Source organism: Caulobacter sp. Root343, from assembly GCF_001425745.1.
Classification (GTDB): Bacteria; Pseudomonadota; Alphaproteobacteria; order Caulobacterales; family Caulobacteraceae; genus Caulobacter.
On sequence record NZ_LMDF01000005.1, the window covers coordinates 498,698 to 556,368 of the forward strand.

The 57,671-nt window shown below is 69.1% G+C and carries 44 protein-coding genes and 3 pseudogenes (2 of these 47 running past the window's edge); 35 read left to right on the top strand and 12 right to left on the bottom strand.

Annotation, left to right across the window (positions count from 1 at the left end; genetic code table 11):
* Both ASC70_RS06410 and ASC70_RS06415 read left to right on the top strand, forming a co-directional pair.
* Positions 1–745: the final stretch of a sialate O-acetylesterase gene (locus ASC70_RS06410; RefSeq protein WP_056047725.1), read on the top strand. It extends 1,175 nt beyond the left edge of the window; 745 of the gene's 1,920 nt are visible here — the last part of the coding sequence; its start codon lies beyond the left edge, outside the window; its stop codon occupies positions 743–745.
* Positions 746–906: 161 nt separating this feature from the next.
* On the top strand, positions 907–3,738 hold the full coding sequence (locus ASC70_RS06415; RefSeq protein ID WP_056047728.1) for a glycosyl hydrolase 115 family protein: 2,832 nt from the start codon (positions 907–909) through the stop codon (positions 3,736–3,738).
* Between the two features lie 5 nt (positions 3,739–3,743).
* Here ASC70_RS06415 and ASC70_RS24845 read toward each other — a convergent pair.
* Positions 3,744–3,909, bottom strand: a pseudogene (locus ASC70_RS24845) (hypothetical protein).
* A 96-nt stretch (positions 3,910–4,005) separates the two neighbouring features.
* On the opposite strand from ASC70_RS24845, the gene ASC70_RS06420 reads away from it, so the two are divergent.
* From ASC70_RS06420 to ASC70_RS06455, 9 genes and pseudogenes are all read left to right on the top strand, one after another.
* A complete protein-coding gene (locus ASC70_RS06420; protein ID WP_056047731.1) occupies positions 4,006–4,395 on the top strand; it encodes a group III truncated hemoglobin in 390 nt (129 codons plus the stop codon).
* Complete coding sequence (locus ASC70_RS06425; protein ID WP_056047734.1) at positions 4,392–5,120, top strand: 2OG-Fe dioxygenase family protein; 729 nt, start codon at positions 4,392–4,394, stop codon at positions 5,118–5,120. The genes ASC70_RS06420 and ASC70_RS06425 overlap by 4 nt, the downstream gene beginning before the upstream one ends.
* A gap of 182 nt (positions 5,121–5,302) precedes the next feature.
* A pseudogene (locus ASC70_RS25490) lies at positions 5,303–6,145 on the top strand (PAS domain-containing protein); the annotation flags it as partial.
* 42 nt (positions 6,146–6,187) lie between these two features.
* Positions 6,188–7,204: pseudogene (locus ASC70_RS25495) on the top strand (HWE histidine kinase domain-containing protein); the annotation flags it as partial.
* Positions 7,205–7,320: 116 nt separating this feature from the next.
* On the top strand, positions 7,321–7,950 hold the full coding sequence (locus tag ASC70_RS06435; protein WP_056048484.1) for a PepSY-associated TM helix domain-containing protein: 630 nt from the start codon (positions 7,321–7,323) through the stop codon (positions 7,948–7,950).
* Between the two features lie 10 nt (positions 7,951–7,960).
* Positions 7,961–8,479 (top strand): DUF2271 domain-containing protein, encoded by a 519-nt coding sequence (locus ASC70_RS06440; RefSeq protein ID WP_047407912.1) that lies wholly within the window; start codon positions 7,961–7,963, stop codon positions 8,477–8,479.
* A gap of 10 nt (positions 8,480–8,489) precedes the next feature.
* Complete coding sequence (locus ASC70_RS06445) at positions 8,490–9,425, top strand: DUF4198 domain-containing protein (protein WP_056047739.1); 936 nt, start codon at positions 8,490–8,492, stop codon at positions 9,423–9,425.
* Positions 9,426–9,555: 130 nt separating this feature from the next.
* Positions 9,556–10,548 carry an FAD:protein FMN transferase gene (locus ASC70_RS06450; protein ID WP_056047743.1) on the top strand — a complete coding sequence of 331 codons (993 nt, stop codon included), beginning with the start codon at positions 9,556–9,558 and terminating at the stop codon, positions 10,546–10,548.
* Positions 10,545–12,059: a sulfite reductase flavoprotein subunit alpha gene (locus tag ASC70_RS06455; protein WP_056047746.1), complete on the top strand. Its 1,515-nt coding sequence runs from the start codon at positions 10,545–10,547 to the stop codon at positions 12,057–12,059. The genes ASC70_RS06450 and ASC70_RS06455 overlap by 4 nt, the downstream gene beginning before the upstream one ends.
* A gap of 4 nt (positions 12,060–12,063) precedes the next feature.
* Here the strand turns inward: ASC70_RS06455 and ASC70_RS06460 are convergent, their stop codons facing one another.
* Positions 12,064–12,585 (bottom strand): molybdenum cofactor guanylyltransferase, encoded by a 522-nt coding sequence (locus tag ASC70_RS06460; RefSeq protein ID WP_056047748.1) that lies wholly within the window; start codon positions 12,583–12,585, stop codon positions 12,064–12,066.
* Between the two features lie 87 nt (positions 12,586–12,672).
* Between ASC70_RS06460 and ASC70_RS06465 the strand changes: the two genes are divergently transcribed.
* From ASC70_RS06465 to xylD, 6 genes are all read left to right on the top strand, one after another.
* Positions 12,673–13,728: a LacI family DNA-binding transcriptional regulator gene (locus tag ASC70_RS06465; RefSeq protein ID WP_056047751.1), complete on the top strand. Its 1,056-nt coding sequence runs from the start codon at positions 12,673–12,675 to the stop codon at positions 13,726–13,728.
* A 188-nt stretch (positions 13,729–13,916) separates the two neighbouring features.
* On the top strand, positions 13,917–15,071 hold the full coding sequence (locus ASC70_RS06470) for a fumarylacetoacetate hydrolase family protein (RefSeq protein ID WP_056047754.1): 1,155 nt from the start codon (positions 13,917–13,919) through the stop codon (positions 15,069–15,071).
* Between the two features lie 23 nt (positions 15,072–15,094).
* Positions 15,095–16,531, top strand: coding sequence for an aldehyde dehydrogenase family protein (locus ASC70_RS06475; RefSeq protein ID WP_047407919.1), 1,437 nt, complete (start codon positions 15,095–15,097; stop codon positions 16,529–16,531).
* 5 nt (positions 16,532–16,536) lie between these two features.
* Positions 16,537–17,286, top strand: a complete 750-nt coding sequence (gene xylB, locus ASC70_RS06480) for a D-xylose 1-dehydrogenase (RefSeq protein WP_047407920.1) — start codon at positions 16,537–16,539, stop codon at positions 17,284–17,286.
* A 126-nt stretch (positions 17,287–17,412) separates the two neighbouring features.
* Complete coding sequence (locus ASC70_RS06485; RefSeq protein WP_056047755.1) at positions 17,413–18,282, top strand: SMP-30/gluconolactonase/LRE family protein; 870 nt, start codon at positions 17,413–17,415, stop codon at positions 18,280–18,282.
* The gene (gene xylD / locus ASC70_RS06490; RefSeq protein ID WP_156396140.1) at positions 18,275–20,050 is read left to right on the top strand and encodes a xylonate dehydratase XylD; all 1,776 of its coding nucleotides are present in this window, start codon (positions 18,275–18,277) and stop codon (positions 20,048–20,050) included. The genes ASC70_RS06485 and xylD overlap by 8 nt, the downstream gene beginning before the upstream one ends.
* 68 nt (positions 20,051–20,118) lie before the next feature.
* Here xylD and ASC70_RS24850 read toward each other — a convergent pair whose 3' ends face one another.
* Entirely contained in the window at positions 20,119–20,313 is a 195-nt protein-coding gene (locus tag ASC70_RS24850; RefSeq protein WP_156396141.1) for a hypothetical protein, read from the bottom strand.
* 483 nt (positions 20,314–20,796) lie between these two features.
* Here ASC70_RS24850 and ASC70_RS06495 point away from each other — a divergent pair, with 483 nt between their 5' ends.
* Together ASC70_RS06495 and ASC70_RS06500 are read left to right on the top strand one after the other, a co-directional pair.
* Complete coding sequence (locus ASC70_RS06495) at positions 20,797–21,414, top strand: GNAT family N-acetyltransferase (protein WP_082539844.1); 618 nt, start codon at positions 20,797–20,799, stop codon at positions 21,412–21,414.
* Positions 21,381–21,854, top strand: coding sequence for a GNAT family N-acetyltransferase (locus tag ASC70_RS06500; RefSeq protein ID WP_056047760.1), 474 nt, complete (start codon positions 21,381–21,383; stop codon positions 21,852–21,854). The genes ASC70_RS06495 and ASC70_RS06500 overlap by 34 nt, the downstream gene beginning before the upstream one ends.
* A gap of 20 nt (positions 21,855–21,874) precedes the next feature.
* Here ASC70_RS06500 and ASC70_RS06505 read toward each other — a convergent pair whose 3' ends face one another.
* The gene (locus ASC70_RS06505; protein WP_056047763.1) at positions 21,875–24,085 is read right to left on the bottom strand and encodes a TonB-dependent receptor domain-containing protein; all 2,211 of its coding nucleotides are present in this window, start codon (positions 24,083–24,085) and stop codon (positions 21,875–21,877) included.
* Between the two features lie 399 nt (positions 24,086–24,484).
* Between ASC70_RS06505 and ASC70_RS06510 the strand changes: the two genes are divergently transcribed.
* From ASC70_RS06510 to ASC70_RS06520, 3 genes are all read left to right on the top strand, one after another.
* The gene (locus tag ASC70_RS06510; protein ID WP_056047765.1) at positions 24,485–25,921 is read left to right on the top strand and encodes a sugar porter family MFS transporter; all 1,437 of its coding nucleotides are present in this window, start codon (positions 24,485–24,487) and stop codon (positions 25,919–25,921) included.
* Positions 25,922–26,149: 228 nt separating this feature from the next.
* Positions 26,150–26,401 carry a DUF6289 family protein gene (locus ASC70_RS06515; protein WP_156396142.1) on the top strand — a complete coding sequence of 84 codons (252 nt, stop codon included), beginning with the start codon at positions 26,150–26,152 and terminating at the stop codon, positions 26,399–26,401.
* Between the two features lie 220 nt (positions 26,402–26,621).
* Positions 26,622–28,244 carry a family 43 glycosylhydrolase gene (locus ASC70_RS06520; protein WP_056047771.1) on the top strand — a complete coding sequence of 541 codons (1,623 nt, stop codon included), beginning with the start codon at positions 26,622–26,624 and terminating at the stop codon, positions 28,242–28,244.
* Here the strand turns inward: ASC70_RS06520 and ASC70_RS06525 are convergent.
* The 3 genes from ASC70_RS06525 to ASC70_RS06535 all read right to left on the bottom strand — a co-directional run bounded on the left by ASC70_RS06525 (position 28,222) and on the right by ASC70_RS06535 (position 31,562).
* Positions 28,222–29,943 (bottom strand): hypothetical protein, encoded by a 1,722-nt coding sequence (locus ASC70_RS06525; RefSeq protein WP_156396143.1) that lies wholly within the window; start codon positions 29,941–29,943, stop codon positions 28,222–28,224. The genes ASC70_RS06520 and ASC70_RS06525 overlap by 23 nt on opposite strands.
* Positions 29,944–30,003: 60 nt before the next feature.
* Complete coding sequence (locus tag ASC70_RS06530) at positions 30,004–30,693, bottom strand: M23 family metallopeptidase (protein WP_056047777.1); 690 nt, start codon at positions 30,691–30,693, stop codon at positions 30,004–30,006.
* Between the two features lie 272 nt (positions 30,694–30,965).
* Positions 30,966–31,562: a TetR/AcrR family transcriptional regulator gene (locus ASC70_RS06535; protein ID WP_056047780.1), complete on the bottom strand. Its 597-nt coding sequence runs from the start codon at positions 31,560–31,562 to the stop codon at positions 30,966–30,968.
* A 188-nt stretch (positions 31,563–31,750) separates the two neighbouring features.
* Between ASC70_RS06535 and ASC70_RS06540 the strand changes: the two genes are divergently transcribed.
* Genes ASC70_RS06540 through ASC70_RS06550 form a run of 3 tightly spaced genes read left to right on the top strand, consistent with a single transcriptional unit; the run spans position 31,751 to position 37,506 of the window.
* The gene (locus tag ASC70_RS06540) at positions 31,751–32,908 is read left to right on the top strand and encodes an efflux RND transporter periplasmic adaptor subunit (protein ID WP_056047783.1); all 1,158 of its coding nucleotides are present in this window, start codon (positions 31,751–31,753) and stop codon (positions 32,906–32,908) included.
* A 12-nt stretch (positions 32,909–32,920) separates the two neighbouring features.
* Positions 32,921–36,100, top strand: coding sequence for an efflux RND transporter permease subunit (locus ASC70_RS06545; RefSeq protein WP_056047786.1), 3,180 nt, complete (start codon positions 32,921–32,923; stop codon positions 36,098–36,100).
* A gap of 2 nt (positions 36,101–36,102) precedes the next feature.
* On the top strand, positions 36,103–37,506 hold the full coding sequence (locus ASC70_RS06550; protein WP_056047789.1) for an efflux transporter outer membrane subunit: 1,404 nt from the start codon (positions 36,103–36,105) through the stop codon (positions 37,504–37,506).
* A 245-nt stretch (positions 37,507–37,751) separates the two neighbouring features.
* On the opposite strand, the gene ASC70_RS06555 is transcribed toward ASC70_RS06550, so the two are convergent.
* Entirely contained in the window at positions 37,752–38,234 is a 483-nt protein-coding gene (locus ASC70_RS06555; RefSeq protein ID WP_056047791.1) for a lipocalin-like domain-containing protein, read from the bottom strand.
* A 90-nt stretch (positions 38,235–38,324) separates the two neighbouring features.
* On the opposite strand from ASC70_RS06555, the gene ASC70_RS06560 reads away from it, so the two are divergent.
* Positions 38,325–38,909: an ABATE domain-containing protein gene (locus tag ASC70_RS06560; RefSeq protein WP_056047794.1), complete on the top strand. Its 585-nt coding sequence runs from the start codon at positions 38,325–38,327 to the stop codon at positions 38,907–38,909.
* Between the two features lie 106 nt (positions 38,910–39,015).
* Here ASC70_RS06560 and ASC70_RS06565 read toward each other — a convergent pair whose 3' ends face one another.
* Positions 39,016–39,483 carry an Lrp/AsnC ligand binding domain-containing protein gene (locus ASC70_RS06565; RefSeq protein ID WP_047407960.1) on the bottom strand — a complete coding sequence of 156 codons (468 nt, stop codon included), beginning with the start codon at positions 39,481–39,483 and terminating at the stop codon, positions 39,016–39,018.
* 422 nt (positions 39,484–39,905) lie between these two features.
* Between ASC70_RS06565 and putA the strand changes: the two genes are divergently transcribed.
* From putA to ASC70_RS06595, 7 genes are all read left to right on the top strand, one after another.
* Positions 39,906–43,010, top strand: a complete 3,105-nt coding sequence (putA, locus tag ASC70_RS06570) for a bifunctional proline dehydrogenase/L-glutamate gamma-semialdehyde dehydrogenase PutA (protein WP_056047797.1) — start codon at positions 39,906–39,908, stop codon at positions 43,008–43,010.
* A 38-nt stretch (positions 43,011–43,048) separates the two neighbouring features.
* Entirely contained in the window at positions 43,049–43,327 is a 279-nt protein-coding gene (locus ASC70_RS06575; protein ID WP_056047800.1) for a hypothetical protein, read from the top strand.
* Positions 43,293–43,586: a type II toxin-antitoxin system RelE/ParE family toxin gene (locus ASC70_RS24400; protein ID WP_082539843.1), complete on the top strand. Its 294-nt coding sequence runs from the start codon at positions 43,293–43,295 to the stop codon at positions 43,584–43,586. Before ASC70_RS06575 ends, ASC70_RS24400 begins: the two co-directional genes overlap by 35 nt.
* Positions 43,587–43,699: 113 nt before the next feature.
* Positions 43,700–45,037 (top strand): cellulase family glycosylhydrolase, encoded by a 1,338-nt coding sequence (locus ASC70_RS06580; protein ID WP_056047802.1) that lies wholly within the window; start codon positions 43,700–43,702, stop codon positions 45,035–45,037.
* A gap of 105 nt (positions 45,038–45,142) precedes the next feature.
* Positions 45,143–45,505 carry a BlaI/MecI/CopY family transcriptional regulator gene (locus ASC70_RS06585; protein WP_056047804.1) on the top strand — a complete coding sequence of 121 codons (363 nt, stop codon included), beginning with the start codon at positions 45,143–45,145 and terminating at the stop codon, positions 45,503–45,505.
* Positions 45,502–46,710, top strand: a complete 1,209-nt coding sequence (locus ASC70_RS06590; RefSeq protein WP_056047807.1) for a M56 family metallopeptidase — start codon at positions 45,502–45,504, stop codon at positions 46,708–46,710. Before ASC70_RS06585 ends, ASC70_RS06590 begins: the two co-directional genes overlap by 4 nt.
* A 203-nt stretch (positions 46,711–46,913) precedes the next feature.
* A complete protein-coding gene (locus tag ASC70_RS06595) occupies positions 46,914–48,524 on the top strand; it encodes a carboxylesterase/lipase family protein (RefSeq protein WP_056048486.1) in 1,611 nt (536 codons plus the stop codon).
* 382 nt (positions 48,525–48,906) lie between these two features.
* Here the strand turns inward: ASC70_RS06595 and ASC70_RS06600 are convergent, their stop codons facing one another.
* Both ASC70_RS06600 and ASC70_RS06605 read right to left on the bottom strand, forming a co-directional pair.
* On the bottom strand, positions 48,907–50,835 hold the full coding sequence (locus ASC70_RS06600) for a sialate O-acetylesterase (RefSeq protein WP_056047809.1): 1,929 nt from the start codon (positions 50,833–50,835) through the stop codon (positions 48,907–48,909).
* A gap of 13 nt (positions 50,836–50,848) precedes the next feature.
* Positions 50,849–53,308: an exo 1,3/1,4-beta-D-glucan glucohydrolase gene (locus ASC70_RS06605; protein WP_056047814.1), complete on the bottom strand. Its 2,460-nt coding sequence runs from the start codon at positions 53,306–53,308 to the stop codon at positions 50,849–50,851.
* Between the two features lie 129 nt (positions 53,309–53,437).
* Here ASC70_RS06605 and ASC70_RS06610 point away from each other — a divergent pair, with 129 nt between their 5' ends.
* Positions 53,438–55,438 (top strand): glycoside hydrolase family 97 protein, encoded by a 2,001-nt coding sequence (locus ASC70_RS06610; protein ID WP_082539842.1) that lies wholly within the window; start codon positions 53,438–53,440, stop codon positions 55,436–55,438.
* Between the two features lie 10 nt (positions 55,439–55,448).
* Complete coding sequence (locus ASC70_RS06615) at positions 55,449–57,059, top strand: alpha-L-fucosidase (RefSeq protein ID WP_056047817.1); 1,611 nt, start codon at positions 55,449–55,451, stop codon at positions 57,057–57,059.
* 79 nt (positions 57,060–57,138) lie between these two features.
* Here the strand turns inward: ASC70_RS06615 and ASC70_RS06620 are convergent.
* Positions 57,139–57,671: part of a flagellin coding region (locus tag ASC70_RS06620; protein WP_082547411.1), annotated on the bottom strand (this coding region is incomplete at its 5' end). 102 nt of the annotated region lie beyond the right edge of the window; the window shows 533 of its 635 annotated nt.

Below are 57,671 nucleotides of genomic sequence, written 5' to 3' on the forward strand. Positions count from 1 at the left end.
GCCGAAGACCGGGGCCGAGCCGCCGCGTTCGCCTTGGGACACCCTGGCCGGGGTCTCGACGCTGTACAACGGCATGCTGGCCCCGATGGGCCCGTACGCCTTCGCCGGCTTCGCCTGGTACCAGGGCGAGACCAATGTCGGCCGCGACAAGACCTACGCCCCGCTGCTGCGAGCCCTGATGGCCGAGCGCCGCGAGGGCCAGGCGCCCGACATGCCGGCCCTGGTCGTGCAGTTGGCCGACTATGGCGACTTCGCCGACAAGCCCGGCCTTCCCGCCCCGACCGCCGCCCTGCGCGACGCCCAGCGCCGCGCCGTGGCCGCCGATGGCCACGTCGGGCTGGCGGTCACCCACGACATCGGCGACCCGTTCGACATCCACCCGGCCAACAAGCAGGAGGTCGGCCGCCGCCTGGCCCTGGCCGCCCGCCGCGTCGCCGGCGAGGCGGTGACCACCGGACCCGAGGTCGTCGCGGCCAAGCGGGTTGGCGACACCGTCGTGGTCAGCTTCGCCCAGGTCGGCGGGCGCCTGGTGACGCGGGGCTCGGATCGGGTGATCGGCTTCGAACTTTGCGACACCGCCTGCCGCTGGGCCGACGGGCGGATCGAGGGGAACACCGTGGTGCTGAGCGGGACCGGGACCTCAATGGCCACGAAGGTCCGCTTCGCCTGGGCCGACAGCCCGACCTTCAACCTGTTCGACGCCTCGGGCCTGCCGGCGGGGCCGTTCGAGGCGGAGGTGAAGTAGTGCCCTTCAGGTCCAAATATCCCGACCTCCCCGGCGAACGCCGGGGCCCAGATTCATCCGGAGAGTTTGGGGTGTTCGCGCCCATTGGCCGTTTCAGACAGGCAAGCATTCGTGGGTTCGATCTGGACCCCGGCGTTCGCCGGGGAGGTCGGGGTTTGGGCATGGGCATGGCGATGGTGGCCCTCGCGCTCGCCGCCGGCTTGGCCCTCGCCGCCCCCGTCCTCGCCCACGCCGCCGAGCCGGCCGCTGTCACCCTCTCGCCCAGCGCCGACGCCTTCCCGCTGATCGCCGGCGGCAAGCCGGCGCGGGTGGAGTACGACCCGACCGATTTCCCCGGCGCCATCCGCGCCATCCAAGGCCTGCGCGCCGACCTCGCCGCGCTGTCGGGAGCGACCCCCGCCAAGGACGCGCCCGTCGTCATCGTCGGCACCCTGGGCAAAAGCGCCGCCATCGACGCCCTGGTCGCCTCGGGCAAGCTGGATGTCTCCAAGGTCAAGGGCCAGTGGGAGGGCTTCGTCCAGCAGGTGGTCGAGAACCCGCGTCCGGGCGTCGCCCGCGCCCTGGTCATCGCCGGGGCCGACAAGCGCGGCACGATCTTCGGAGCCTATGACCTGTCCGAGCGGGCCGGCGTCTCGCCCTGGACATGGTGGGCCGACGTGCCGGTCTCCAAGCACGCCGACGTCTTCGTGGCCCCCGGTACGAACGTCCAGAAGCCGTCGGTCAAGTACCGCGGCATCTTCCTGAACGACGAGGACCCGGCCCTGGGCGGCTGGGCCCGCGCCAAGTTCGGCGGGCTGAACCACGTCTTCTACGAGCGGGTGTTCGAGCTGATCCTGCGGCTGAAGGGCGACTTCCTGTGGCCAGCCATGTGGGGCAAGTCGATCTATGACGACGACCCGCTGAGCGCGCCCCTGGCCGACGAGATGGGCGTCGTGCTGGGGACCTCGCACCACGAGCCGATGAGCCGCGCCCATGTCGAGTGGGAGCGCTACGGCCAGGGTCCCTGGGACTACAACAAGAACCCCGAAAAGCTCCGCCAGTTCTGGCGCGAGGGCGTGACCCGCATGGGCGTGAAGGAGAGCCTGGTCACGGTCGGCATGCGCGGCGACGGCGACGAGCCGATGAGCGAGGGCACGGCCACCAAGCTCTTGGAGACCATCGTCGCTGACCAGCGCAAGATCATCGGCGAGGTGACTGGCAAGCCCGCGAGCGAGACCCCACAGGTCTGGGCGCTCTATAAGGAGGTGCAGGACTATTACGACGCCGGCATGCGGGTCCCGGACGACGTCACCCTGCTGTTCGCCGACGACAATTGGGGCGACATCCGCCGGCTGCCGGAACCGGGCAAGACCCGGCCGGGCGGCTACGGCGTCTACTACCACTTCGACTATGTGGGCGGGCCGCGGAACTACAAGTGGCTGAACACCAACCAGATCGAGCGCACCTGGGAGCAGATGAAGCTGGCCGCCGAATACGGCGCCGACCGGCTGTGGATCGTCAATGTCGGCGACCTGAAGCCGATGGAACTGCCGATCGAGTTCTTCCTCGACTACGCCTGGAACCCGGCCGCGATCCCGGTCGAAAAGCTGCCGGCCTACACTAAGGGCTGGGCCGCCCAGCAGTTCGGCCCCGAGCGCGCGACCGAGATCGCCGCCCTGCTGGATGGCTACACCAAGCTGAACAGCCGGCGTAAGCCGGAACTGCTCTCGCCCGAGACCTTCAGCCTGACGAACTTCCGCGAGGCCGAGCGGGTCGAGGCCGAATGGGCCGACCTGGAGCGTCGCGCCGACGCCGTCCGCGCCGCGATCCCGAAGGACCAGGACAGCGCCTTCTTCCAGCTGGTCTGGTTCCCGGTGAAGGCCAGCGCCAACCTGAACCATCTGTACATCGCCGCCGGCCGCAACAAGCTCTACACGCGCCAAAGGCGGCTCAAGGCGGCCTACGCACAGGCCGAGCGGGTCAAGGCCCTGTTCGACCATGACGCCGAACTGACCCGCCAGCACGACGCGATCGAGGGCGGCAAGTGGGTTCACATGATGGACCAGACCCACATCGGCTACACGGGCTGGCAACAGCCCGACCGCAACATCATGCCGGCCGTCGAACTGCCCAGCCTGCCCCGCGCGCCGTTGCCCGTGATCGGCGTGGCGATCGAGGGGACCGAAACGGCGGTCACGGACAGGGCCGAGCTGCCGGTGATCCATCGCTTCGGAGCGCCGTCGCGCTGGATCGACGTCTTCGACGCGGGCTTCCAGCCGACGGTCTTCGAGGTGTCCGCCGACGCGCCTTGGCTCAAAATCGCGCAAGGCCAGCCCGATGCGAACGGCGACACCAGGTTGGAGGTCTCGGTCGACTGGGCCAGGGCGCCCAAGGGCTTGAGCCGTGCGCCCATCACCATCCAGGGCCTTCGGAATGCGTTCTCGATCACGGCGGTGGTCGACAACCCAGCCCGCAAACCCGCCAAGGGCGCGTTCGTCGAGGCCGGCGGCCTGGCCGCGATCGAGGCCGAGCACCACGCCGCCGCGATCGGCGGTCAGGGCGTGACCTGGAAGACCATCCCGAACCTGGGCCGCACCCTGTCGGGCGTGACCAGCTATCCCTCGACCGCGCCGAGTTCCAAGCCCGGTTCCAGCGCGCCGTCGCTGGACTATCTGGTCGACTTCGAGGCGGCCGGCCCAATCGATCTCACCGTGCTCGTCGCCCCGACGCTGGACTTCCGGGGCGGCCAAGGCCTGGCCTACGCCGTCTCGATCGACGACGCCGCGCCGGTGGTGGTCAACAGCCAGCCCGACCGCTCGAACAAGGCCTGGGACAAGGCGGTGGCCGACAACGTCCGTTCGACAACCACGCGCCTCTCCGTACCCTCGGCCGGCCCGCACCGCGTGCGGCTGTGGCGGGTGGATCCGGGCCTGGTGTTCGAGCGCCTGATGCTGTCGCGCGGCCCGGTCCCGGCGAGTTATCTGGGACCGCCGGAGAGCGTCCGGGCAAGGTAGAGAGCCTAGCCTCCGATCCCCTCTCCCCTTGCGGGAGAGGGTGGCCCGCGAAGCGGGTCGGGTGAGGGGTTGAAGAAAGGAACCGCCGCGATCAGCGGCTGACGCCGGGCGCCAAGCCGACAGGACTATCGACCCCTCATCCGTCGGCTTCGCCGACACCTTCTCCCGCAAGGGGAGAAGGAAACCTCCCCACTAAGTAAGAATCCGAAGCCAATCTTGATCGCCTCGGGGGTTCAGTCGCGCCATCGGAAGGCCCATGTACCGAGCATGGCCGTTCCACCTCCCCAGTTCACCGACGAAGAGATCGATCTGCTGGTCGAGACCTTCTACGCGCGCGTCCGCCGGCACCACCGCCTGGGGCCGATCTTCGAGAAGGCCGTGGGACCCGAGGGCTGGCCCGCGCACCTGGCGACCTTGAAAGACTTCTGGTCGTCGGTGCTGAACACCACCGGCCGCTACAAGGGCCAGCCGATGGTCGCCCACCAGGGCGTCGAGGGGCTGACCGAGGGCCTGTTCACGCCGTGGCTGAACCTGTTCCACCAGACCTGCGTCGAGCTGTTCGACGCCCCCCGCGCGGCGATCGTCGGCCAGAAGGCCGAGCGCATCGCCGCCAGCCTGAAGCTGGGTTTGTTCTTCAAGCCCGGAGCGGTGGCTTGAGCGCCCCCGAACGCGCCCGGGAGGCGCTGGCCGACCACGGCTTCGTCCGTTTCGAGGGCCAGGAGACCCGCGCCCTGCTCGGCCCCGCCGACGCCGCCTGGGCCAGCTTCGCCGACAGCTGGAACGACCTGCCCGTGGACGGCTTCATGGCCGACGGCGGCCGCTATCGCCGGCGGCGGTTCGCGGCCTTCGCGGCCTCGCCCGGCGCCGTCGAGCGCAAGCCGCATCAACCGCACTGGCAGAGCCGCGACTACAACCCGCTGAACGGCGGCGTGCAGCGCTGGTTCGAGCCGGTCACCGACACGATCGCCGACCACCCGGTGACCCGGGGCATCCTCCGCGCCGGGCTCGAGCTGTTCCATTCGATCAGCGCCCTGCCGCCCGCCGCCTGGCACGTCGAGCTACACCAGTTCCGCATCGAGGCGCGCGCCGGCGAGGAGGGTCAGCCCACGCCCGAGGGCGCGCACCGCGACGGCGTCGACTGGGTGATCGTCATGCTGGTGGACCGCCAGAACGTCGACAGCGGCGTCACCGACATCTTCGCCCCGGACGGAACCAGCCTGGGCTCGTTCACCCTGACCGCGTCGGGCGACGCGGTGTTCCTGGACGACCACCGCGTACTGCACGGCGTGACCCCGATCCGGCCGCTGGACCCCGCCGGGCCGGCCGTCCGCGACGTGCTGGTGGTGACCTACAGGCGCGAGGAACCCGCCGCCGCCGGGTAAGCTCGCCCACCGGTTGCTGCGACCGTTTGCCTCACGCCTTAACCATTTGGACCGTGATCACGGCGTGCGACGGTGAGGTTCGACCTTCCAGTAGGACTGAGCGTCCGTCACGCATGTCTCGAGACGATCAAGCCCTGCCGCCCTATCCGCCCCTGGAGCGCCGCGCGGTGTTTTCCAGCGCGATGGCGGACGCGGTGCCGATCCTGATCAGCTATGTCGATCGCGAGGAGCGCTACCGCTTCGTCAACCGCGCCTATGAACGCTGGTTCGGAGTCGACCGCTCGGAAATCGAGGGCAAAACCCTGCTCGAGGTGCTGGGCGAGGCCGCCTACGGCCGCCTGCGCCCGCATGTCCGCCGCGCCCTGGCGGGCGAGAGCGTCACCTTCGAAGGCCAGGTCGACTACCAGCAGGCGGGCGTCCGCCACATCGAGGCGCAGTACGTGCCCGACTTCGCCCGGGACGGCGAGATCCCCGGCTACTACGTCCTGGTCACCGACATTTCCGACCGCAAGACGGCCGAGGTGGAGCTGGGGCGGATGCTGGCCGGCGAACGGCGGCGGGCGGCCCTGCTGGACTTGGGGCAGACGCTGCGGGACGAGGCCGATCCCGACGCCATCGCCCAGACCGCCGCCCGCATGCTGGCCGAGCAGTTGAACGTCGCCCGCGCCGGCTATGGCGAGATGGACGGCGACAGCGACATCGCCGACATCGTCGCCGACGACGGTCGCGCCGAGTCCGGGGTCGCGCGGCTCAAGGGCCAGCGGTTCCGCCTCGAGGACTTCGGTCCCTCGATGAGCGCCGACCAGCGGGCGGGCGTCACCATCGTCATCGGCGACGTGGCGCTGGACGAGCGCACCAACGCGCCCGAAGCGCTGGAGGCCTACGCCGCGATCGGGGTGCGGGCCTTCGTGACCGTCTCGCTGGTCAAGGCCGGCGTGCTGGCGTCGTACCTGTTCGTCGCCCACGACGCGCCGCGCGCCTTCACGCCCGACGAGATCGCCTTCGTCGCCGACGTCGCCGAGCTGATCTGGACGGCCCGCGAGCGCGCCCGCTCGGACATCGCCTTGCAGCGGGCGGAAGAGACCGAGCGCCTGCTGATCCGCGAGGTCGACCACCGGGCCAAGAACGTGCTGGCCGTGGTCCAGTCGCTGGCCCAGCTGACCCCGTTCGAGAACAAGGACCAGTATGTCCAGGCCCTGTCGGGCCGCATCGGTTCGCTGGCGCGCGCCCACAGCCTGCTGTCGACCGCCCGCTGGACCGGCGTCGACCTGCACGACCTGCTGCAGCTGGAGCTGGACCCCTATGGCGGCGACGGCGTCGAGCAGGTGCTGATCGACGGCCCGCCGGTGCTGATCGACGCCCAGGCGGCCCAGTCCCTGGCCCTGGTGATCCACGAGCTGGCCACCAACGCCAGCAAGTACGGCGCGCTGTCGCGACCTCTGGGGCGGCTGGCGGTCATCTGGTCATGGGGCGCCGACGGCGTGCTGAACCTGATCTGGCGCGAGGACGCCGGCGCGCCGGTGACGCCGCCGGCCCGGCGCGGCTTCGGCTCGACCCTGATCGAGAGCGCGGTCAAGCAGGCCGGCGCCCGCGTCGAGCTGATCTGGCGCCCGCAGGGCCTGAAGGTCAGGCTCGACATCCTGAAGGGCGCGCAGTCCCGCCTGGCCGAAAGCGCCCCCGCCTATCGCCCCGGCCTGGCGGCCGAGGAGAGCCCGGCCTTGCGCGACCAGCGCGTGCTGATCGTCGAGGACGAGGCGGTGGTGGCCATGGAGCTGACCCGCGTGCTGACCGAGGCCGGCGCCAAGGTCGTCGGCCCCGCCGGCACGATCGAGGAGGCCCTGGACCTGATGGCCGGCCAGCCGATCGACCGCGCCGTCCTGGACGTCAATCTGGGTGGTCGCTCGATCACCCCGGTCGCCGAGGCCCTGACGGGCCGCCGCATCCCGTTCGTCTATCTGACCGGCTACCAGGAGCCCGACGTCGACGGCGGTCCGATCCTGCGCAAGCCGGTGGCCGCCAGCGCGTTGCTGGGGGCCTTGGCGCGCGGCCTGCCGCCCGCGGCGGGACAGGTCCTCCCCCGCTAGCCCCTTACGTGACCGAAAAGACGCCAGCTGGGCCCGGATCGCGCCTTCTGGCTTGATATTGCAATTCGTTCTCAAGTATGGACGAGCGTCCCGCCGCCAAGGTTCGCCAGACGCCCGTGAAATCCGCCGCCGATCAGCACCGCCGTTCGTTCTGGCTGAAGCAGCTGCACCAGTGGCACTGGATCAGCGCGGCCCTGTCGCTGATCGGCATGCTGCTGTTCGCGATCACCGGCTTCACCCTGAACCACGCCAGCCAGATCGAGGCCAAGCCTGTGGTGGTGTCGCGCAAGGCGACCCTGCCGCCCGACCTGCTGGCCCTGCTGGCCAAGGGTCCGGAAGAAGGCAAGCGCCCCCTGCCCGTCCCGCTGGAGCCGTTCCTCGACAAGGCCGTCGGGGCCGAGGTCGCCGGGCGCGAGGGCGAGTGGTCGGCCGACGAGGTCTATGTCGCCCTGGCCCGTCCGGGCGGCGACGCCTGGGTCTCGATCGACCGCGCGACCGGCGCCGTCGAGCACGAGAAGACCACGCGCGGCGCGATCTCCCTGCTCAACGACCTGCACAAGGGCCGCAACGCCGGCAAGGCCTGGGGCTGGTTCATCGACATCTTCGCCGGCGCCTGCATGGTCTTCGCGGTCACCGGCCTGATCCTGCTGCAGTTCCACGCCCGCGCCCGGCCGCTGACCTGGCCGCTGGTCGGGCTGGGCCTGGCCGCGCCCGTCATTCTCGTCATCCTGTTCGTCCACCTCTGAGGCAGACACCGTGAAGCGTTCGATCTCCTTCCTGACCTTCGCTGGCGCGGCCATTGGCGCCGGCTCCGCCATCGCCACGCCGGCCATGGCCGCCGATCTCAACGTGACCTTCGACATCCCCAAGCTGTCGGTCGCCGAATACCACGCCCCGTTCGTGGCGGTCTGGATCGAGAACCCGGCCGACTCCTCCGCCGCCGGCACCCTGTCGGTCTGGTTCAAGCCCAACCACGAGAAGTGGCTGAAGGACATGCGCCTGTGGTGGCGCAAGGCCGGCCGCGAAATGACCATCCCCGCCGACGGCGTCACCGGCGCCACCCACGCGCCGGGCCCGCAGAAGGTGACGTTCAGCGGCGCCAAGGGTCCCCTGAAGGACCTCAAGCCCGGCCAGTACACCCTGGTCGTCGAGGCCGCCCGCGAGGCCGGCGGCCACGAAGCCGTCCGCGTGCCCTTCACCTGGGGCAAACCTGGCAAGCCGGCGACCGCCAAGGGCGCCGCCGAGCTGGGCGCCGTCACCGTCGCCGTGAAGTGAGGAGGGGATCATGAAGGGTCTCAAGACGCGCCTGCTCGCCGCCGCCGCCGCCCTCGGTGCGGCGGTGCTCGCGCCGGCGGCCGCCCAGGCCGCGCGCAGCTGGGTGCTGCCGTCCACCACCACCCTCTCGGGCGCCAACGCCTGGGTGACGGTCGACGCCGCCAGCTCCGACGAACTCTACTTCCCCGACCTGCGTCCGCTGCGCATCGAGTCGATCCAGGTGCTCGACGCCGACGGCCAGTCGGTCCAGCCGCAGAGCCCCGCGATGGGCAAGTTCCGCTCGACCTTCGACGTCCAGCTGACCAAGCCTGGCACCTACAAGATCGCCTCGGTCTCGACTTCGGTGATGGCCAGCTACACCGAGAACGGCGAGGTCAAGCGCTTCCGCGGCAGCGGCGAGGACTTCGCCAAGCAGGTCCCGGCCGGCGCGGCCGACCTCAAGACCATCCGAACGCTGGCCCGCAGCGAGACCTTCGTCACCCGCGATAAGCCCACCGACGGCGCGCTGAAGCCGACCGGCCAGGGCCTGGAACTGGTCCCGGTGACCCACCCATCCGACGTAGTCGCCGCCGAGCCGGCGACCTTCAAGCTGCTGCTGGACGGCAAGCCGGCCGCCGATCTCGAGGTCACCCTGATGCGCGGCTACGAGCACTGGTCGGGCAAGCCGTCCGCCGAGCTCAAGGCCAAGACCGGCCCCGACGGCGCCTTCAAGGTCACCCTGCCGCAAGCCGGCCTGTGGTGGATCAGCGCCAGCTACCGCACCGGCGAGACCGGCCGCGGCGGCCCGCCGCCGCCAGGCGCGATGGGCGGAATGCCTGGCATGGGTGGTCCGGGCGCTCCGGGCGGCGGTGAAGGTGGTCGCGGTCCCCAAGGCCCAGCCCAGCCGCTGGCCGGCGACGGCTACAGCGCCAGCTACACCGCCGTGATCGAAGCCCAGCTGCCGTAAGGACCATAGAAGCTGTCATCCCGGCCAAGCGCGAAGCGCGCCGAGCCGGGACCGCCGGAAGCGCCGCGCTTGCCGTGGTCCCGGCTCTCCGCTGCGCTACGGCCGGGATGACAGCTTCTGTTGTGAAAAGATGCCCCGCGTCCTTGTCCCCGCCCTGACCACGCCGCCCGCCCGCCCCGTCGGCGGGAGCGTGCGCGCGTTCGGCGGCGCGACCATGGGCACGACCTGGTCGGTCAAGGCGGTGCTGCCGGCCACCACCGATCTGCCGGCGCTCGAGGCCATGGTCCAGCGCGCCCTCGACACGGTCGTCGCCCAAATGAGTCCCTGGGAGCCGCTGTCGCACCTGTCCCGCTACAACCGCGCCGCGCCGGGAAGCTGGACCTCACTGCCTACCGCGATCCTGACCGTCCTGCGCCGCGCGATCGAGGTCGCCGAGGCCAGCCACGGGGCCTTCGACCCGACCCTCGGCCCCCTGACCGATCTCTGGGGCTTCGGCCCCGCCCCCTTTTCCGGCCAACCGCCGACCGCCGAGACCATCGCATCCCTGCGTGACGCCAACGGCTGGAAGCGCCTGGTCCTGGACGGCGACGCCCTGTTGCAGCCTGGCGGGCTGAGCTTGGACCTCAATGGGATCGCCAAGGGCTTCGGGGTCGACCAGGCCGCCGCCGCGCTCGATCGCGCCGGCGTGAAGAGCTATCTGGTCGAGGTCGGCGGCGAGCTGCGCGGGACCGGCGCCAAGCCCGACGGCCAGCCGTGGTGGGTCGAGCTGGAGCGGCCGCCGACGGCTAGCGGCGGAGACGTCACCGTCGTCGCCCTGCATGATCTCTCGGTCGCCACTTCGGGCGACTATCGCCGGTTCTTCGACCACGCCGGCCGCCGCTACGCCCACACCCTGGATCCGGCCACCGGCGCTCCGACCACCAACCCGACCGTCAGCGTCACGGTCCTGGCCAAGGACTGCATGAGCGCCGACGCCTGGGCCACGGCCCTGACCGTCATCGCCCCCGACGACGCCCTGGCCTTCGCCGCCGGGCACGACCTGGCGGCGTTGATCGTCAGCCGGTCGGCGGATGGTTTGGACGAGCGCCTGTCGCCCGCCCTGCAGGCGATGCTGGACGGATGATCGACCCGTCCGCCCTTTCGCCTGAGGCGCGCCGCTTGGCCGCCGCCGGGCTCGTGGCCGGGGTCTACGCCCTGTTCTGCGGCGCCATGGCCCTGCGAGAGGCCCTGCGCCGCCGCGCGGTTCGTCAAGCGGCCGAGGCGCTGTCGCGCGGCGCTGGGGAGCCGGTGCTGGTCGCCTATGCCAGTCAGACCGGCTTCGCCGAGGAGCTGGCCGCCGCCACCGCCAAGGCCTTGTCGGAAGCCGGGACGCCCGTGACCCTGCGCGACCTCTCGGCCGTCACCGCCGCCGACCTCGCCGGCCGCGCCCTGTTCGTGGTCAGCACCACCGGCGAAGGCGACGCTCCCGACCCGGCCCGCGCCTTCATCCGCGACGTGATGAAGGACGGCGCCGATCTTTCGGCCCTGCGCTACGGCGTGCTGGCCCTGGGCGACTCGACCTATGCCCACTTCTGCGCCTTCGGCCGGAGCCTGGACGCCTGGCTGGCGCGGAACGGCGGCCAGCCGCTGTTCGACCGGGTCGAGGTTGACGACGGCGACCCGGCGGCCCTGCGCCACTGGCAGGGCCAGATCGCCCTGCTGACCGGGGTCACCGACGCGCCCGACTGGAGCCGACCGGCCTATGGTCCCTGGACCCTGGCCGAGCGCCGCCTGCTGAATCCAGGCAGCCCCGGCGGCGAGGCCTGGCATGTGCGCCTGACCCCCGCCGACGGCGCGAGCTGGGAGGCCGGCGACATCCTGGAAATCGGCCCGCGCAATGCCCCAGCCGAGGTCGAGGCGCTGATCGCCGCGCTGGGCCTGCCGGATGCGGCCGCCGAGACGCTGTCGAGCCTGCGTCTGCCGCACGAACCCGCCGCGATCGAGGCTCTGCGCGGCCTGTCCGTCGAAGCGATCGCCGAGCGCCTCACCGCCCTGCCCCATCGCGAATACTCGATCGCCTCGCTGCCGGCCGACGGCGGGGTCGAGCTGATCGTCCGCCTGATGCCTCGCGCCGGCGGTCAGCCGGGCCTGGGCTCGGGCTGGCTGTGCCGGTTCGCGAAGGTCGGCCAGGCGATCGACGCCCGGGTGCGGACCAACCGGAGCTTCCATGCTCCGGAGCCCGAGCGTCCGCTGATCCTGATCGGCTCGGGCACGGGCCTGGCCGGCCTGCGCGCCCACCTGAAGGCGCGTGCGGTGAACGGGGCCAACCGCAACTGGCTATTGTTCGGCGAGCGGACGGCGGCCCACGACCATTTCCATCGCGACGAGATCGAAGGCTGGACGGCCTCGGGCGTGATCGGGCGTTTGGACCTGGCCTTCTCCCGCGACCAGGCCGAGCGGGTCTATGTCCAGCACCGCCTGCACGGGGCGGCGGACGCGCTGCGCCAGTGGGTGGCCGACGGCGCGGCGCTCTATGTCTGCGGGTCGCTGGAGGGGATGTCGCGCGACGTCCATGCGGCGTTGGTCGAGGTCTTGGGCGCGGACGGGGTGGAGCGGCTGACCGACGAGGGGCGGTATCGGCGGGACGTGTACTGAGCGCTCAGCGGCGCATCAGATCCGCCCGCTCCTCCGGCGTGTTCGCCCCCCGCAGCCGCGCCATCGCGCCATCCGTAACCGGCAAGGCGGCCAGCCCGGCCCGCTCGACCAGCCGCCGCAGCGGCCAGCCCGGCTCGGCGCTTTCCGGCAGGGCGCTCGCGTCCAGCACCATCGGCAGCGGCAGGCCCTCATAGGTCGCGCCCGGCGAGGCCGCCGCCAGCAAGGGCGCGAGATCCTCGATCGTCACGGTCGGCGCATCGACCGCCAGCACCAGCAGTCGCGTGGCCCCCAACGCCGCCGCCCCGGCCAGCAGGCCGCCGACCGGGCCCGCGCCGGCCTCGCCATCCGGAACCCATGGCAGGCCCAGATCGGCGCCGGCGGTCACCAGCGCCTCCGCCCCGGCCGCCCTGGCCAAGGCCGCGACGCGGTCGATGGCGCGCTGGCCGCCCCAGTCGAGCAGGGCCTTGTCGCGCCCCATCCGCCGGGAGCCGCCGCCACACAGGATGATCGCGCCGAGGGTGTTCATGTCCCCGTCTTAGCAGGATTTTCCAGCGGTCTTCCAAGCTGCGCCCGAAGCGGTCTAGTGTCCGGCCCGCAAAGGGACGGAAAAAGAATGAGCCAGCCTGTCGAGCGCCAGCGTCGTCGTACGACCCAGAGCGCCACGATCCGTGACGTCGCCGCCCGGGCGGGCGTGTCGCCGATGACCGTGTCGCGGGTGATCAACCGCGAGAGCACCGTCAAGGAAGAGACCCGGGCCCTGGTCGAGAAGGCCATCTCCGACCTCAACTACGCCCCCAATCCCGCCGCGCGCAGCCTGGCCGGCTCGGCCCCGTTCCGCATCGGCCTGCTCTACGACAACCCCTCGACTGGCTATTTGTCGGAGTTCCTGGTCGGGGCCCTGGACGAGAGCAGCCGCACCGGCGCCCAGATCGTCATCGAGAAGTGCGCAGAGCCCGAACTGGCCCGCGCCACCCTGGCCCGACTGCTGAAGACCGGCGTCGACGGCCTGATCCTGCCGCCGCCGCTGTGCGAGTCGCCCGAGGTCCTGGCCGAGGTGAAGGCCGCCGGCGCCGCCGCCGTGGCCGTGGCTCCCGGCATGGCCAGCAGCGACATGGCCACCATCCGCATCGACAACGAGGCGGCCGCCTACGAGCTGACCCAGCACCTGATCAGCCTGGGCCACAAGCGCTTCGGCTTCATCAAGGGCCACCCGAACCAGACCGTCAGCCAGCAGCGCCTGGACGGCTTCATGGCCGCCCTGAAGGCCGCCGGGATCCCGATGGAAGACATCCGGGTCGAGCAGGGCTACTTCACCTACCGTTCGGGCCTGGAGGCGGCCGAGCGGCTGCTGGCGGCCGATCCGCGCCCCACCGCCGTGTTCGCCGCCAACGACGACATGGCCGCCGCCACCGAGGGCCTGGCCCACCGCCTGGGCCTGGACGTGCCGGGCGACCTGTCGATCGTCGGCTTCGACGACACCTCGATCGCCGACAACATCTGGCCCGCCCTGACCACCGTCCACCAGCCGATCGCCGCCATGGCCCGCGCGGCCGTCGACCTGGTGCTGGAGGAGATCCGCCGCCACCGCGACGGCGGCGGCGAGCCCCGCCAGCTGATCCATCCGCACACCTTGATCGTGCGGGATTCCAGCGGGCCGGTGGGGGAGTAGGAAACCCTCCTCACCCTGCCACGCCTCCGGCGCGGGCCCCGCCCTCTCCCTCTGGGAGAGGGGTAAAAAAGATTGGTCAGACAACGTGCTTGCCGTCCCCGCATGTTAGCGCTACCAAGTGCCTGACGAACGAGCGCCGCCGACAGTAGCGGCAGCCTGTAGACGCTCGACAATGGGGAGACGACGCCGTGGGCGTGAGTGAATTCCTTCCGGAAGACTGGAAAGACGCGACCCTGCTGGGCCGCATCGACTTCGGCGATGGCCCGACGCCCGTGCTGGTGCGCGGCGGCCGCGTCGAGGACATGTCCAGGATCGCCCCCACCGTCGCCGACCTGATGAACGCCTTCGCGCCTGGGACCGCGATCCCGCGCGGCGAGGACAAGGGGCCGCTCGAAGCCCTCGACATCCGCCCCGTCTGGGACGATCCCGACAGCGCCGCGCCGGTGAAGCTGCTGGCTCCTGTCGACCTGCAATGCCTGAAGGCCGCCGGGGTGACCTTCGCCGTCTCGACCTTGGAGCGGGTGATCGAGGAGCGCGCGCGCGGCGACGCCGCCGAGGCCCTGAAAATCCGCGCCCAGCTGGCCGACCGCATGGGCGGCGACCTCAAGAGCGTCAATCCGGGTTCGGAAGGCGCGGCCCGCCTGAAGGACGCCCTGATCGCCGACGGCCTGTGGTCGCAATATCTGGAAGTGGCCATCGGCCCCGACGCCGAGATCTTCACCAAGGGCCCGACCCTGTCCTCGATGGGCTGGGGCGACCATGTCGGCGTCCGCTACGACAGCCACTGGAACAATCCGGAGCCGGAAGTCGTGCTGCTGTGCGACGGCTCGGGCGAGATCCGCGGCGCCTCGCTGGGCAACGACGTCAACCTGCGCGACTTCGAAGGCCGTTCGGCCCTGCTGCTCAGCAAGGCCAAGGACAACAACGCCTCGTGCGCGATCGGCCCGTTCTTCCGGCTGTTCGACGCCACCTTTGCCCTGGACGATGTCCGCTCGGCCGAGGTCGAGCTGAAGATCACCGGCCGCGACAACTTCGTGCTCGACGGCCACAGCAATATGAGCCTGATCAGCCGCGATCCCGCCGTGCTGGCCGGGCAAGCGTTCGGCAAGCAGCACCAGTATCCGGACGGCTTCGCCCTGTTCCTGGGCACCATGTTCGCCCCGATCCAGGACCGCGACGCGCCGGGCCAGGGCTTCACCCACAAGGTCGGCGACCGCGTCCGCGTCTCGACGCCCAAGCTGGGCGTGCTCGAGAACGAAGTCACCACCTGCGACAAGGCCAAGCCGTGGACGTTCGGCATCTCGGCCCTGATCCGCAACCTGGCCGGCCGCGGCCTCCTGTAAATCCAGATCGAAGGAGCTCGGCGATGACCGACACCCTGCGCCACTACATCGGCGGCGAACGCGTCGCCGCCGACGCTCCGGCCGAGAGCCTGAACCCGTCCAACACCAACGACGTCGTCGCCAGGGTGCCGATGGGCGGCCAGGCCGAGGTCGACGCCGCCGTCGACGCGGCGAAGAAGGCCTTCCCGTCGTGGTCGGACGCCTCGCCGGAAGTCCGCTCGGACCTGCTGGACAAGGTCGGCTCGACGATCATCGCCCGCAGCGCCGAGATCGGTAAGCTTCTGGCCCGCGAAGAGGGCAAGACCCTGCCGGAAGGCATCGGCGAGACCGTCCGCGCCGGCCGCATCTTCAAGTACTTCGCCGGCGAGGCCCTGCGCCGCCACGGCCAGAATCTGGAAAGCACCCGCCCGGGTGTCGAGATCCAGACCTATCGCCAGGCCGTCGGCGTGTTCGCCCTGGTCACGCCCTGGAACTTCCCGATCGCCATCCCGGCCTGGAAGGCGGCTCCGGCCCTGGCCTTCGGCAACACCGTGGTGATCAAGCCGGCCGGCCCGACCCCGGCCACCGCCAACGTGCTGGCCGACATCATGCAGGAGTGCGGCGCTCCGGCCGGCGTGTTCAACATGCTGTTCGGCCGAGGCTCGATGGGCGACGCCCTGATCAAGCACAAGGACGTCGACGGCGTCTCGTTCACCGGCTCGCAAGGCGTAGGCGCGCAAGTCGCCGCCGCCGCCATGGCCCGCCAGGCCCGCGTGCAGCTGGAGATGGGCGGCAAGAACCCGCTGATCATCCTGGACGACGCCGACCTGGAACGCGCGGTCGCCATCGCCCTGGACGGCTCGTTCTACGCCACCGGCCAGCGCTGCACCGCCAGCTCGCGCCTGATCGTCCAGGACGGCATCCACGACAAGTTCGTGGCCCTGTTGGCCGAGAAGATCGCCGCCCTGCGGGTCGGCGACGCGCTCGACCCCAACACCCAGATCGGCCCGGCCGTCTCCGAAGACCAGATGGAGACCAGCTACAAGTACATCGACATCGCCACCGGCGAAGGCGGCCGCGTGGTCACCGGCGGCGGGCGGCTGAAGCTCGACAATCCGGGCTGGTACGTGCAGCCGACCCTGATCGCCGACACGCAAGCCGGCATGCGGATCAACAACGAGGAGGTCTTCGGGCCCGTCGCCTCGACCATCCGCGTGAAGAGCTACGAAGAGGCTCTGGAGATCGCCAACGGCGTCGAGTTCGGCCTGTCGGCCGGCATCGCCACCACCTCGCTGAAGCACGCGCGCCACTTCCAGCGCTACGCCAAGGCAGGCATGACCATGGTCAACCTGGCCACCGCCGGCGTCGACTACCATGTGCCGTTCGGCGGCACGAAGAGCAGCTCGTACGGCGCCCGCGAACAGGGCTTCGCGGCGGTCGAGTTCTTCACCCAGACCAAAACCTCCTACTCGTGGTCGTGAGCAGCATGTCCTCAGCCATCTATCCTAGCCTGAAGGGCAAGCGCGTCGTCATCACCGGCGGCGGCTCGGGCATCGGGGCCGGCCTCGTCGCCGGCTTCGTGCGCCAGGGCGCGGAAGTGATCTTCCTCGACATCGTCGACGCGGATTCCACCGCCCTGGTCGAGCAGCTGTCGGCCGGTGCGGCGATCGCGCCGGTCTACAAGCGCTGCGACCTGATGGACCTGGACGCGCTGAAGGCCGTGCTGGCCGAGGTTGGCGACGTCGACGTGCTGGTCAACAACGCCGGCAACGACGACCGCCACACCCTGGCCGACATCACCCCGGCCTATTGGGACAACCGGATCGGCGTGAACCTGCGCCACATGCTGTTCGCGGCCCAGGCGCTGGCGCCCGGCATGGCCAAGCGCGGCGGCGGGGCGATCATCAACTTCGGCTCGATCAGCTGGCACCTCGGCCTGGAGGACCTGGTCCTCTACGAAACCGCCAAGGCCGGCATCGAGGGCATGACCCGGGCCCTGGCCCGCGAACTGGGCCCCGACGACATCCGCGTCACCTGCGTGGTGCCGGGCAACGTCAAGACCAAGCGCCAGGAGAAGTGGTACACGCCGGAAGGCGAGGCCGAGATCGTCAAGGCCCAGTGCCTGAAGGGCCGCATCGTCCCCGAGAACGTCGCTTCGCTGGTGCTGTTCCTGGCCTCCGACGACGCCGCTCTGTGCACCGGCCACGAGTACTGGATCGACGCGGGCTGGCGCTGATCGGCAGAAACTGTCATCCCGGCCCGGCGCGTAGCGCATCGAGCCGGGACCGCCGCGAGCGCTGAGCTTCTTGCGGTCCCGGCTCTCCGCTAGGCTGCGGCCGGGATGACAATTTGAGATGAGCAGATGACCGTTACTCCTACCTGTGTCTGGGATCTGAAGGCCACTCTGGGCGAAGGTCCCATCTGGACCGGCAATGCGCTGTGGTTCGTGGACATCAAGGGCCACGCGATCCACCGCTTTGAGCCCGCCACCGGCGAGGGCCTGAACGTCGGCGCGCCCGAGCAGGTGACCTTCCTGGCGCCGCTGGCCGTCGGCGGCGGCTTCATCGCCGGCCTGAAGTCGGGCCTTTACAAGTTCAACCTGCTGACGGGCTTCCAGAAGATCCTCGATGTCGAGGACGTCGCCCTGGATAACCGTCCCAACGACGCCACGGTCGACGCCCAAGGCCGACTGTGGTTCGGCACCATGCACGACGGCGAGGCCAACAAGAGCGGCGCGCTCTATCGCATGGACGCCGCCGGCGTGGCGCGGATGGACAAGGACATCTGCATCACCAACGGCCCGTGCGTCTCGCCGGACGGCAAGACCCTCTACAACACCGACACCCTGGAAAAGATCATCTGGGCCTACGACCTGGCCGAGGACGGGACGCTGTCGAACAAGCGCCCCTTCGTGAAGATCGCCCTCGGCGACGACGTCTATCCGGACGGCTCGGTCGTCGACTCCGAAGGCTATGTCTGGACGGCCCTGTGGGGCGGCTTCGGCGCCATCCGCTTCTCGCCGGCCGGTGAGGCCGTGGCCCGCATCGAGCTGCCGGCCCCCAACGTCACCAAGCCCTGCTTCGGCGGGCCCGACCTGAAAACCCTCTACTTCACCACCGCCCGCAAGGGCCTGAGCGACGAGACCCTGGCCCAGTATCCGCTGGCCGGCGGCCTGTTCGCGATCCAGGTCGATGTCGCGGGCCAGCCCCAATACGAGGTTCGCCTTGCCTAACCGTACGCCCCGCCGGTTCCGGTCCCGCGATTGGTTCGATAACCCCGACCACATCGACATGACCGCGCTCTATCTCGAGCGCTTCATGAACTACGGGATCACGCCGGAGGAGCTGCGAAGCGGCAAGCCGATCATCGGCATCGCCCAGACCGGCAGCGACATCTCGCCGTGCAACCGCATCCACCTCGATCTGGTGAGCCGGGTGCGCGACGGGATTCGCGACGCCGGCGGCATCCCCATGGAGTTTCCGGTCCATCCGATCTTCGAGAACTGCCGTCGCCCGACGGCGGCGCTGGATCGGAACCTCTCCTATCTCGGCCTGGTCGAGACCCTGCACGGCTATCCGATCGACGCCGTCGTCTTGACCACCGGTTGCGACAAGACCACCCCGGCCGGGATCATGGCCGCCACCACGGTCAACATCCCGGCCATCGTCCTGTCGGGCGGCCCGATGCTGGACGGCTGGCACGAGAACGAGCTGGTCGGCTCGGGCACGGTGATCTGGCGCTCGCGCCGCAAGCTGGCGGCCGGCGAGATCACCGAGGAAGAGTTCATCGACCGCGCGGCCTCCTCGGCCCCCTCGGCCGGTCACTGCAACACCATGGGCACCGCCTCGACCATGAACGCGGTCGCCGAGGCCCTGGGCTTGTCGCTGACCGGCTGCGCGGCCATCCCCGCCCCCTACCGCGAGCGCGGCCAGATGGCCTATCGCACGGGTCAGCGGATCGTCGACCTGGCCTATGAGGACATCAAGCCGAAGGACATCCTGACGAAGAAGGCCTTCGAGAACGCCATCGCTCTGGTGGCGGCGGCCGGCGGCTCGACCAACGCCCAGCCGCACATCGCGGCCATGGCGCGCCACGCGGGCCTGGAGATCACCGCCGACGACTGGCGGGCCGCCTACGACATCCCGCTGATCGTCAACATGCAGCCGGCCGGCAAGTACCTGGGCGAGCGCTTCCACCGGGCCGGCGGCGCGCCGGCGGTGCTGTGGGAGCTGTTGCAGCAAGGCCGCCTGCACGGCGACGTCCTGACCGTCACGGGCAAGACCATGGCCGAGAACCTCGAGGGCCGCGAGACGGGCGACCGCGAGGTGATCTTCCCCTACGCCCAGCCCCTGGCCGAGAAGGCCGGCTTCCTGGTGCTGAAGGGCAACCTGTTCGACTTTGCGATCATGAAGTCCAGCGTCATCGGCGCCGACTTCCGGGCCCGCTACCTGTCCAAACCCGGCCAGGAGGACATCTTCGAGGCCCGCGCCATCGTGTTCGACGGCTCGGACGACTATCACCACCGCATCAATGACCCGGCCCTGAACATCGACGAGCACTGCATTCTCGTCATTCGCGGGGCCGGGCCGATCGGCTGGCCGGGCTCGGCCGAGGTCGTCAACATGCAGCCGCCGGATCACCTGCTGAAGAAGGGGATCATGAGCCTTCCGACTCTGGGCGACGGCCGCCAGTCGGGCACCGCCGACAGCCCTTCGATCCTGAACGCCTCGCCGGAAAGCGCCATCGGCGGCGGCCTGTCGTGGCTGCGCACCGGCGACACCATCCGCATCGATCTCAACACGGGCCGCTGCGACGCGCTGGTGGACGAGGCGACGATCGCCGAGCGCCGCAAGGAGGGGATCCCGGCCGTGCCGGAGACCATGACCCCCTGGCAGGAGATCTACCGCGCCCATACGGGCCAGCTGGAGACCGGCGGCGTTCTGGAATTCGCGGTCAAGTACCAGGACCTGGCGGCCAAGCTGCCCCGGCACAATCACTGAGGGCTTCCAACTAACGGCCCTGACCATCGAAAAGCGAAAGCCCCTGGAGCGATCCAGGGGCTTTTTCGTTAGGCCTCGTCCGCGAACGAGCGGGTCTCGGCCGCCGGGCCGATGCCGCTCTTTTCGAGGACGCTGTCGGCGGTCGCGACGACCGCCTGAGCGCTCGCCTGGCTGCTGGCGACGAGCACGACCTCCTCGCCGGAGACCACGGCCCACCGATCGCCATAAGGGCGGATAGAAAAGTGCGGGCTGTGATCAGTCATGTCAGGTGCTCAAACGCGCCGGCAGACTTAAAGTTCAAGATGGCCGAAACAAGGCAGCTTGACCAATGCCTGAGCAGTTCAAATGCACGAAGGTATTCAGCTTGGGCATTCAGCGTATTCGCCAAGGTAAACAAACGTGACCATATCGGAGAGTATTAAAAAATCCTTAATAAATCTGCAGCGAATTGTAAAATTCTCCTGTAGGTTGAACCCAAAACAGGTAGTATAGTGCAACTGTCGGGGCCGTTCTTTCTGTTGCACATACAACATGTTGTCTTTGACCAGAGCACCAGATCAACGCCGTGAATCCCCCACCCTGGTGGTCCTTACGACCGCCTTGCAGCTGGGCCTTGTCGTGCTGGTCTGGTTGCTGGCGCTGATTCCCGCCGCCCTGGCCGCCTTAACTATCCTCACAGTAAAGCTGGTGGGTCGTGCTTTGCGCGGGCCCTCCAGTTCCTCACCGCGGTCCGAGGGGGACCAGCCATGAGCATGCGCCCCGCCCACGCCGCCGATCTCGCCCCCCTGGCCCGTCTCTGGTGGCAAGGCTGGCGCGACGCCCATCTGCCGCTCGTGCCCAAGGCGCTGGTGGCGCGGCGCACGCTGGACAGCTTCATCGACCGCATGGCGATCGCCCTGCCCCGCGTCCGCACGCTGGGGCCGGTCGGCGCGCCGCTGGGCTTTCACCTGATCAAGGGCGACGAGCTGAACCAGGTCTATGTCGACGAGGAATCGCGCGGCGCGGGCGTCGCCACCCTGTTGATGATCGACGCCGAGGACCGCCTGCTGGAGGCCGGAGTCACGACACCTTGGCTGGCCTGCGCCATCGGCAACGCCCGCGCCGCGCGCTTCTGCCAAAAGTCCGGCTGGACGCGGGTCCGCCCGCAGACCGTCCCGACGGAGATCCCGGGCGGCTGGTACCCTCTCAAGATCTGGCGCTACGAGAAGGCGCTGGCCCAGCCCTCGGCCTGGACCGCCCGCGGCGCGAGCGAGCTTTCCGAGTCGCGGTCTTTCGCGCAAAGCGCTACCGAGGCCAACGAACGCCCCGAGGACCGCCCCAGAGCGACGACATGGACGCCCGTCCCGCCGACCCTTCCGAACTGAACGCCCTGGCCCGTCTGTGGTGGCGGGGCTGGCGCGACGCACACCTGACGCTGGTCCCCGAGGCGCTCGTGGCCCTGCGCGGCCTCGACAGCTTCACCGCCCGCATGGCCGTCGCCCTGTCCGACGTTCGTGCGCTGGGACCGGTCGGGGCGCCGCTGGGCTTCCATTTCATCAAGGCCGACGAGCTGAACCAGTTCTACCTGGCCGCCGAGGCTCGCGGGACCGGGGCGGCGGGGCGCCTGATGGCCGACGCCGAGGCAAGGCTTCTGGACCGAGGCGTCACCACGCCCTGGCTGGCCTGCGCGATCGGCAACGCCCGCGCCGCCCGCTTCTACGAAAAGGCCGGCTGGACCCTGGCCCGCGTCGAGACCGTGCCCACCGAGACCTCGGCGGGCTGGTTCCCGCTCGAGGTCTGGCGCTACGAGAAGCGGCTGGCCTAGCCTTGGCTCTGCCTGAAGCTCTAGCTCGGGCCGCCCGCGCTGAAGTCGAACTGTTCGGGCCGCGGCTTGCCGCCGCCGAACGCGTAGGTGAAGCCCACGAACACCGACCGGACATTGGCGGTGCGGCGCGTATTGTCCCGCAGCGTCGGAGTGTCGGTGACGACCACGTCCTGGAACCAGTCCAGCACGTCCTGGGCGGTGGCCACGAATGACAGCTTGTCGTTGACCTTCCGGCGATAGCCCAGGTTCAGCATCTTGAACGGCTCGCGATGGCCCTGGGGCGTGATGCGCTTGCCCGAGCTGAAGATGTTGGCCTGGAAGAAGTCCTTGGGCGTGGCTTGGTAGTTCAGGTTGGCGCGGCCCGACAGGGTCGTGCCCGAGCGCTTGCCGGCGAAGCCCAGGCTGGCGGCGTCGATCTCGTTCCAGAAGGCGTTGGCGCTGGCGTTGTAGGTCAGTTTCGGCGTCAGCCGGCCGTTGGCGACCAGCTCCAGCCCGCCGCTGCGGCTCTTGGCCAGGTTCTCGCGGGTGGTCAGCAGGACGCCGCCGCCCAGGCTGCGGACCACGTCGGTCACGCCGTCCTTGGTGTCGCGGAAATAGACCGTGGCCAGGTAGTAGGCCGGGCCCTTGCGATACTGCCAGCCCAGCTCGAACGAGTCGGTCACCTGCGGCTTCAGGTTCGGGTTGCCGGCCCGGTAGTTCAGCGGGTCCTGGTAGATCGGATAGGGGTTCAGGTCCTGCGGCCCCGGGCGCTGGACGCGGCGGCTGTAGTTGGCGTTGAAGGTGTTGCTGTCATTGACCCGGTAGCCGGCGTGCAGGGTCGGATAGAGCCGGAAATAGTCGTTCTCGTTCTTCTGGGCCGAGGTGATCTGGTTGGTGCGGATATTGACCTGCTCGGCGCGCAGGCCGCCCTGGACGGTCAGGTCGCCGAACGGCCGCTCATAGGTCACGTAGCCGGCGAAAACGTCCTGGTCGTAGAGGAAGCGGTTGGTCCGCGCCGAGTCCACGGCCTGGCCGTTCTGCGTGGCCCCGCGAGCCCCGTAGTTGTCGTAGTCGTTGTCGGCCGCTTCGAAATCGAGGCCGGTCTTGAACTTGGCCTGGCCGGGCAGCGGCTTGCTGTAGTCCAGCTTCCAGTTGGCGCGCGCCTGGCCCGCGCCGAAGCTGAACGCCTCGTACTGGTCCGGCACGCTGACGACGCCGTCCTGGAAGGCGGTCGAGGCGCGCTTGAACTGGGTGAACTCGTATTCGGCGTGCGAGGTCAGCTCGTGCTCGGCCCCGCCCAGCTGGCGGCGATAGTCGCCGCTGATCGCCGAGTTGTCGCGCTTGAGGCGGGCGACGCTGTTGCGCAGGTACGACCGCGCCACGGCGCCGACGGCGTCGCGCCCCAGGTACGTCTCGTCGATGTCGCTGTCGTAGTCCATGCCGCGATAGCGCACCTCGGCCGACAGCCGGGTCTTCTTGTCGAGGTCGTAGTCGAGCCCGCCGCGCAGGCTGACCGCCGCGCCCTCGTTGACCACCGCCGCGTCCTGGACGCTTTCGAGGAACTTGCCGCTGGCGCTGTCCAGCACCGCGCGGTCGGTGTCCGACCGGGCTTCCTGGTGGTCGAAGCGGTAGGAGGCGTCGCCCGACAGGGTGGCCTTGCCCTGGCGACGCGTGACGCTGACACCGCCGTTGTAGCGGCCGTCGGGACCAACATTGGCGCGGATCGTGCCGGTGACGCCCGGCTTCTGGGTCTTCTTGGTGACCAGGTTGATGATGCCGGCCGAGCCGTCGGGACGATAGGCGGCCGACGGGTTGGTCATGACCTCGACGCGGTCGATGCTGTCGGCTGGCAGCTGCTGCAGAGCGTCGGCGCGGTTATCGCCGTTGAACATGCCCGAGGGCTTGCCGTCGATCAGGATGGTGACGTTCGGATCGCCGCGCAGGCTGACATTGCCTTGCACATCGACCTCGACCGACGGGATGTTGCGCAGGGCGTCCGAGATCGAGCCGGTCTTGGCCGACAGGTCGTTGGCGACGCTGTAGCTGCGGCGGTCGATCGATGTGCGCATCGCCGTCGAGTCGCTGGTGATCGTCACGCCCTCGACCGCGTTCGGCGCGTCCTTGGGCTTGCTGGGCGCGGTCTGGGCCGGCGCGGTGCGGGCCGGCGGAGTTGTTTGTACGGTTTGCGCCAGACCCAGGGTCGGCGGCAGGATCGCCGCGGCGGCGGCGAACAGAGCGCACTTCAATCGCAAGGAGTTTCCCCAACTCGAGCGTCGAGGGGGCCGCGGCGGACGTCCGCGCGATCTCGACGTCCAGCCGTAAAGACCCTTCCGTCGGCAGGGGCAAATTTCTTTTCGGCAATGTTCCCGAACGCGGAGACAGGGTCGCATTCGGGCCACACTTGTCCTCGCCCAACGGCGCCGCTGAGCAAACGGACGCCTCGCGCGTCCTACGACTGGGACGTCGCGGAAACCCGCCGGCTTCTGCTATCGATTGGACGTCGGGGCGTGAGTCCCGCACGCGGGCGGAACGGTCGTCAGAACCGGCGCTTGCGCGCTGATACCGGTAACACTAAGCTCGCCCATAACTAGAGGTCCGACAAGGACCGAAGGGCATCAACGGGCCGGAGAGGCCCCATGGGGAGGAAACCTGTGGCTTCAGTATCCAACGCTGGCCCTAGCGCCGGCATGAGCGCCGACGGCGCCAAGGTCAACATGGCCTTCGTGGCCGCCATCGTCGCCGTCGCCACCATCGGCGGCTTCATGTTCGGCTATGACAGCGGCGTCATCAACGGCACGCAGGAAGGCCTGGAAAAGGCTTTCAACCTCAGCAAGCTGGGCACCGGCCTCAATGTCGGCGCGATCCTGATCGGCTGCGCCGTCGGCGCCTTCGCCGCCGGCCGCCTGGCCGACGTCTGGGGCCGCCGCACCGTGATGATCATCTCGGCGCTGCTGTTCCTGGTCAGCGCCCTGGGCACCGGCGCGTCGCACACCTCGCTGGTCTTCATCCTGTTCCGCCTGATCGGCGGCCTGGGCGTCGGCGCGGCCAGCGTGCTCTGCCCCGTCTACATCTCGGAAGTCACGCCGGCGAACATCCGCGGCCGCCTGTCGTCCGTGCAGCAGATCATGATCATCACCGGCCTGACCGGCGCGTTCGTGGCCAACTACGTGCTGGCCCACACCGCCGGCAGCTCGACCGCCCCGTTCTGGATGGGCCTGCCCGCCTGGCGCTGGATGTTCTGGATGCAGACCATCCCGGCCGGTGTCTTCTTCCTGTGCCTGCTGGGCATTCCGGAAAGCCCGCGCTTCCTGGTCGCCAAGGGCAAGGACGCCAAGGCCGAGGCGGTCCTGTCGCGCCTGTTCGGCGCGGGTCAGGGCGCCAAGAAGGTCGACGAGATCCGCGCCTCGCTGGCCGTCGACCACCAGCCCAAGTTCTCGGACCTGCTGGACCCGACCACCAAGAAGCTGCGCCTGATCCTGTGGGCCGGCTTGGTCCTGGCCGTGTTCCAGCAACTGGTCGGCATCAACATCGTCTTCTACTACGGCTCGGTGCTGTGGCAGTCGGTCGGCTTCACCGAGGACGACAGCCTGAAGATCAACATCCTGTCGGGCGCGCTCTCGATCCTGGCCTGCCTGGCCACGATCGCCGTGATCGACAAGGTCGGCCGCAAGCCGCTGCTGTTGATCGGCTCGATCGGCATGGCCGTGACGCTGGGCATCCTGACCTGGTGCTTCTCGACCGCCACTACGGTGGACGGCTCGCCGCACCTGGCCGCCGGCACGGGCCCGATCGCCCTGTTCGCCGCCAACGCCTATGTGGTGTTCTTCAATCTCAGCTGGGGCCCGGTCATGTGGGTCATGCTGGGCGAGATGTTCCCCAACCAGATGCGCGGCTCGGCCCTGGCCGTCTGCGGCTTCGCCCAGTGGATCGCCAACTTCGCCATCTCGGTCAGCTTCCCGGCCATGGCCGCCAAGAGCCTGCCGATGACCTACGGCTTCTACGCGCTCAGCGCCCTGGTCTCGTTCTTCCTGGTCCAGAAGCTGATCAAGGAGACGCGAGGCACCGAGCTGGAGGCGATGGAGGGCTAAGGCGCTAAATCCTCCCGCGCGACGCGGGGGAGCCATCGACTGACAAGAAACGCCCGGGAGCTGCCTCCCGGGCGTTTTTCATCAGGATGGAGTGCCCACAGGCGCCCTAAAATTGATTTTAAGCGTAGTACAACTTTACATGGACACAAGCCGGGCGTCGGTACACGCTTGAGACGTGGAACTTCCCACGGGCTCGGTAGGACTGTCGTCATGAAGAAAAGTATCAAGATGAAGATCGCGCTCGCCGGCGCGGGTCTTGTGGCGGCCATCGCCATTCCCTTGGGGGCGATCGCATATCCGATGTTCGGTTGGGAACACGTCTATTACAGCGACGCCTCGCACACGACGGTCGTGGGCGAAGAAACCATGTACTGCACCGGCAAGAAGAACCTGCGCTGGGGCGAGATCACCGCCTATTACGATGAAGAGCTCATCGATTGCCATGATCCCATCGAACCGCCGCGCTATTGGCCCGAATAGGCCTTTGATCGGATGGATGCGACGCCCGGGGGCCTTCTCCCGGGCGTTTTTTTGTGCGGTTTCCTGGCCCGGTGACGTTGTTTAGGAGCCGGCTCGGACTTGAGAAAAACGTCATAGAAATCAAGCTTGCGGCGCGATGACACCGGTGGACATGGCGCGCGCCTTGCCGCTAAGTGACCGCCAACGGACGTAAGCGTAAAATCGTCGGGAGGAACACCCCATGGTCGATATCAACCGCCGCGGCGCCCTGGGCTCGCTGCTCACCGGCGCCGGCCTCGCCGCCCTCCCCGCCGCCAGCGAAGCGGCGCAAATGGGGACCCTGCCCGGCAAGCCCGCCTCCGGTCCGACCTGGGCCAAGGGCGTCGAGGGCCAGCGCAAGGCCGACCTCGGCGACGGTGCGTTCCTGAACCCGATCCTGGCCGGCGACCATCCCGACCCGTCGATCCTGAAGGACGGCGACGACTACTACATGACCCACTCGTCGTTCGACGCCTATCCGGGCCTGCTGATCTGGCACAGCAAGGACCTGGTGAACTGGACGCCGGTCACCACCACGCTGAAGACCAATGTCGGCTCGATCTGGGCCCCCGAGCTCTGCAAGCACAAGGGCCGCTACTACATCTACCTGCCGGCCAAGAAGCCCAACAACAACACCAGCTACGTGATCTGGGCCGACAGGATCGAGGGCCCGTGGTCCGAGCCTGTCGACCTGAAGCTGCCGCGCTACATCGACCCCGGCCACGTCGTCGACGAAACGGGCGAGCGCTGGCTGTTCCTGTCCGGCGGCGACCGCATCAAGCTGGCCCCGGACGGCCTGTCGACCGTCGGCGAGCCCGAGCACGTCTACAATCCGTGGCGCTATCCCGACACCTGGGACGTCGAGGGCTTCTCGCCCGAGGGCCCCAAGGTCATGCGCAAGGGCGAGTACTTCTACCTGGTCACCGCCGTCGGCGGCACGGCCGGCCCGCCGACCGGCCACATGGTCATCGTGGCGCGCGCCAAGTCCCTGGCCGGCCCGTGGGAGGACCACCCGCGCAACCCGGTCGTGCGCACCGTCGACAACAGCGAGAAATGGTGGTCGCGCGGCCACGCCACCCTGGTCGAGGGCCCGACGCCGGGCGACTGGTGGACCGTCTATCATGGCTACGAGAACGGCTTCTACACCCTGGGCCGCCAGACCCTGCTGGCCCCGGTCACCTGGACCGCCGACGGCTGGTTCGAGGTCGGCGGCGGCGATTTGTCGAAGCCTCTCCCCAAGCCGAAAGGCGGCAAGAGCGGCCCGCACGGCAAGGCGCTGTCGGACGACTTCTCGACCGACAAGTACGGCGTGCAATGGGCCTTCTTCGATCCCAAGCCGGGCGAGCAGGACCGCATCACGCGCGAGAACGGCCTCCTGACCCTGAAGGGCGCCGGCGAGGCCCCGTCCAGCGGCGCGCCGCTGATCTTCGTCAACGGCGACCAGGCCTACGAGATCGAGTGCGACATCGAGATCGATCCGGACACCCGCGCCGGCCTGATCCTGTTCTACGATCGCCAGCTCTATTGCGGCCTGGGCTTCGACGCGAAGAACTTCGTCACCCACCAGTACGGCATCGAGCGCGGCCGCCCGGCCAACCCGCATGGCGCGCGGATGCTGATGCGGGTGCGCAATACTCGCCACATCGTCAGCTTCCACACCAGCGGCGACGGCGGCAAGACCTGGCAGCGCTTCGACCGAGGCATGGAAGTCAGCGGCTACCACCACAATGTCCGCGGCGGCTTCCTGATGCTGAAGCCGGGCCTCTATGCCGCCGGCAAGGGCTCGGCGCGGTTCCGGAACTTCAAGTACCGGGCGCTGGACTGATCGCCGAAAGGCCGCTCAGCGTCCGGACGCAGCGCCGTTCCTGGTCAGCGGTCAGGCCCGGAGGAATCGACAGGCGCTGGAAGGTCACGGTCGCCTTGCCCTCGGGCCGATAGCGGATCAGCCGTTCCTGGCCGGATGCGTCGGCGACGCGGAAGGCGGCCTCGACGCTGGAGTCGTTCGGCGCGCCGCCTTCACGGGCGATCAGGCGCATGCCGTCGCGCAGGCCGGCGGCATAGGCGGGACCCGACGGATCGACGCCGGCGAACACCCCCGTTTCGGCGGTCGCGTCCCTATCGAAGCCCAGGACCCGCTCGGGCTGGGTGACCATGCGCAGCGTCAGGCAGGCGAAGGCGTCGGCCGGCAGCGCCAGGCGCTCGCCCCGGACCTGATGGCGTTCGATCGTCGCCAGCGGCGAGCGGCCCGCCACCGCCTTGAACGCCGCCTCGAAATTAGGCCGCAACGCGCTGTCGGGCTTGCCGCGCTTGATCTCCCGCATCCGCCGCATCACCGCATCCAACCCGTGGCCTTCCCGGCGCAGCTGGCCTTCGAACAGCACGCCCAGCAGGGCCCCTCGCAGATAAGCCATTTGCTCCAGGTCGTGATCTCGCCAATAGTTCTCGGCCATCCTGGCCTCCGGCGCGTCGCGGGCCGGAGAAACGCCGTAGGCCAGCAGGTCCTCGTTCCAGGCCTGGACATAGTCGCCCAAGCTGAACAGCCCCGCGCGCAGCAGCAGTCGCCGGGCGTAGAAGTCGGTGAAGCCCTCCGACAGCCAGGCCGCCGCGCGATCCTTGCCCATGCCGCCCAGCTGGTCAGGGTTCCAGGTGTGGAAATATTCGTGGGCCAGCAGCCGGCGCAGGTCGTCCAGCGGCAAGGCGGTCCCGACCCACAGCGCGAAGGCGTCGGTGCGTCCCGTCCCGCTATAGGCGTCGATGAGCCTGGTCTGCAGCGGCGCCAGGGTGACGAGGAACGGCGTCGCCGGGTCGCCCCAGAACGCGCGCTCGGTCCGGATCGTGCGGAAGGCCATGTCGGCGAACGCGGCGTCGGCGAACCGGTCGAAGGCGCCGAGAGTGGCGATCCGCACGCCGGCGTCTGGGCCGCTCCCGGAGATCACCCGCAGGCGTGGCGAACCGATGGCGACGCTCTCGAGGAGGTCGTTGACCGTCGCGGACTTCGGGTCCAGCTGCTCGAGGTCGGAGGCGAAGCCGAAGCCCTCCGGCGCGCCGGTCCAGGCGAAGGCGGCGGGGGCGTCGCGCCGGCCGGCCGGAAACGCGAAGACCAGTTCGCCCAGCGTGTAGAACCAGTCGGACAGGATGATCGGCCGAATCTGGGTCGGGTCCTGCGTGGTCGGCGCGGACGCGTAGCCCGGGCGGATGCGGTAATGGGCGTGCAAAGGCGCGCCGGGCGCCGAGCGGATCTCGGCGCCGCCGTCCGGCGTCGGCGTCACCGCCTCGGCGCCGGTCACCGTCAGCCCTTCGGCGTAGCGGCCAGGCCGGGTTTCCGCCTGAAATTGGCTGACGAATTTGAGGCGGGTGTCGCCGTCGGCGTCGGCGGGGAAGTCGATGTCGACGGCCAGAGCCTTCAGGGCGCCGTTCTCGAGGACGGGCGCCAGGACATAGCGGATCGGCGTCGGCGCGGCCTTGGCCGTCGTCGCCAGCAGCAGGGCGGTCAGCACCAGACCGCACACGGATGTCCGCTTCACGCCCGACTCCCTTCGCAACTTCAGATCGCGAATAGCCTATCGGACGACCGAAGGTCTAGATCAGTCGCCGGAGGCCGCCGTCTCGGCCACCGCCACCATCCTCGGCGTGATCAGCTGGGCCGCGTTCACGCGGTCGCCGCCGGGGGCCAGGATCTCCAGGTGCACGTGGTTGGTGATGCCCGGATAGTGACCCTGCAGGCTCTCGACCGTGCCGATCGGCTGGCCCAGGCGGACGGACTGGCCGACCTCGACGTCCGGGGTCACGTAGAAGGCCCGGGCGGCGTAGTCCAGGGCGGGGTTGGTGATTTCGACGAACTTCAGCTCGGTGTCGCCGGCATAGGCGTAGCCGATCTTGGTGACGTAGCCCGACATCGGGGCGCTGACCGCCTGGCCGGCCTTGGCGACGTAGTCGACGCCCTCGTGGGCGCGGGTCCCGCCGTCGCGGCGGGCGCCGAACTCGCCGTCGCCGAAGTCGTCGTGGCCGCGCGGAGCCGCGCCGGTCGGATTGGCGAAGTCGGCGGCGCCGTCGCCGTCGATATCCGCGCCCTTCCAGACCAGTTCCATCGTCGTGGGCCTGGCCTTGGGCTTGGCGGTGATCTCCGCAAGCAGCTTCACGATCGGCGCGGGACCGGGCCGGTGAGAGGCCGGACGCTCCGTGGCCGCCACCACCATCGGCGCGAAGACCGCCGCCAGACCCAGGACGCACCGCACGGCGGCAGGGCTGATGATCTTCGCGGTCGATGCGTTCATGGGGGACTTTCTGTCTTGGAGGGAGCGCGCCGCGTCTTGCGGGCCGGCATGTATGTATTGGTTAACGCCCCCTCCGCCATGCGACCGGTGGTCGCGCCAAAACCATGCTTAAGCTCTGAATTTATTGGCGAATTTCGGACACAATATAGGCTGTCATCCCGGCCAAGCGCGTAGCGCGCCGAGCCGGGACCGCCGCGAGCGCCGAGCTTTCCGCGGTCCCGGCTCTCCGCTTCGCTGCGGCCGGGATGACAGGGATTGGTGAGGCGTAGCCCCTAGCTCAGCAAGTGCCGCACGGTCGAGCGCAGCACCGCCGTCAGGGCTTCGCGGTCGAGGTCCGGGTTGTTGACGCCGCGCATCAGCAGGCCGTCGAAGATCAGGCCGATGGTCTCGCAACGGGCCTGGAACTCGGACTCGCTCCATTCGGGCTTGCGGTCGCGCGCCATCATCATCAGGGCCAGGGCGCGTTCCTGCTGGTCGGCCGAGCGGACGATGGCGGCGACCTTGGGATTGCGGGCCGCCTCGGCCACCACCTCGAGCGCCAAAGCCGCGCGGCGGGCGTCGAAGCACTTGTCGATGGCTTCGGGCAGGTGGTCGTCGATCGCGTCGCGCAACGTGCCCGGCTGGCTTTCCATCTCGGCGAACTTGTCGCGCATCTCGGCCAGATCCTGAGCGACGATGGCGGCGATGATCGCCTCCTTGTTCTCGAAGTAGCGGTAGATCTGGCCGACGCTCAGGCCGGCGGCCTTGGCGATGTCGGCCATGCTGGCCCCGTGGAAGCCCGACTGCCGCACGCGTTCGCACGCGGCGTCCAGAATCTGCTGGCGACGCGATTCCGGCGACGGTCGGCCCGAATGAGTCTCGTCAGCCATTGAAATTCCTGATCGGCATTACATTTCCGTTAGGTCAGCTAAAGCCGTGGGGGGTGGAGGTTGACTTGCGACAGTACCGCTCCTATGTCCACCCCGCTTGAGAATGAACGTTCATTCTCAGATTGTTCATCATGCCGGTTTCGTCAAGGGCAATAGTCCGCGAAGCCATCGCATCTCCGGGATCAAACATGCACCTCCAACGCTCGGCCACGGTCACCGCCGTGGGGCTCGCCGCCATCGCCCTCACCCTCGCGGCCTGCGGCCAGAAAGGCGGAGCCGGTGGAGGCATGGGCATGGGTGGACCGACCGAGGTCGGCTACATCGTCGCCCAGTCGCAGCCGGTGGGCCTGACCACCGAACTGGCGGGCCGCACCTCGGCCCACCTGGTCTCGGAAGTCCGTCCGCAGGTCGGGGGCGTCATCAAGGCGCGCCTGTTCCAGGAAGGCTCGATCGTCCGCGCCGGCCAATCGCTGTACCAGATCGATCCGGCCACCTATCAGGCGACCTACAACAGCGCCGCCGCCGCCCTCGCCCAGGCCCAGGCCCAGGCGACCGCCGCCAAGCTGAAGGCCGACCGCTACAAGGCGCTGGTCGCGACCGGCGCGGTCTCCAAGCAGGACAATGACGACGCCCAGGCCGCCGCCCTGCAGACGGCCGCCGCCGTCGCCGTGCAGAAGGCCGCGCTCGACACCGCCCGCATCAATCTGAACTACACCCGCGTCGCCGCCCCGATCTCGGGCCGCATCGGCAAGAGCTCGGTCACGCCGGGCGCCCTGGTCACCGCCAGCCAGGCCACGGCCCTGGCCACGGTGCAGGACCTCTCGAAGATCTATGTCGACCTGACCCAGACCTCGGCCGAGCTGCTGAAGCTGCAGGCCGCGTTCAACAGCGGCAAGCTGGGTCGCTCGGGCTCGGCCCAGGTGACCCTGAAGCTGGAGGACGGCTCGACCTATCCGATCCCCGGCCGCCTGGAGTTCTCGGACGTGACCGTCGACCCGACCACGGGCTCGGTCGTGCTGCGCGCCATCTTCGACAACCCCAACGGCGTGCTGCTGCCGGGCATGTATGTCCGCGCCGTGCTCGACAAGGGCGTGGCCAACAACGGCATCCTGATCCCGCAGGCCGCCGTCAGCCGCGATCCGAAGGGCGCCGCCATCGTGCAGGTCGTCGACGCCAAGGGCGGGCTCGCGCCGCGCCCGGTCACCGCCGCCCAGACGGTCGGCGACAAGTGGCTGATCACCACCGGCCTGAACGTCGGCGACAAGGTCGTCGTCGAAGGCCTGCAGAAGGTCCGCCCCGGCGCGCCGGTCAAGCCCGTCGCCATCACCGCTCAAGCCCAACGCTAAGGCCGGCCCGTCATGCTTTCCCGTTTCTTCATCGGCAGGCCCATCTTCGCATGGGTCGTCGCGATCGTGATCATGCTGGCGGGGGCCCTGGCCATCCGCAGCCTGCCGATCGCCCAGTACCCCGACATCGCCCTGCCCCAGGTCGCCGTCAGCGCCTTCTACCCCGGCGCCTCGGCCAAGACCGTCGAGGACAGCGTCACCCAGGTCATCGAGCAGAAGATGAAGGGCCTGGACGGCCTGGACTACATGTCGTCGACCAGCGACAGCTCGGGCGCGGCCACCACGACCCTGACCTTCAAGGCCGGCACCAACATCGACATCGCCCAGGTGCAGGTGCAGAACAAGCTGCAGACGGCCACCGCGCTCCTGCCGCAGGAAGTGCAGCAGCAAGGCCTGACCGTCGCCAAGTCGGCGCGGAACTTCCTGCTGATCGTCGGCATGTATTCGAACGATCCGAAGACCACCAACACCGACCTGGCCGACTACATCGCCAGCAACCTGCAAGACCCCCTGAGCCGTGTCGACGGCGTGGGCGACGTCCAGCTGTTCGGCGCGCAATACGCCATGCGCATCTGGCTGAACCCCACCCAGCTGACCAGCTACAACCTGACGCCCGCCGACGTGATCGCCGCGATCCGGGCCCAGAACGCCCAGGTCTCGGCCGGCCAGCTGGGCGGCGTGCCCAACCTGCCGGGCACCGCCCTGAACGCCACGATCACGGCCCAGTCGCGCCTGACCACGCCGGCCGAGTTCCAGGACATCATCGTCAGGAACAGCCCCGGCGGCGCCATCGTCCACCTGCGTGACGTGGCCCGCGTCGAACTGGGCGCGGAAAGCTACGGCTTCGGCGCCAAGTACAACGGCAAGCCCGCCGCCGGCCTGGCCATCAAGCTGGCCCCTGGCGCCAACGCCCTGAACACCGCCGACGCCGTCAAGAAGCGGGTCGAGGAACTGTCCAAGACCTTCCCGGCCGGCTTCCAGTACGTCATCCCGTACGACTCGACGCCGTTCGTGAAGCTGTCGATCGAGGAAGTGGTCAAGACCCTGCTCGAAGCCATCGTGCTGGTCTTCATCGTCATGTTCCTGTTCCTGCAGAACTGGCGCGCCACCCTGATCCCGACCATCGCCGTGCCGGTGGTGCTGCTGGGCACCTTCGGGGTGCTGGCCGCCTTCGGCTACTCGATCAACACCCTGACCATGTTCGGCCTGGTGCTGGCCATCGGCCTGCTGGTCGACGACGCCATCGTCGTGGTCGAGAACGTCGAGCGCGTGATGGAGGAAGAGGGCCTCTCGCCCGTCGAGGCCACGCGCAAGTCGATGAACGAGATCACCGGCGCCCTGATCGGCATCGCGCTGGTCCTGGCCGCGGTGTTCGTGCCGATGGCCTTCTTCGGCGGCTCGCAGGGCGTGATCTACCGCCAGTTCTCGATCACCATCGTCTCGGCCATGGCCCTGTCGGTGCTGGTGGCCCTGATCCTGACCCCCGCCCTCTGCGCCACCCTGCTCAAGCCGGTCCAGAAGGGCCACAAGGAGCAGAAGACCGGCTTCTTCGACTGGTTCAACCGCAGCTTCGACGACGTCAGCGGCCGCTATCAAGGCACGGTCCGCGGCCTGCTCGGCAAGAGCGGTCGCTGGATGCTGGCCTATGGCGTGGTGCTGCTGGCCATGGGCTTCCTGTTCATCCGCCTGCCCAGCGCCTTCCTGCCCGAGGAAGACCAGGGGACGATGTTCACCATCGTCCAGCTGCCGCCCGGCGCGCCGGAAGAACGCACCCAGGCCGTGCTCGACACCGTGCGCAACCACTTCCTCAATGACGAGAAGGACGCCGTGCAGGCCGTCTTCACCGTCGCCGGCTTCAGCTTCGCCGGCGCCGGCCAGAACGCGGGCCTGGCCTTCATTCGCCTGAAGGACTTCGACGAGCGCAAGGCCGCAAACCTCAAGGCTCCGGCCGTCGCCGGCCGAGCCATGGGCAAGTTCATGCAGATCCGTGACGCCATGGTCTTCGCGATCGTGCCGCCGGCCGTGCCGGAACTGGGAACCTCGTCGGGCTTCGACTTCCAGCTGCAGGACATCGGCGGCGTCGGCCACGAGGCCCTGGTCGCCGCGCGCAACCAGGTGCTGGGCATGGCCGCCCAGGATCCGACCCTCGTGGGCGTCCGCCCCAACGGCCAAGACGACACCCCGCAGCTGAAGATCGATATCGACCAGGCCAAGGCCGGGGCGATGGGCCTGACCACCGCCGACATCAACGCCGCGCTCAGCGCCGCGTGGGGCGGGACCTATGTCAACGACTTCATCGATCGCGGCCGGGTCAAGAAGGTCTATGTCCAGGCCGACGCGCCCTACCGCATGCGGCCGGAGGACCTGAACAACTGGTACGTCCGCACCGGCAGCGGCACGATGGCCCCGTTCTCGTCCTTCGCCACCAGCCACTGGATCTACGGCTCGCCGCGCCTCGAGCGCTACAACGGCCTGTCGTCGGTCAACATCCAGGGCTCGCCGGCCCCGGGCAAGAGCTCGGGCCAGGCCATGGCCGCCATGGAGAAGATCGCCGCCCAGCTGCCGCCCGGCATCGGCTTCGAATGGACCGGCCTGTCGGCCCAGGAGCGCGAGTCCGGCAACCAGGCCCCCGCCCTGTACGGCATCTCGATCCTGGTCGTGTTCCTGCTGCTGGCGGCTCTCTATGAGAGCTGGTCGATCCCGCTGTCGGTGATCATGGTCATTCCGCTGGGCATCATCGGCGCCCTGCTGGCCACCACCCTGCGCGGCCTCAGCAACGACATCTACTTCCAGGTCGGCCTGCTGACGACCATGGGCCTGGCGTCCAAGAACGCCATCCTGATCGTCGAGTTCGCCAAGGACCTGCACGAGAAGGGCTTGGGCCTGATCGAGGCCACGGTCGAGGCCGTCCGCATCCGCCTGCGGCCGATCATCATGACCTCGCTGGCCTTTGTGTTCGGCGTGTTGCCCCTGGCCATCTCCAACGGCGCGGGCTCGGGCAGCCAGCACGCCATCGGCACCGGCGTGATCGGCGGCATGCTGTCGGCGACCCTGCTGGCGATCTTCTTCGTCCCGCTGTTCTTCGTGCTGGTCGAGCGGATCTTCAAACCCAAGCACCCCGGCCCAAAAGAACGGGGCCACGACGCGGCCGTCGCCCAAGGCGGCGAAGCCCCGTCGACGGAGGCTCACTGACCATGTTCCGTAATCTCACCCTGATCCTGCTCGCCTCCACGGCGGTCAGCGCCTGCACCCTGGCGCCGGACTACAAGCGCCCGGCCCTGCCGGTGTCCCAGACCTGGTCGACCCCCGCGCCCGAGCCCGCCAGCTCGGTCACGGCCGCCGACCTCGACTGGCGCCAGGTGCTGGTCGATGCGCGCCTGCAAGGCGTGGTCGACCTGGCCCTCAAGCAGAACCGCGACCTGCGCGTGGCGGTGCTGAACATCGAGAAGGCTCGCGCCCAGTACGGCATCCAGCGTTCGGCCCTGTTCCCGGGGATCAACGGCGTGCTCAGCGAGCAGCGCGGCCGCACCCCGGCCTCGACCTCGCAGACCGGGACGGCCTTCGACACCGAGGTCTACAGCGCCACCGTCGGCTTCACCGCCTATGAGCTGGACCTGTTCGGCCGCATCCGCAGCCTGAACGCCACGGCCCTGCAGAACTATCTGGCCGAGCGGGAGAACGCGCGCTCGGTCCGCACCAGCCTGATCGCCGAGACGGCCAACGCCTGGCTGAGCCTGGCCGCCGACCAGGACCGCCTGACCCTGGCCCAGGACACCCTGCGGACCCGCGAGGAGTCGCTGCGCCTGATCCAGCAGCAGGTCGACGGCGGGGTCGGTTCGCTGATGGACCTGCGCAACGCCCAGACCCTGGCCGAGACCGCGCGCTCGGACATGGCCGTCTACACCGCCCAGGTGGCCCAGGACCGCAACGCCCTGACCCTGCTGACCGGCGGCGATGTGCCCGCCGAGCTGCTGCCTTCGGGCAAGCTGGAGAGCGCCCAGATCCTGGCCGACCTGCCGGCGGGCCTGCCGTCGGACGTGCTGGTCCGGCGTCCCGACGTCCTGGCCGCCGAGCACCAGCTGCGCGGCGCCAACGCCAATATCGGCGCGGCCCGCGCGGCCTTCTTCCCGCGCATCAGCCTGACCGGCTCGACCGGTTCGGCCAGCGGCGACCTGGACGGCCTGTTCAAGAACGGCACCGGCGTCTGGAGCTTCGTGCCCCAGATCAGCCTGCCGATCTTCGCCGGCGGCGCCAATGTCGCCGGCCTGGACAGCGCCAAGGCCAGCCGCGACATCGCCGTGGCGACCTACGAGAAGACGGTGCAGACGGCGTTCCGCGAGGTCTCCGACGCCCTGTCGGTGCGCGCCACGGTCGCCGACCGCGTCGCCGCCCAGGAGCGTCTGGTCACGGCGGCTACCGACAGCCAGCGCCTGTCGCAACAGCGTCGCGACGCCGGCCTCGACAGCGCCCTGACCCTGCTCGATTCCCAGCGCACCCTGTACACGGCCCAACAAGGCCTGATCACCGCGCGCCTGGCCCGAGCGACCAACCTCGTCACCCTCTACAAGACCCTCGGCGGCGGCGCGCCCGCGGCCTAGGGAATCCAGAGCTCCCCGGCGCGAGCCGGGGCGGTTCGCTGTCCATCATCCCCCCCCCGATGGCTGCGAACGGAAGGGCGCGCTCCTCCCCCCATCCCTGGGGCCGCCCTTCCACCCCAACCCGCGTTGTCATCCCGGAAGCCTCGCAGAGGCTATCCGGGACCGCCGGAAGCGCAGAGCTTTCCGCGGTCCCGGCTCTCCGCTACGCTACGGCCGGGATGACAGGCCTTTGGGACGAGGGCGTCCTACCGCTCCCGCTTCCACTCCGAGATCGGCGTGTTGCCGTCCGGCGCCGTGGGCACGCGGTAGCTCAGCATGTCGCCCTTCAGCTCATAGCCGCGCTTCTGCGTCGTCCCCTCCCAGTTCTTGAACGATGCACCGTCGATCTTGAACAGCAGTTGGTGGGCCCCCTCGTCGATGGCGATGGTCCCGTAATGGGTCGAGGAGCCCAGGACCGCGTCGGCGTATTCCTCGGGCGCGCCGCGCTTCTTGTCGCCCGAGGCGAAGCCGGTGCGCTCGCCCTTGAAGATCTGCAGGCTGTAGCGGCCGACCCCGTCGATGATCAGCCTGCCCTTGGGCGCGGCGCCATAGTCGTGCTCGCGCGCGCCGGTCGGGGTGATCCGGTCGGCCGCCGTCAGGGTCCAGGTCCCGGCCAGGGGAAAGTCCGCCGCCTGGGCCGCGCCCGCGCTCGCCGCCGCCAAGGCGAAGGCCATCATCGTCTTTCGCATCTCACACCCTATGTAACTTGTTTGATAGGTTACTGGCGCAAGCTGAGCGAACGCGGCTAACCTGTCAATCTGGTTTCCGATGAGCGTTTCGTGACACCCCAACCACAAGAGACCCCCCCTCAAGAAACTCGAGACGGCTTCCGCTTCCGGGGCGGTCGCCTGCCCCTGGACCTGCCGGCCACCCTGGCCGGGCGGGTCAGCGGCAATCATCGCGACGCCCTGGCGACGCCCGCCGACCTCGACCGCTGGCTGGTCGCGGCGGGGCTGGCCGACGGCGTTGCAGGGTCTTCCGCCGAAGATCTTTCGGCCGCGCGTGATCTTCGCGAGACGCTCTACGCCCTGGCCCTGGCTCGCGCCGAAGACCGCCCCCTGCCCAATGCGCCGCGCGAAGCCCTCAACGCCCTCGCCGCCCAGCCCGCCGCCGCGCCCTGGCTGGACGCCTCGGGCGAGCGGCGCTGGACGGGCGGCGCGCGGGCCCTGCTGGCCGGGGTGGCGCGGGAGGCGATCGAGCTGCTTGGCGGGCCGGACGCCGGCCGCATCCGCCAGTGCCAGGGGCCGGTCTGCGCGATCCTGTTCCTGGACGCCTCGCGCAAGGGCGACCGCCGCTGGTGCTCGATGAGCGCCTGCGGGAACAGGGCCAAGGTCGCGGCGTTTCGGGGGCGGGAGAAACTCTAAGCTGTCATCCCGGGCGAAGCGCAGCGTAGACCCGGGACCGCAACAAGCTCAGTGCTTCCGGCGGTCCCGGATCTGCGCGCTACGCGCTTGTCCGGGATGACAGTTTTCAAAGCGGCAGCTGCACCGTGCTCTTGACCTCTTCCAGCACCGCATAGGTTCGGGTCTCGCGCACCCCGGGCATCTTCACGAGGATGTCGCCCAAGAAGCCGCGATAGGCCTCCATGTCGCGCACCCGGGCCTTGATCAGATAGTCGAAACCGCCCGCCACCATGTGGCATTCCAGGATCTCGGGCGCGCGGCGCACGGCGGCGGCGAAGTCCTCGAACACCTCGCCGGTCGTGCGGTCCAGCACCACCTCGACGAAGATCAGCAGGGCGCGGTCGACCTTGGCCGGGTCCAGCAGCGCCACATAGCCGGTGATGTAGCCGCGCTCGCGCAGGCGGCGGACGCGGTCGAAGGTGGCGGCCGGCGACAGGTTGCAGCGCTTGGCCAGCTCGGCGTTGGTGATGCGCCCGTCGACCTGCAGCACCTTCAACAGGCGGCGATCGGTGTCATCTAGAGCAGAAATGGCCATATCGGACTTTCACCGAAGAAGCTTCGAAAAGTAGCGCTCACAAACGGAGCACATTCGGAAAGCTTAGCGTTACACCCTCGATCGTTCCAGCCCCATCCGCGCCTCTCCCCCTCCTCAAGAGGCGCTGGTGGACACGGCCAGCCGCTGAAGGCTGGAACCGACGCGACGCCCACCCCCTCCCCCAACGGGTGTCGCGATGAGAGGAAGGGACGCGAGCGTCTCCCCCAGAACGCGTCCCTTCCTCCCTCCCCTCTTCCAGAGCATGCTTTCCATACGTTTCGCCGCGCGCCTTGGCCGCGCTGGAGCGGACGATCGTTTTCGCCGGTTTTCCCGAAGAAGCTACGGACCCGCCGAGCAACAAACGAAGCACTTTTGCCATGAGGCAAGTTAGACCGACGATATTCCAACCCGCAGGATCCGACATGACCGACTGGGCCAATACGACTTGGGACAGCCTCGACGACGGCAAGTATCGCGACGAAGCCGCCGTGATCGCCGATCTGCTGGCCGCCAAGCCCCTGTCGAGCGAAGACCGCGCCGCCGTCCGCGCCGAGGCCGAGGCCCTGGTCCGCGGCGCCCGCCGCAGCGTCCGCAAGCAGGGCGTGGTCGAGAGCTTCCTGCAGGAGTTCAGCCTGGGCACCCGCGAGGGCCTGGCCTTGATGTGCCTAGCCGAGGCCTTGCTGCGCACACCCGACGACGACACCCGCGACAAGCTGATCGCCGAGAAGATCGGCTCGGCCGACTGGGCCAGCCACCTGGGCGGCTCCGACAGCCTGTTCGTCAACGCCTCGACCTGGGGCCTGATGCTGACCGGCAAGATCGTCGAGCCCGACGACGAGGCCAAGAAGGATCTGCCCGGCTTCGTCAAGAAGCTGGCCGGCCGCCTGGGCGAGCCGGTGATCCGCGCCGCCGTCGGCCAGGCCATCCGCATCATGGGCGAGCAGTTCGTCCTTGGACGGACGATAGAGGCCGCCATCAAGCGCGCCGCCGCCGACGGCGACATGTGCAGCTTCGACATGCTGGGCGAAGGCGCCCGCACCGCCGCCGACGCCGAGCGCTACGAAAGGTCCTACGCCGACGCCATCGAGACGGTCGGCAAGTTGTCGAACGGCGCTGGTCCCGAGGCCGGTCACGGCGTGTCGGTCAAGCTGTCGGCCCTGTGTCCGCGCTATGAGGCCACCCACGAGGACCGTGTCTGGGAGGAGCTCTATCCCCGCACCCTACGCCTGGCCAGGATCGCCGCTCGTCACAACCTGAACTTCACGATCGACGCCGAGGAGGCCGATCGTCTGGCGCTGTCGCTGAAGCTGCTGGACCGCCTGTGCCGCGAGCCGGAGCTGGGCGACTGGCAGGGTCTGGGCTTGGCCGTCCAGGCCTATCAGAAGCGCTGCGGCGAGGTGATCGCCCGCCTGGAGGCCCTCGCGAAGGACACCGGCCGTCGCCTGATGGTTCGCCTGGTCAAGGGCGCCTATTGGGACAGCGAGATCAAGCGCGCCCAGGTCGCCGGCCGCCCGGACTATCCGGTCTATACGACCAAGCCCGCCACCGACCTGTCGTATCTGGTCAACGCCAAGGCGCTGATCGCCGCCGCGCCGCACCTCTACGCCCAGTTCGCCACCCACAACGCCCACACCCTGGCGGCCGTGGTCCGCATGGCCAAGAACGCCGGCGTCCGCATCGAGCACCAGCGCCTGCACGGCATGGGCGAGGCGCTCTACAAGGCCGCCGACGACCTCTATGACGGCATCACCCTGCGGGCCTACGCGCCCGTCGGCGGCCACGAGGACCTGCTGCCCTACCTGGTCCGCCGCCTGCTGGAGAACGGCGCCAACACATCGTTCGTCCACGCCCTGCTGGACGAACGGGTGCCGGTCGAGAAGGTGGTCACCGACCCGATCGACACCGTCGAGGCCCATCCCGACCGCCACGCCAAGATCCCGACGCCGATCGAGGTCTATGGTCCGCGCCGCAGGAACAGCGCCGGCCTGGACCTGTCGGTGAAGGCCGATCGCGAACGTCTGGAAAAGGCCGTCGTGGCCCTGGACGGCGTCACCCTGTCAGCCGGCCCGCTGGTCGGCGGCAAGGTCACGGCCGGAACCCCGCCTCTGCCGGTGGTCGCCCCGGCCGACGAGACCAAGGTGGTCGGCGCGGTCTCGGAAGCCCAGCTGCCGCAGATCGACGAAGCCTTCCGCCTGGCTCGCGCGGCCCAACCCGCTTGGGACCAGGCCGGCGGCCCCGCCCGCGCCAAGGTGCTGCGGGCCATGGGCGACGCGCTCGAGGCCAATATCGATCGCCTGATCGCCATCCTGGCCCGCGAGGCCGGCAAGACCCTGGCGGACGGCATCGCCGAGGTCCGCGAGGCCGTCGACTTCTGCCGCTACTACGCCACCTTGGCCGAAGACCAGTTCGGCGACGGCGTGCTGCTGAAGGGTCCCGTCGGCGAGACCAACGTCCTGCGCCTGGCCGGGCGCGGCGTCTTCGTCTGCATCAGCCCGTGGAACTTCCCGCTGGCCATCTTCACCGGCCAGATCGCCGCCGCCCTGGCGGCCGGCAACGCCGTGCTGGCCAAGCCGGCCGAGCAGACCCCGCTGATCGCCTTCGAGGCCGTGAAGCTCTATCACGCCGCCGGCCTCGACCCGCGCCTGCTGGCCCTGCTGCCGGGCCGGGGCGAGACGGTGGGCGCGGCCCTGACCGCCCACGACGGCCTGGACGGCGTCGCCTTCACCGGCGGCACCGACACCGCCTGGCGGATCAACCAGACGCTGGCCCAGCGCCAGGGGCCGATCGTGCCGTTCATCGCCGAGACCGGCGGCCTCAACGGTATGTTCGTCGACACCACCGCCCAGCGCGAGCAGGTGATCGACGACGTCATCGTCAGCGCCTTCGGCTCCGCCGGCCAGCGCTGCTCGGCCCTGCGCCTGCTGTTCCTGCCGGAAGACACCGCCGACCACATCATCGACGGCCTGAAGGGCGCCATGGACGCCCTCGTCCTGGGCGACCCGGCCCTGGCCGTCACCGATGTCGGCCCCGTCATCGACGCCGAGGCTCGCCAGGCGCTGGACAAGCACCTCGAGCGCCTCAAGCACGAGGCCAAGGTGCTGCACGCCCTGGCCGCCCCGACCGGCGGGACCTTCTTCGCCCCGGTGCTGGCCGAGATCCCGGCCGCCGACTTCCTGGAGCGCGAGGTGTTCGGCCCCGTCCTGCACGTGGTCCGCTACAAACCCGAGGCCTTGGAAGAGGTCGCCGGCGCCCTGGCCGCGCGCCGCTATGGCCTGACCCTGGGCGTCCACTCGCGGATCGAGCGCTTCGCGGCCGACGTCCAGCGCCTGGTCCCGGCTGGCAACTGCTACGTCAACCGCTCGATGACCGGCGCCGTGGTCGGCGTCCAGCCGTTCGGCGGCGAGGGCCTGTCCGGCACCGGCCCCAAGGCCGGCGGCCCCCACGCCCTGCTGCGCTTCGCGGTCGAGCGGGCGGTCAGCGTCAACATCACCGCCCAGGGCGGCGACCCGGCGCTGCTGAACCTGTAGGCCTTGACGTCGTCGGCCATGAGCGAGACTCTTCGCCCATGGCCGACGGCTTCGACATTCACATCAGCGCTGAACACGCCGCAAAGCTCAGGGCCTTGGCCGATCGGGCCGACATGTCTCCGGAAGACTATGCCGCCCTGCTGATCGATCGGGAGATGGAGGAAGCCGCGAGACCGGCCATTGATCCTGACCCCGCCATCGATCACGCCATCGCCGAGGAGGCGATCCGGAACGGCGACACCATTCCTTGGACCGAATTCAGAGGGCGATTGAGGAGGTTGAGTGGTCGCGACGGACGAGTTTTCCGTCGAACTTAGCCGCCCCGCGGCCGCTGATTTTCAACGCCTCGTCGTCTGGCTGAGGGCCCGGGATCCGAAGGCGGCCGCTCATCTCGGCGAACGCCTGGAAGACGCGACCGACAGCCTAGGCACACACCCTCATCGTGGACGCCTTATCGACGAAACTGTTCGCGAACTGACCCTTCCTTTCGGCCGGGACGGGTACATCCTCCGCTACGAGGTTCTAGGCCGACGCGTGATCGTGACCCGGCTCTGGCACAGTCTGGAGCATCGGTAGACGACGAGTTCGCCTCGATTTACTTCATCGTCTTTATTTAATCACCTTCCACCCTGGCGTGTGCCGATCTAGACTCCGGGGAAAATAAGACTTTCACGGGGAAACGCCGGACCATGGTCACCAGACGCTCCATATTGGGCGGCTCAGCCGCCAGCCTGCTCGCCCTTCCCGCGCTCGGCGCTTCCAAGAAACCCGGCGCGCCGACGAAGGGCTTCGTGCAGGTCAAGAACGGCCGGCTGATGCTGGACGGCAAGCCCTACCGCTTCGCCGGCGCGAACCTCTGGTACGGCGCCTGGCTGGGCTCGCCCGGGGCCACCGGCGACCACGCGCGGCTCAAGCGCGAGCTGGACCGGCTGAAGGCCATGGGCGTCACCAACCTGCGGGTCCTCGGCGCGGGCGAACGCTCGCCGGCCAAGGCCGCGGTATCGCCTACCTTCCAGGAAGAGCCCGGCGTCTACAGCCAGGACCTGCTGAAGGGCCTCGACGTCCTGCTGGCCGAGATGGCCGCGCGGGACATGAAGGCGGTGATCTACGTCAACAACTTCTGGGACTGGTCGGGCGGCATGCCGGCCTATCTGAACTGGGTCGGCAGCGGTCCGTGGTTCCAGCAGGGCGACCCCAATCATCCGTGGCCGGAATTCGCCGACTATTCCGCCCGCTTCTACGGCGACGCCAAGGCCAACGCCCTGTTCCGCCGCTACCTGCTGAGCCTGATCGGGCGGGTCAACACCGTCACCGGCAAGGCCTATCGCGACGACCCGACCATCATGGCCTGGCAGCTGGCCAACGAGCCGCGCCCGGCCGGCAGCGCGGCGTTCGGGGCCAAGAACCTGCCGGTCTACTATCAGTGGATCAACGAGGTCTCGACGATCATCAAGACCCTGGACCCCAAGCACCTGATCAGCACCGGCAGCGAGGGCGACATGGGTTGCCTGCAGAGCGAGGCCTGCGTGGTCGAGGCCCACAAGCCGGCCACCATCGACTACCTGACCCTGCACGTCTGGCCCAACAACTGGGGCTGGATCGACCCGAAGAAACAGCCGGAGACCTACGCCGCCGGCGAGGCCCGCTGCCGCGATTATGTCACCCGCCACATCGCCCTGGCCAAACAGCTGAACAAGCCGCTGGTCATCGAGGAGTTCGGCCTGATCCGCGAGAGCCGCGGCTTCGCCCCCGCCTCGGCGACGGCCGACAAGGACCGTTTCTACCGGACGATCTACGGCCTGGCCCTGGACGACATGAAGGCCGGCGGCCCGATCGCCGGCACCAACTTCTGGGCCTGGAACGGCGAAGGCCGCGCCCAGCATCCCGACGCCTGGTTCGCGGCCGGCGACAAGAGCTTCGTCGGCGATCCGCCCCAGGAGGAACAGGGCCTGTACGGCGTGTTCGACAGCGACGCCTCGACCATGGCCGTGATCACCGAGCACGCGGCGGCGGTGCGGGGGGTCTAACCCTAGCGCCTTCCCTAGGCCCCAGACACTGCCTCGTCCGCCGTTGACGAGTTCGATGACAAGTGTCAACGTCGATTCGTTGACACTTGTCATCGAGAGGCGACCATGAAGATCAGCTCGGCGGAAAGCGTGGTTATGGAGGCGCTGTGGCGGCGCAGCCCCCTGACCTCGGAAGCCATCATCACCGAGGTCGGCGAGCCGCAAGGCTGGACCGAGGGCACCGTCAAGGTGCTGATCAGCCGCCTGCTGAAGAAGAAGGCCATCACCGCCACGGCGGAGGGCCGGCGCTATCTCTATTCGCCGCTGGTCTCGCGTCGGGCCTATGTCGAGACCGAGAGCCAAGGCCTGCTGGACCGGCTGTTCAACGGGCGCCTGGCGCCGCTGGTCACCCACTTCTCCGAAGGCGACAGGCTGAGCGACGAAGACATCGCCGAGCTGAAGGCCCTGATCGAGAAGATCGGCAAATGAGCGGCGCGGTCCTGTCCCTCCTGACGCGTGGCAATATCGGTCTGGCGCTGGGCATCCTGCTGGTCCTGGCCCTGCGCCGCCCCGTACGCCGCGCGTTTGGCCCGCTGGCCGCCTACAGCCTGTGGCTGGCCGTCCCGCTGTGTACGGTCGCCAGCCTGCTGCCCGCCCATCCGCCGGCCGAGGCGATCGCCCCGGTGGTGTCGCTGGTCGCCACGGCGGCGCGGCGCGCCGGTCCCGTCGTTCGCGAGGCGCGAAGCCTGTCCGAGGTTCTGGTCGCGCTCTGGGCCATCGGCGTGGTGGGCGCAGCCGCCCTGTTCGTCTTCCGCCAACTGCGCTTCGTCCGCGCCCTGGGCCGCCTGGCGCCCTCGCCCACCGATCCCGCCCTGTGGCTGGGACAGCATACGGGCGCCGGGCCACTGCTGCTGGGCGCGCTGCGGCCGCGCATCGTGGCGCCCGCCGACTTTGAGGCGAGATTCCAAGGCCCGGCGCGCGACCTCGTCCTGGCGCATGAACGCGTGCACCTGGCGCGCGGAGACGCGGCGATCAACGCCCTGGTCGTGGCCTTGCGGTGCCTGGCCTGGTTCAACCCGCTCGTCCACCTGGCCGCCCGCCGTCTGCGTATCGACCAGGAGATCGCCTGCGACGCCGCCGTGGTCGAGCGCCATCCCAAAGCCTGCCGCCTCTATGCCGAGACCCTGCTCGGCACGTCCCTGACCCCGTTCGCCGCGCCGTTCGGCTGCCACTGGCCCGCCGTCGGCGTCCATCCCCTGAAGGAGAGGCTGATGATGCTGAACACCGCTTCGACGACTCCCCATCGCAAGGCCCTGGGCGTCGCCCTGGTCGGCCTCATCGGCCTCGCCGCCGCCAGCGCGGTCTGGGCCGCCAACCCGCCGGATGCGCCCAGGCGCGTGATGCCGATCTGGATTCAGAAACCCGGCGGCGAGGACATGGCGCGCTACTATCCGCCCGAGGCGATCAAGGCCGGCGTCAATTCCGCCACCGCCGTGATGGACTGCCGCGTCGCGGCCAGCGGCCGGTTGCAGGATTGCGTGGTGCGGAAGGAAGATCCCGCCCAGTACGGCTTCGGCGAAGCCATGCTCAAGCTCAGCCGGCACTTCCAGATGGCGCCCGAAGATCGCGACGGCCAGCCCACGGTCGGCGGCGTGGTCACCATCCCGGTCATGTTCTTCAACGCCGCGAGCTAGCCGCGAAAGGCGCCGGCGCGGCAAATATGCCAACCCAGGCCCCGCCCGGCGCGACGACGCGAACCGCCCGGAACAAGGCCTTCGATCGTCAGTGAAATAGTGGATTGCTACCGGTGTCACCCATGCTACCCCTTCCGGCAAGCTCGCCTCTAAGAAGCGCCGGAGGAACCGCCATGGACGCCCATTCCCGAACTCCCCCGAACATGACCCGCCGCACCCTGATCACCGGCGCCGCCGCCCTGACGGCCTATGCCGCCCTGCCCGCCGTCGGCTTCGCGGCCGAGAAGCGCTCGCCGGTCGTGACGACCACCAACGGCAAGGTGCGCGGCTACGTCGACGGCGAGGTCAGCGTGTTCAAGGGCCTGCGCTACGGGGCCGACACCGGTGGGGCGCGGCGGTTCATGGCGCCGGCCAAGCCGGAGCCCTGGACCGACGTCAAGGACGCCCTGGCCTATGGTCCAGCCTCAATGCAGCAGGGCAAGGGCGAGGAGGGCGAGACCCTCTCCGAGGACTGCCTGTTCCTCAACGTCTGGACCCCCGCGAAGGCCAGTCGGAAGGACGGCCTCGCCGACGGCGGCAAACGGCCGGTGATGTTCTACATCCACGGCGGCGCCTATAACGGCGGCTCGGGCGGCCATCCCTGGTACGAGGGGACCAAGCTGGCCAAGCGCGGCGACGTGGTGGTGGTCACGGTGAACCACCGCCTGAACGCGTTCGGCTATCTCTACCTGGCGCGGCTGTTCAACGATCCCGGCGTCGCCGACAGCGGCAACGCCGGCCAGCTGGACCTCGTCCTGGCCCTGCAATGGGTGCGGGACAACATCGCCCGCTTCGGCGGCGATCCAGAGCGGGTCATGTTGTTCGGCCAGTCTGGCGGCGGCGCCAAGATCGCGACCCTGATGGCCATGCCGGCCGCCAAGGGCCTGTTCCACCGCGCCGCCACCATGAGCGGCCAGCAGGTCACGGCCGCCGGCCCGTTCAACGCCACCAAGCGCGCCAAGCTGTTTCTCGAGAAGATCGGCGTGAAGGACCTGGCCGCCCTGCGCGCCATGCCCGCCGAAGAGATGCTGAACGGCCTGAAGGCGGTTGATCCGGTCGCCGGGTCGGGCGGGGTCTATATGGGTCCGGTGCTGGACGAGCGAACCCTGACCCGCCACCCGTTCTTCCCCGACGCCGCCCCCGAGGGCCTGTCCGTGCCCATGATGTGCGGCAACACCCACGACGAGACCCGCGGCTTCATCGGCTGGGACACGAAGGCCTTCGACATGACCTGGGACCAGGTGATCGCCAAGCTGCCCGGCCAGTTCAACGCCCGCATCGACATCGATCCCGAGACGGTGGTGGCCTTCTACCGCCGGACCTATCCGAACTATTCGCCGGCGGACGTCTATTTCGCCGCCTCGACGGCGGGCCGTTCGTGGAAGGCCGCGGTGATCCAGGATGAGGAGCGGGCCAAGGCGGGGGCTCCGGCCTACGCCTACCAGGTCAATTGGAAGTCGCCCAAGGACGGCGGGATCTTCGGCGCGCCGCACACGATCGACATCGGCCTGGTGTTCGGCACGCTGGACGCCAAGGGCTCGATCGTCGGGACCGGTCCGGAGTCGGTGGCGATGTCGAACACGATGAGCGACGCCTTCATCGCCTTCGCCCGCAGCGGCGACCCGAACGGCGGCGCGCTGCCCAAGTGGGAGCCCTACACCCTGCCCCGCCGCCAGACGATGGTGTTCGACAACATCTCGCGGATGGAGGACGACCCGCGCGGGGCCGAGCGCGAATTCTTCAATCGCGTGCCGTTCACCCAGTTCGGGACTTAAGTTTGGCGGCTGGTTCGTCCGTTTCCGGTCGGACAGGCCCTAGCTCGTACGGCGGCGCGGCCGGCAGATGATCGACGAGGATGCGCGCCGTCAGGTCCGCGTCCGCCTCGATCGGAGGCGGCTCGCCGAACACGGCCTCCCACAGATCGATCCACGCCTGACGCTCTTCGAACCGCACCGGACAGCTCCTTCAGTGGAGCCAAATGGCCCGTGCTGACAAAGGGTTGCTGGTTAACGGCGGGGTAACCACGAATAGTGGGGAACGCCCCCAAAAACGTGTCATCCCGGCCGCAGCGCAGCGGAGAGCCGGGACCTCGGCAAGCGCCGGCGTTTCCGGCGGTCCCGGCTCGGCGCGCTTCGCGCTTGGCCGGGATGACAGTAACTACGGAATCTCAAGCTCGAACGGCGTCGCCGGCAGGCCGGTGGTCCCGAACAGGTTCATGACCGGGCTGTCGGCCCAGGCGTAGCGGATCTTGGTCGGCGTCATCCCCGTCGGAACCGCCAGCCGCACGGCCGCCCCCTCCACCGTGCCGTCGACGAAGCGGCAGACGGCCGCGTCGCACAGCTCGAAGCCGGCCGGGCGAGCCGCGCCATAGACCACCAGCGGCTGGTCGAGGGTCACCACCACGCTCGCGCCCTCGCCCCGAGCCGAAAGCGGCGCCGGGCCCGAGGCGACCAGGCCCGCCTCGCCATAGGCCAGCTTGCGGGCCAGCAGGGCCAGGCGCTGGCCGACCCGCAGCTTGTCGGCCGGATGGATGTCGTAGGGCGAGCCGATGTCGACGGCCGAAGCCATGCCGACCTTGGGATCGGCCGCCGCCGTCCGGCGCTGGACGTTACGCAGGGCCGCCCAGTCGGACTTGCCGGGAATCGAGGTCTGCGGTCCGAAGGCGGCCAGCTGGACCAGCAGGAAGGCGTTGTCGCCGCCGCCGAAGGCTTGGCGCCAGTCAGCGATCAGGGCGGGCATCAGGCGGGCGTATTCAGGGGCCTCGGTGACGTTGGCCTCGCCCTGGTACCAGGCGAAGCCCTTGACCCCGAACGGGACCAGCGGCGCGATCATGCCGTTGCGCAGGGTCGAGAGGCCGCTGGCGCCCATCCACGGCGCGTGCGGCGGCAGGGCGGTGTCGGCCAGCGGCGCGGCGACCTTGTAGCGCCAGGTCCCGGAGAGCGGGACGAAGCTTCCATCGTCGAACTTCAGCCCCTTCTGAGCCGCCTTGCCCCAGGCGCCGCCGCCGCCGCCCGTGTCGACGACGCGCAGGGCGATGACGTTGCGGCCAGCCTTCAGCGCGCCTGGCGCCAGGCGGTAATCGCGCGGCGTGTCCCAGCCCTCCGTCGAGCCGATCTCGCGGCCGTTGACGAAGGTGGTGTCCATGTCGTCGACCGGCCCCAGCGTCAGGGTCGCGCCCCGGGCGGCCTGGGCCTTGGTCAGGGTCAGCTCGGTGCGTAGCCAGACCGTACCGTCGAAGCCGACGAGGTCGGGTGTGGCGTCCTCCCAGAACGCCTCCATCGGCAGGGTCTTCCAGGTCCGGTCGTCGAGGTCGGGGCGGCCCCAGTCCTTGGCGTTCGGAAGCTTGGCGGCCGCCCAGCGGTCCAGCATCGCGGCCCACCGGGGCGGCCCCAGCGCCGGGTCGCGGGCGTAGTCGTCGAGCACCGCCAGGCCCTCGTCATAGGTCTTCAGGGCGGCCAGGCCCTCGCGGCTGATCCAGTCCTGGATCACCGAGCCGCCCCAGGTGGCGTCGATCAGGCCGATCGGGACGTGGGTGGTCTTGCGCAGCTCGCGACCCATGAAGAAGCAGGCGGCGCTGAACTCGGCCGAGGTCTGGGGCGTCGAGACCTTCCAGACGACGCCGGCCGGCAGGTCGGCTTGGGGCGTGGGCTTGCTGATCTTGCCGGTCCGCAGCAGGCGGATGTCGGGGTCGGTGGCGCTGGCCACCTCGCCGTCGCCCGCCAGCGCGCGGCGCAGCGGATATTCCATGTTCGACTGGCCCGAGCACAGCCAGACGTCGCCCATCCGCAGGTCGGAAACGACCTGGCTCTGACCGCTCGCCTGGACCGTCAGGGTCAGGGCGGGGCCGCCACCGGAACGAGCCGGCAGGACCGCGCTCCAGCGGCCTTGGGCGTCGGCCGTGGCGGCCGTGGCGGCGCCGGACAGGTCGATCGCAACGGCCGCGTTGGGCGCGGCCTGGCCCCACACCCGGATCGGCTGGTCGCGCTGCAGCACCGCATGGTCGCTGAACACCGAGGCCAGCGGGCCGGCGGCGGCTTGCTGGGAAACGCCCAGCGCGGTGGCCAGGATGAGAGCTTTCAGCCGCATGGGGCTTCCTCGTCTATTGCGCGGCCTTGGCCGGGCACACCGCCCCGGCCGGATCCGCCGTCAGCTTCACATTGGCGATCGACACCTGGAACGTCCCGGCCGTGGCCAGTTCGAATGGCGCGACCACCTTGGTGACGTCGGTCCCCGCGGCCTGGAAGCACTTCAGCGGGATCTTGACGCTGGCCCACTGACCGGTCGGCGTTCCGGGCGGCGGCGTGACGTCCAGGCGGCCCGCGCCGATCGCCAGGATCACCGGCTTCGAAGCGGCCGCGTCCAGCCGGTAGTCGAAGCTCAGCGCCATGTCGGCATTGGTCTGGAACGACAGGTCCAGCGGCCTGTCGCCGACGATCGACAGCTTGCCCGGCTTGTCGCCCGAGAAGGTGACCTGACGGCCGGCCTCCTGCACGCCGCCGGCGTCGACCGGGGCCAGCTGGACGGCCGTGCTCGGCGAGGCCCGGAACTCGAACGGCGGCGGGGTCTTGCCGCCGACGAAGTAGTTGACCGCATTGTCGGCCACCGGCTTGACGCCCGACACTTCCGACAGCTTCCCGAGCTTGCCGGGCCGGGCGTAGCTCAGGCCATAACCATAGGCGAACAGCGGGTCATAACCTTTGTCGCCCTTGTTCAAGGTGAACTGGGCCGCCGTCTTCGGCCAGCTGAACGACAGCTTGCCGTGGAAGTCATTGCGCGGCTTGCCCGCCTTGTCGCCGATCAGCACGTCGGCGATCCCGCCGCCTTCCGAGCCCGGCAGCCAGGCGGCGACGAAGGCGTCCGAGGCGTTGATCTCGGGATTGACCCACAACGGACGGCCGCTGAGGAACACCGCCACCACCGGCACCCCCTTGGCCTTCAGGCTCTTGAGCAGGGCCAGGTCGGTCTTGGCGCCCGGCTGGTATTCCAGCGTAGTCTTCAGGTCGCCGACACCTTCCGCATACGGATTTTCGCCGAAGACGACGATGGCGACGTCCGGCTTGGTGTCGAAGGCGCCGTCGACCGCCAGGGCCGCCTTGCCGCCGCCGGCCTCGACCGCGGTCTTCACGCCCGACCAGATCGACTCGGCGTTGGGGAAGTCGGCGTTGGCGTTGCCCGTGCCTTGCCAAGACAGGGTCCAGCCGCCCGACTGCTTGCCGATGTCGTCGGCGCCCGAGCCGGCGACCAGCACGGTCGCGCTGGCCTTCACCGGCAGGACGCCGTTGTTCTTCAAGAGGACCAGCGACTTGCGCACAGCCTCGCGGGCGATGGCCCGGTGCTCGGGGGCGCCGATCACGCCTTCGCGGCCCTCGTTGGGACGCGCGGCCTGGAACAGGCCCATCTTGGCCTTCACCCGCAGGATGCGGCGGACCGCATCGTCCAGGCGCGCCATCGGGATCACGCCCGACTTCACCTCGGCCAGGGTGTTGGCGTAGAGCGCCTTCCAGCTGTCCGGGGCCATGAACATGTCGAGGCCGGCGTTGATCGACTGCGGACAGTCGGTGGGCTTGCAGCCCGGCACTTGGCCGTGGCCGTTCCAGTCGCCGACCACGAAGCCGTCGAAACCCATCCTGCCCTTCAGCACGTCGGTCAGCAGGCTCTTGTTGCCGTGCATCTTGGTCCCGTTCCAGCTGTTGAACGAGGCCATGATGGTCAGCGTCCCGGCGTTGATCGCGGGGACATAGCCCTGGGCGTGCAGGCGGATCAGCTCGCTTTCCGGAACCTTGGTGTCGCCCTGGTCATGGCCGTTCTCGGTGCCGCCGTCGCCCAGGAAGTGCTTGGCGCTGGCGGCCACATGGCCTTGCTGAATGACACCACCTTGAGAGACGGCTCCCTGCAGGCCCAGGATCATCTGGCCGGCATAGTCGCGGACGATGGCCGGGTCTTCCGAATAGCCTTCATAGGTCCGACCCCAGCGGTCGTCGCGCGGCACGGCCAGGGTCGGGCCGAACGCCCAGTCGAAACCGGCGGCCGAGGTCTCCAGCGCCGTGGCCTTGCCGATGCGGCGGATCAGCTCGGGATCGTGCGCCGCGCCCAGGGCGATGTTGTGCGGGAAGAGGGTGGCGCCGACGACGTTGTTGTTGCCGTGCACGGCGTCCATGCCGAACATCAGCGGGATGGGCGTGCCGCCCTGGCGCTGGGCCGCGCCTTCGCGGAAGGCGCGGGCGGTGTCGACCCAGGGCTTCTGCGGCGAGCGGTCGGGCGCGCCGATCGGCGGCGAGCTGCCGCCGCCCAGGATCGAGCCCAGCGGATAGGTCTTCAGGTCCTCGGGCTTGATCTGGCTGATATCGGCCTGGATGACCTGGCCGACCTTCTCTTCCAGCGTCAGCTTGGCCAGCAAGCCGTCGACGAAGGCTTCGGTGGCTGGATCGACCAGGCCCTGGCTCTTGGCCGCCGGCCACTGGGCGGGATGGGCGGTCGCTTGCGGGCTTTCGGCGACCGCGGTTGCGCCCGTCAGAAAGGTCGACGCCAACAGGGCGACGCAGAGGGTCTTGGTGTTCATTACTCCCCAACTCTTCTCGTTCGACGGCCACGCACCGCGTGGACAACGTTGTCATACCCCTGGACGGCGATCCATCCCCCGCCTATTTTGTATGACAAATACAGAACAAAACTGGGTTGGGAACTCCTAATGATGCGGCCATTGAAGTTTTTGACAGCGCTGACAGCGGCGACCCTGTTCGGCGGCGCGGCGGCGTCGGCCTTGGCCGCCGAACAGGTCGCGACCTCGCCCGACGGCCAGACCGAGATCCGGCTGTCGGACGCCAATGGCCAGGCCAGTTTCACCCTGAAGTTCAAGGGTCAGACCCTGATCACGCCCTCGCCGCTGGGTCTGGTGCTGGACAAGGGCGGGACGCTGTCGCGCGGGGTGACGATCGTCGGCGCCGCGACCCGGACCGTCGACCAGACCTACGACCTGGTGGCCGGGAAAGCCCGGACCGTGCGCGACCGCTTCAGCGAGACCACCGTGGAATTTCTGGAAACCGGCGGGCTGCAGCGGCGGCTGAAGGTGATCGCCCGCGCCTATGACGACGGCGTCGCCTTCCGTTACGTGCTGCCCGACCAGGTCAAGCTGGCCGGCGTGGCGGTGCGGGGCGAGGAGACGCGATTCGACTTCGCCGGCGACGACAGCTGCTGGGCGCTGAACCTCGGCCGTTTCGGCACCTCGCACGAGGGCGAGTACGACGCGATCAAGGCCAGCGGCTTCCACCCCACGGCGCTCTACGAGCTGCCGGTGGTCTGCCAGACGGCGAAGGGAACGGCCTTCGCCCTGGCAGAGGCCGACCTGAAGAACTGGGCCGGTCTGTACCTGACCGGTCGCGGCGACGGCGGCCTGGGCCTGCAAGCCCAGCTGTCGCCGCGCCTGGATGATCCGTCCAAGGCCGTGCTGACCCGGATCGGAACCGACACGGTCTCGTCGTGGCGGGTGGTGATGGTCGGCGACGCGCCGGGCGACCTGGTGTCGTCGAACCTGATCACCAGCCTGAACCCGCCGACCGCCCTGACCGACACCAGCTGGATCAAGCCCGGCAAGGCGGCCTGGGACTGGTGGAACGGCTCCAAGGTCGAAGGTGTCGCCGGCCATAGTGGAGGGGATGGCGGCGGCATGAACGACGCGACGATGAAGCGCTTCATCGACTTCGCCGCCGCCAACAAGCTGGAATACATGCTGATCGACGACGGCTGGTACGCCGGCTCGGGCCAGGCGCCGACAATTCTTCCGGGCACGGACGTTCTCCGCGCCATCCCCGCCATCAACGTGCAGGACCTGGTCGCCTACGGCCGCGACAAGGGCGTGGGGATCATGCTGTGGGTCCACTGGAAGGCCCTCGACGCCCAGATGGACGAGGCCCTGGCGGCCTATGAGGCCTGGGGCGTGAAGGGGATCAAGGTCGACTTCATGGACCGCGACGACCAGCAGATCGTCGACTTCTATCACCGCCTGCTGACCAAGGCCGGCCAGCACCGGTTGATGGTCGACCTGCACGGCGCCTACCGCCCGACCGGCCTGACCCGCACCTATCCGCACTTCGTCACCCAGGAAGGCGTGATGGGGGCCGAGTACAACAAGTGGAGCCGGCGGGTCACCGCCACCCACAACGTCACCCTGCCGTTCACCCGGATGCTGCTGGGGCCGATGGACTACACGCCGGGCGGCTTCAAGAACGTCCGGCCGGCCGAGTTCAAGAACCAGTTCGTTCTGCCCACGGTCCAGACCACGCGCGGCCAGGCCCTGGCCATGTACGTGGTCTATGACAGCCCGCTGTCGATGGTCTCGGACAGTCCTCTGACCTACGCCGCCTCGCCCGCCGGGCTGGACTTCGTCAGCGCCGTCCCGACCACCTGGGACGAGACCCGGGTGCTGTCGGGCCAGATCGGCCAGTCAATCGTCATCGCCCGCCGCAAGGGCGCCGAATGGTGGGTCGGGGCCATGACCAACGAGGCGGGCCGGATCGTGAAGGTCCCGCTGGCCTTCCTCGGCGCCGGCCGCTTCCAGGCCGAGATCCGCGAGGACGGGGCCGAGCCCACCGCCCTGAAGACCCGAACCCAGACGGTCGGCGCCCAGCAGACCCTCACCCTGACGCTCGCCCCTAGCGGCGGCGGCGTCGTGCGCCTGACCCCGGCGAAGTAGCGAGCTTTCCATGACCTTTTCACGACGCGACCTGATGGCCGCCGGCGCGGCCCTGACCGCCAGTCCCGCGCTGGCCGCCACCAAAGGCCCGTTCCAGCCGAACTGGGAGTCCCTGGCCGCCGGCTACAAGGTCCCGGACTGGTTCCGCGACGCCAAGCTCGGCATCTGGGCGCACTGGGGCCCACAGTGCGTGCCCGAGTTCGGCGACTGGTACGGCCGGCAGATGTATATGCAGGGCAACCGGGTCTATGAGCACCACCTGAAGACCTACGGCCATCCGGCCGACTTCGGCTTCATGCAGTTCATTCCGCGCTGGAAGGCGCAGAACTGGGATCCCGACGCCCTGATGAAGAAGTACGTCGCCGCTGGCGCGAAATACTTCATGTCGATGGCCAACCACCACGACAACCTCGACATGTTCGACAGCCGCCACCACGCCTGGAACACCACGCGCATAGGCCCCAAGCGCGACATCGTCGGGACATGGGCCAAGGTCGCCCGCGCCCATGGCCTGAAATTCGCGGTGTCCAATCATAGCGCCCACGCCTGGCACTGGTGGCAGACGGCCTATGGCTACGACGCCGAGGGGCCGCGCAAAGGCCAGCGCTACGATGCGTTCCAGCTGACCAAGGCCGGCGGCAAGGGCCAGTGGTGGCAGGGCCTGGATCCGCAGGCTCTCTACACCGGCCGAAACATGGTGATCCCGGACGGCATCGACAGCATCAAGGCCGCCAACGCCTGGCACGACAAGCACGACGGCGAGTGGATCGAGACGCCGCCGCCGAACAATCCCGCCTTCGTGCGCAACTGGCTGCTGCGCCAGAACGACCTGGCCGATCGCTACAAGCCCGACATGGTCTATTTCGACAACTTCACCCTGCCGTTGGGCTGGGCCGGGTTGGAGGCGACGGCGCACTACTACAACAACGCGGTCCAGCGTCTGGGCCGGACCGACGTGGTGGTCACCGGCAAGAAGCTGTCGCCCCTGCAGCGGCGCGGCATCGTCGAGGACATCGAGCGCGGCTTCTCTGACCGCCTGCGCGACGAGCCGTGGCAGACCGACACCTGCATCGGCGAGTGGCACTACAGCCGCCCCCTCTACGAGCGGAACGGCTACAAGTCGGGCCGCGACGTGATCCAGCGGCTGCTGGACGTGGTCAGCAAGAACGGCTGCCTGATGGTCTCCATTCCCCTGCGCGGCGACGGCACGATCGACGACAAGGAAGAAAAGATCCTGGCCGACATGGCCAGCTGGATCGCGGTCAACGGCGAGGCGATCTACGCCACCCGCCCCTGGCGGATCTTCGGCGAGGGCCCGACCAAGCTGGTCGAGGGGATGATGAACGAGGGGGGCGCCAAGCCGTTCGAAGCGACCGACATCCGCTTCACCACCAAGGCCGGCGCGCTCTACGCCCTGCCGATGGCCTGGCCGGAAGGATCGCTGACGATCGAGAGCCTGGCGAGCGGGCGCGCGCCCGGCGAGGTTCGGCGCGTGGCCCTGCTGGGCGGGGCCGATCCCCTGCCCTTCCGCCGCGAGGCGAGCGGTCTGGTCGTCGACCTGCCAAGCCGTCGGCCGGCCTTTACGCCGGCGCTGAAGATCGAAGGGCCGGGTTTGGTCTAGACCACGAAAAAGGGGCGGACCCGAAGGTCCGCCCCTAGTCGTGTCGCGGCCATAATCACGGCCGCGAGGAAGCTTCCGCTTAGCGGAACAGGCTCAGGATCGACGACGAAGACTGGTTCGCGATCGACAGGGCCTGGACGCCCAGCTGCTGCTTGGTCTGCAGCGATTGCAGGCGGGCGCTTTCCTTGGCCAGGTCGGCGTCCACCAGGTTGCCAACGCCGGCTTCCAGGCTGTCTTGCAGCTTGCCGACGAAGGTCAGGTGGGTGTCGAGGCCGGTCGAGGACGTACCCAGCGAGGCCAGCTTGTTGGTGGCCGTCTGGATCGCGTTGGCGATGTCGGTCAGCTTGAGCTTGGCGTCGGCGGCGCTGGTGAAGGTCGTGCCCGTCAGGTTCAGGCCGGCCAGGGTCAGCGTCTTGGCGTTGACCGTGAAGCCCGTGCCGTCCGAGTTGGCCAGGAAGGTCAGCTTGGTGGTCGAGCCGTCCGAGATGCTGATGCCGTTGAACTTGGCGTTCGTGGCGGCCTTCTCGACTTGGTCACGCAGCGAGATGTAGTCGGCTTGCAGGGCGTTGAACGAAGCGGTGTTCAGCGAGGTGTCGGAAGCGGCCAGGGCCT

Excerpts from the sequence above, each read along its gene's own strand:
- ASC70_RS06415 (WP_056047728.1), top strand. The coding sequence starts at position 907 with ATGGGCATGGCGATGGTGGCCCTCGCGCTCGCCGCCGGCTTGGCCCTC.
- ASC70_RS06420 (WP_056047731.1), top strand. The coding sequence starts at position 4,006 with ATGGCCGTTCCACCTCCCCAGTTCACCGACGAAGAGATCGATCTGCTG.
- ASC70_RS06445 (WP_056047739.1), top strand. The coding sequence starts at position 8,490 with ATGAAGGGTCTCAAGACGCGCCTGCTCGCCGCCGCCGCCGCCCTCGGT.
- ASC70_RS06450 (WP_056047743.1), top strand. The coding sequence starts at position 9,556 with ATGCCCCGCGTCCTTGTCCCCGCCCTGACCACGCCGCCCGCCCGCCCC.
- ASC70_RS06455 (WP_056047746.1), top strand. The coding sequence starts at position 10,545 with ATGATCGACCCGTCCGCCCTTTCGCCTGAGGCGCGCCGCTTGGCCGCC.
- ASC70_RS06460 (WP_056047748.1), bottom strand. The coding sequence starts at position 12,585 with ATGAACACCCTCGGCGCGATCATCCTGTGTGGCGGCGGCTCCCGGCGG.
- ASC70_RS06465 (WP_056047751.1), top strand. The coding sequence starts at position 12,673 with ATGAGCCAGCCTGTCGAGCGCCAGCGTCGTCGTACGACCCAGAGCGCC.
- ASC70_RS06475 (WP_047407919.1), top strand. The coding sequence starts at position 15,095 with ATGACCGACACCCTGCGCCACTACATCGGCGGCGAACGCGTCGCCGCC.
- xylB (WP_047407920.1), top strand. The coding sequence starts at position 16,537 with ATGTCCTCAGCCATCTATCCTAGCCTGAAGGGCAAGCGCGTCGTCATC.
- ASC70_RS06485 (WP_056047755.1), top strand. The coding sequence starts at position 17,413 with ATGACCGTTACTCCTACCTGTGTCTGGGATCTGAAGGCCACTCTGGGC.
- ASC70_RS24850 (WP_156396141.1), bottom strand. The coding sequence starts at position 20,313 with ATGACTGATCACAGCCCGCACTTTTCTATCCGCCCTTATGGCGATCGG.
- ASC70_RS06495 (WP_082539844.1), top strand. The coding sequence starts at position 20,797 with ATGAGCATGCGCCCCGCCCACGCCGCCGATCTCGCCCCCCTGGCCCGT.
- ASC70_RS06500 (WP_056047760.1), top strand. The coding sequence starts at position 21,381 with ATGGACGCCCGTCCCGCCGACCCTTCCGAACTGAACGCCCTGGCCCGT.
- ASC70_RS06515 (WP_156396142.1), top strand. The coding sequence starts at position 26,150 with ATGAAGATCGCGCTCGCCGGCGCGGGTCTTGTGGCGGCCATCGCCATT.
- ASC70_RS06520 (WP_056047771.1), top strand. The coding sequence starts at position 26,622 with ATGGTCGATATCAACCGCCGCGGCGCCCTGGGCTCGCTGCTCACCGGC.
- ASC70_RS06530 (WP_056047777.1), bottom strand. The coding sequence starts at position 30,693 with ATGAACGCATCGACCGCGAAGATCATCAGCCCTGCCGCCGTGCGGTGC.
- ASC70_RS06535 (WP_056047780.1), bottom strand. The coding sequence starts at position 31,562 with ATGGCTGACGAGACTCATTCGGGCCGACCGTCGCCGGAATCGCGTCGC.
- ASC70_RS06540 (WP_056047783.1), top strand. The coding sequence starts at position 31,751 with ATGCACCTCCAACGCTCGGCCACGGTCACCGCCGTGGGGCTCGCCGCC.
- ASC70_RS06545 (WP_056047786.1), top strand. The coding sequence starts at position 32,921 with ATGCTTTCCCGTTTCTTCATCGGCAGGCCCATCTTCGCATGGGTCGTC.
- ASC70_RS06550 (WP_056047789.1), top strand. The coding sequence starts at position 36,103 with ATGTTCCGTAATCTCACCCTGATCCTGCTCGCCTCCACGGCGGTCAGC.
- ASC70_RS06555 (WP_056047791.1), bottom strand. The coding sequence starts at position 38,234 with ATGCGAAAGACGATGATGGCCTTCGCCTTGGCGGCGGCGAGCGCGGGC.
- ASC70_RS06565 (WP_047407960.1), bottom strand. The coding sequence starts at position 39,483 with ATGGCCATTTCTGCTCTAGATGACACCGATCGCCGCCTGTTGAAGGTG.
- putA (WP_056047797.1), top strand. The coding sequence starts at position 39,906 with ATGACCGACTGGGCCAATACGACTTGGGACAGCCTCGACGACGGCAAG.
- ASC70_RS06575 (WP_056047800.1), top strand. The coding sequence starts at position 43,049 with ATGGCCGACGGCTTCGACATTCACATCAGCGCTGAACACGCCGCAAAG.
- ASC70_RS06580 (WP_056047802.1), top strand. The coding sequence starts at position 43,700 with ATGGTCACCAGACGCTCCATATTGGGCGGCTCAGCCGCCAGCCTGCTC.
- ASC70_RS06585 (WP_056047804.1), top strand. The coding sequence starts at position 45,143 with ATGAAGATCAGCTCGGCGGAAAGCGTGGTTATGGAGGCGCTGTGGCGG.
- ASC70_RS06590 (WP_056047807.1), top strand. The coding sequence starts at position 45,502 with ATGAGCGGCGCGGTCCTGTCCCTCCTGACGCGTGGCAATATCGGTCTG.
- ASC70_RS06595 (WP_056048486.1), top strand. The coding sequence starts at position 46,914 with ATGACCCGCCGCACCCTGATCACCGGCGCCGCCGCCCTGACGGCCTAT.
- ASC70_RS06600 (WP_056047809.1), bottom strand. The coding sequence starts at position 50,835 with ATGCGGCTGAAAGCTCTCATCCTGGCCACCGCGCTGGGCGTTTCCCAG.
- ASC70_RS06605 (WP_056047814.1), bottom strand. The coding sequence starts at position 53,308 with ATGAACACCAAGACCCTCTGCGTCGCCCTGTTGGCGTCGACCTTTCTG.
- ASC70_RS06610 (WP_082539842.1), top strand. The coding sequence starts at position 53,438 with ATGATGCGGCCATTGAAGTTTTTGACAGCGCTGACAGCGGCGACCCTG.
- ASC70_RS06615 (WP_056047817.1), top strand. The coding sequence starts at position 55,449 with ATGACCTTTTCACGACGCGACCTGATGGCCGCCGGCGCGGCCCTGACC.